Genomic DNA, 54,247 nt, shown 5'->3' with positions numbered 1-54,247 from the left:
CGAGCCCTCGTACTGCGGCCGGATGCGCAGGGCGCCGTGCGCCGCATCCCAGCTCCCGTCGAGGAGGTCCGCGGTGAGCTGCCGGGTGAATCGATCGATCACCTGGGCGTCCACGAGGCTCCAGGCCGAGCAGGCGAGCTGCGCCTCCGCATCAAGCAGACGCTCCGGCCGTCCGTAGTAGGCCTCGGTGAAACCGTCCGTGGAGGCCTGCGGGATCGCCACCGCACGGCTGGTCACGCGGCCGCCCAGCCCCTCGGCGAGAGCATCGAGCGAGGGATAGCGGCGCGCCTCGGTGGCGAGCACCTCGGGGGCGTACTCGTGCACCCAGAAGTCCTCGACCCGTGCCGGGTCGCAGGTCAGAATCACGACGGGACCGCGACTCACCCGCCGCAGCTCTCTCAACCCAGCGGCAAGGTCCTGCCATTGGTGCACGCTGAAGGTGGTCATGGCGGCATCGGAACGAGTCATCACCGAAGGGCAGCTGCTCGGCCGTGGCGTCCACGGCCGGAGCCAGATGCGCCGGACGCTGCGCACGCATGGCCGCCGAGGGCTCGACCGCGGTGACCTCCCGGTCCTCGGGCTCGTACGATCCCGCGCCCGCGCCGACGTTCAGCACCGTGCGCGCGTCCCCGAGCGCATCCGTGATCAACGCGGCGATGCGCGGGTCGGGGCGTCGGTAACGCGAGTAGGAGGAGCCGATCGCGCCGTAGTCCGCATCGCCCGCGCTGCCGTCCGCTGTCCGCTCGCTCATGTGTCCCAGCCTACTCACGGGGTTTCGGAGCCCGGGCAACGCTCAGCGTCGCAACGCGGTGAGCGCTGCATGGGGCTCGGATCCTCGGTTCAGGGCGGCACGCCCGGGGTCCCTACGGCCCGGCTACCGTGAGCGCATGAGCATCCAGGACGAGCAGCCGCTCGAGGGCGGCAATGCGAGCGACGGGGTGGTGCGCGTGGGCGACACCGTGCGCAAGCCCTGGGTGCGGACGACACCTGCCGTCCATGAGCTGATGCGCACGGTCGCTGCGGCCGGGATCGACGTGCCGGCCCCACTGGGCCGCGACGAGCAGGGTCGGCAGATCCTCGAGTTCGTTCCGGGGCGTCTCGCGATGGACTCCCCCGCGCTCACGCCGCCGGAGCTCGCGCGCGTCGGCCGGATGGTCCGATCGATCCACGATGCCTGCGAGGGATTCACCCCGTCGGCCCCCACCGCCTGGGAGCCGCTGCTGCCGGTGCCCGAGGGGAAGGCCGATCTGATCTGCCACGGCGACCTGGCCCCGTGGAACCTGGTGCTCGGCGAGCGCTGGGTGTTCATCGACTGGGACGGCGCGGCGCCCAGCACCCGGCTGTGGGATCTCGCGTACTCGGCGCAGGCCTTCACGCTCAACGATGCCGAGGCCCCGTCGGAGCTCGCCGCGGCGCATCTAGGAGCCTTCGTCGACGGCTACGGTGCCGATGCCAACCTGCGTGACCGGCTGCCAGCGGCGATGGCCGAGCGCACCGAGGCGATGTACGAGCTGCTGCAGCAGTCGCACGAGAGTGGTCGGGAGCCCTGGGGGTCGATGTTCACCGGCGGGCACGGCGCGCACTGGCGCAGGGTCTCGGATCACGTCGCCGCTCACCAGGCGCTCTGGACGCGGGCGCTGAACAGCACCGTGGTGCCGTAGGGGGTCGGCGCAACGCTGCACGCCGCCCGCGGTTCAGAGGAACCGGCTCGGCTGTCGCACCACCTCCTTAGATTCGCGGCATGGTCTTCTCGGGTCCGACTCTCACCCACCCCTCCTCGGGCGGCACCGCCCTGGGCGAGCGGGAGGCGATCCGTGCCCTGCTGCTGGAGCGCCGCCCGGACCTCGCGCATCGGATGCTGGTCGGCCCGAGCGGTGCTCTGGTGATCCCGCTGCAGGCCCGGGGAAGCGTCGAGATCGGCCGGATGCGCCGCCGGGGCAGCGTCCGCTGGGTGGTCGTGACGCCATCGGCTGACGGAGCACTGCTGCGCGAGCCGTCAACCCTCGATGCCGTCGCACGGGCCGCGCTGGACGCGCTAAGCGGGGCGGAGCAGTGCTGAGCAGGGCTGAGACCCGGCAGTCAGGCCGGGGCGGCGAGCTGGGCGAGGTGCTCGATCTGGGCGGCGAGCACGGCCTCCCCGACCGTGTTCGCCTCCGGGCCGAGCTGACCGAACACGTGGGCGCTGATCACGCCGATCATGCTGCTCCAGGCGGTGACCGCACGCAGCGCGGTGGCGGTCCGCGCTTCGACTCCGAATTCGTGCAGAGTGTCTGCGACCAGTGCGGCGACCTCCGGCGGAACGTCCGGCCCGGTCTGCTGGTCGCGCGCACCGGCTTCCTGGGCATCGACAGCGGCCGCGATCTCGAGCACCCTTCCGATGACCCGGGTGCCCGCCGTGTTGGTCATCGCCGACGGGGCGGAGTAGCCGCGCACCGGCGTGCCGTAGAGCAGCGTCCACCGTTCCGGGTGGGCGACCGCCCATGTCGTGAGCGCTGACCCGAGGGCGAGGAAGCGCTCACGCGGGTCCTCCCCTGCCCCCGCCAGAGCAGCGTCCACGGCGTCGGCCAGGCTGCCGTAGGCGTCCACGATCAGCAGGGTGAGCAGCTCGTCCCGGCTTGCCACGTACCGGTAGATCGCCGAGGAGACCATGCCGAGGCCGCGCGCGATCTCACGCACGCTGAGCTCGGCCGCACCCTGCTCGAGCAGCTGGGCGTTGCCGAGCTCGACGATGCGGCGCAGGGTCCGCTCTCGCGCCTGGGCTCGCGGACCGGCGGGGCAGGAGTCTGGCTCGGAGTTCATACGGCCATGCTCCCACAAGAGCGAGAGCACTGCTCTTGACTCGACCGCAGGGGTGGTGTTCACTAACCCCAGGATCGAGAGCAGTGCTCACTCTTTGGAGGCAGTCATGCATCACCTCATCATCGGAGAAGGACAGATCGGCCGCGCGCTCATCGACCTCGCCCTCACGGACGGGGACACGGTGACCGTGCTGCGGCGCACCGCGGTGGAGCCCTCCTCGGGGATCCGGCGAGTCAGCGGCGACGTGCTCGATCACGCTGCCCTCACGGACGCCCTCGCCCAGGCCGATGCCGTCCACGCCTGCTTCCACGCCCCCTACGACGCGCGCCTATGGGCGCGGGAGCTGCCGATCAGGGAGCGGGCCGTGCTCGATGCAGCCGCCGAGCGGGGGATCCCCGTCGTGTTCCCCGAATCGCTCTATGGCTTCCAGGGTGAGGCGATCAACCTCGCCGAGGGCGCCGCCCCCACCCCACGGGATGCCAAAGGCGAGGTGCGCGAGGCATTGCTCGCGCAGCGTCGCGCAGCCCCGGCACGCACGCTGAGCCTCGTCGCCTCCGATCTCCTCGGCCCCACGGCGATCGGCACCGGGGCCGCGGTGGTGTGCGGGATGCTCCTCGAAAGGATCAGCGCAGGCTCTCGAGCGATCGTGATGGGTGATCCGTCGGTCCCTCACTCCCTGACTTTCATCCCCGATCTGGCTGCTGCGATGCTCCACGCGGCCAGGCATGCCGAGCGTCTGGCACCGAGCGGAGATGCGGTGCTGCACGCCCCGTCGGCCCCGGCGCGCACGCAGTCGGAGCTGATCGTCGCGGCCTCCGGTCTTCTCGGGCAGAGGGTCCGCACTCCGTGGACGATCCCGCGCCTCGCCCTGAAGGCCCTGTCCGGCGTCAGCACCCTCGCCCGCGAGCTGCACGGCATCGCCGACCTCTGGTACCGCCCCTGCGAGCTGAGGCCGGGCATCCTCACGATGGACGAGGGCCTGGCCCCGACCAGTTGGGAGGAAGCGCTGCTGCTGACGGCGCAGCATGCCGCGGGTCGCCGGGTCAACGGCACCGCTGAGCACCACCCTGCGGTGTGAGCGCCGCGGGCCATGCGCCCGGCGGCGCCTGCTAGCGTCGCCGTCATGAGCGACAGCACGACGACCACGGGCCCGACCACCGACGACGCGAAGGCCTCCCACCATCTCGACATCGTCATCGACCGCCCCTGGCGCGCGGTGTACGAGTATGCGAGCGATCCGCGGAACCTGCCCCACTGGGCGGCGGGTCTCGCCGGCAGCGAGGTGCAGCGGGAAGTGTCCCAGTGGTCGATGAACTCCCCGATGGGCCGGGTGCTGGTCAGCTTCGTGCCCGAGAACGAATACGGGGTCATGGACCACTCCGTCACGCTGCCCACGGGCGAGTCGGTGCTCAACCCGCTGCGGGTGCTGCCCCTGGGCGAGGATCGCTGCGAGGTGGTGTTCACGCTGCGGCGCGGCACGATGTCCGAGCAGGAGTTCGCCGAGGACGCCGCCGCGGTGGCCGAGGATCTCGTCCAGCTCAAGGAGCTCTGCGAGCAGCAGTGACAGAAGAGTCGGGCCAGCCCGACATCGCGTGACCCGGTGACGGGATGGTACGAGCGCGTCCGCGCCCCCAGAGTAGGGACATGACCACGATGAGCATGGCGCAGACTCTCGACACTCCTCCCGCCCGAAGCTGGTCCGTGAGGCGCTGGGCCGCCCGGATCGGACGCTTCCTCGCCTATGGGCTGATCGCCCTGCTGCTGGGCGCGATCGGCTTCTCCCTCGTCCTCGGACTGCTCGCCGCCGGCATCTCGACGGTCGTGGTCTGGGTGGGGCTGCCGATCCTGGTCGCGGGGGTGCTCGTCGCCCGCGGCTTCGCGATGGCCGAGCGTGCACTGCAGTCCTCGATCCTGGGCACCGCACTGCCCACCCCCGCACCGAAACCCGTCCCCGCCGGGGCGGGCTGGATGCGCCGCCTGGTGCACCCCCTCACCGATCCGCAGCATTGGCTGGACACGCTGTGGGTGCTGGTGAACTTCCTGCTGGTGCTGATCACCTTCCCCCTCGCCCTGGCCTGGTCGGCCGGCGCGCTGGCGATCGTCGGCGGGCCGGTGTCGGCCGTGATCCTCGCCGAGGTGCTCCCCGACTCGCAGAACAACGGTCTCGGTGAGCTGCTCGGCGCTCCGGCAGCGTTGGCGCTCCCAGTCGACATCGTGCTCCAGATGATGATCGGACTGTTGTTCCTGCTGACCGTCGGCCCCGTGGTGCGAGGACTGACCGCGCTGCACCGAGGAGTGGCACGCGGGCTGCTGAGCTCCCGCTACGAGGAGCAGCAGCGGCTCGCGCGCACCGAGGAGTCGCGGGCTGCGGGCCGCACCGCCGAATCCACCGCGCTGCGCCGCCTCGAGCGGGATCTGCACGACGGGCCCCAGCAGCGCCTGGTGCGCGCCTCGATGGACCTGGCCCGGGCCGAGTCGCTCGCTGCGAAGGATCCCGAGCGGGCCATGACCGTGCTGCGTGAGACCCGTGAGCAGCTGGGACTGACCCTCGATGATCTGCGCCGCCTCTCCCGCGGTATCGCCCCGCCGATCCTGGTGGACCGCGGCCTGGCCGCCGCCCTCACCGAGCTCGCCGCGATCTCCCCGGTCCCCACCACCATCGAGACCTCCCAGCTGGACCTGCCCGAGCACGTGGAGATCGGCATCTACTACGTCGTCTCCGAATCGCTCACCAACGCCGCCAAGCATTCCGGGGCCGAGCAGATCCGCATCGAGGTGGGCCGCGTCGGGGATGATGCCCGGGTGAGGATCGAGGACGACGGGCGCGGAGGCGCCGCAATGCGCACCGGCGGCGGGCTGGCTGGGCTCGCGGGGCGGGTCGCCTCGCTCGAGGGCCGGTTCACGGTGCAGTCGCCGGCCGGCCACGGAACCCGGGTCGAGGCGGTGATCCCGTGCGCATCCTGATCGCTGACGACTCGGCGCTGATCCGAGAGGGCCTGCGTCTCGTGCTCGAGGAGGCGGATCACGAGGTGGTCGGCACCGCGGCGACCGGCACAGAACTGGTGGTGCGAGCCCTCGAGCTGCGACCCGACCTGATCATCTCCGACATCCGTATGCCCCCGAGCCACACCGACGAGGGGCTCCGCGCCGCGCAGGAGATCCGCCGCAGCTGGCCCCAGGCGCCGATCGTGCTGCTGAGCCAGTACGTCGTGGTCAGTTACGCGACCGAGCTGATCGAGTCCGGGGAGCAGGCGACGGGCTACCTGCTCAAGGATCGGGTGTTCGACATCAGCTCGTTCGTGGAATCGATCGAGCGGGTGGCCGCCGGAGGCGTAGCGATCGACCCGGATGTGGTGGGGCAGGTGATCTCCTCCCGCCGTCGCACCCCGCTGGACGAGCTCACCCCGCGGGAGAGGGAGGTGCTCGAGCTGATGGGTGAGGGGCTGACCAACGCCGGGATCTCGCAGCGGCTGTTCATCAGCGGTGGCGCGGTGGAGAAGCACACCCAGCGGCTGTTCGCGAAGCTCGGTCTGAGCGAGAGCGCGAGCGTTCACCGCCGGGTGACCGCGGTGCTGACGCTGCTGGGCCGGTAGGGCCTGCTGGGGAAGCTCAGCCCAAGGACGCGGCGAGCGCCGCCCGGGATCTGCTCAGTGCAGCTTCCGGGCGAGGGTGGTGATGACGTGCCAGCGCTTCTTGTCGGCCAGGAAACGCCCGTCCTCGTCGCGCACCGAGCGGTCGATGACCTGGAAGCCGCGGAACATCGCGTCGATCTGCTCGAGCGGCAGGGTGGCCACATCCGGGCGCTCGGCCCAGGAGTCGTTGGTGCCGAAGAAGTCCACCGCCATCACGCCTCCGCGGGGAAGGGCCGCGACCAGCTTCTTCCAGACCTCGGGCAGCGCGGTCGGGCCCAGCAGGCCCAGCGTGTAGGTGGAGTAGACGATCTGCGCTGCGGGGAAGCTCGGCACGTCCGCGATGTCGGTGTGGTGGAACTGCACCGAGCCGCTCATCCGCTCGTTCTCCACGAGGCGTGCGGCGAGGGTGTCGTCGCTGTCATAGGCGTGCACGGTCCAGCCCTGACGCGCGAACTGGAGGGAGTCGGCTCCGGCGCCGGCTCCGAGGTCGAGGACGGTGCCCGGTTGGCGTGAGCCGCCGGCCGCTGCGATCGCCTTTGTCACGAGGCGGCGGGCAGGGCGGCCCGCCGCATGGGCGTTCAACGCAGCCCAGTCAACTTTCTCCGCCGTCTCCATGCATTTCAGGCTCCATGATGCTGGTGCCCGTTTCAACTTCCCGTGACGCATGCCGCGTGAAGTTTCGTCACGGGCGAACACTGAGCCCCTCCTGCGCCTCCTGCGGGCCGCTGTGCCATCCCGCCTCGCCAGGGCGCGCGGACCCGCAACAGGCGGAACCGGCGCCGGTTCCGCGCCTAGGATGGCGGGCATGCTGGCCACCTCCTTGCGCATCGCCGCAGTCTCCCTGCACACCTCTCCGCTCGAGGAGCCCGGAGGTGCGGACGCCGGCGGGATGAACGTCGTGGTGCTCGAGCAATCCCTCGCACTCGCCCGTCTCGGCCATCGCGTGGACCTGTTCACGCGTCGCAGCGATCCGATGGCGCCGCGCGTGGTGGAGGTCGCCGAGGGCGTTCGGCTGTTCCATCTCGACGCCGGGCCGGCCGAGCCGCTCGCCAAGAGCGCCATGGAACAGGTGATCACCCCTTCCGTCAGGCGCTCCACGAGGTGCTCACCGCTGCTGACGACCCCGACAGCCCCGAATCAGGGTGGGACCTCATCCATTCCCATCACTGGTTCAGCGGGGTCGCAGCGCTCCCCCTCGCACGCGAGCTCGGCATTCCCCACCTGCAGTCCTTCCATTCCGTGGCCGCGCCGGAGGGCTCCAGCACGCTCGATGCGGGAGAGCCCGCCGAATCGGCGGGACGCATCCCGGGCGAGCAGTTCGCCGCGACCGGCTCCGATCTCGTGGTCGCCGTCTCCGAAGCCGAGGCGCGCACGATCGGTGAACGCTATGGGGTCCCAGGAGCCCGGTTGACAGTGGTCCGTCCCGGAGTGGACGTGGATCGCTTCCGCCCCTGCCCGGATGTCGCCGAACGACGTGAGCGCCCCACCCTGCTGTTCACCGCGCGCCTGCAACCTCTCAAAGGCCCTGATCTCGCCCTCGAGGTGCTCGCGCACCTGGACCCGGCGCTCGAGGCCCGGCTGCTGCTCGCCGGCGGCACCTCGCAGGACTTCGCGGACTACGCCGAGCAGCTGCGCGAGCAGGCGCGCGATCTCGGTATTGAGGACCGGGTGGACTTCGTCGGCTCCCTGGGCCGCGACGAGCTCGCCGAGACGATGCGCTGTGCGGGAGCGCTGCTGCTGACCAGCTGGTCGGAGACCTTCGGTCTGGTCGCACTCGAAGCCCAGGCCAGCGGCACCCCGGTGCTCGCCTGGCGCTGTGCGGGCGGAGTGCAGGAAGCTGTCGACCCCGATGGGCTGGTGCTGGACAGCCGCGACCCCGATGTCTGGGCGGAGGCCCTGCAGTCCCTGCTGCACGACGCCGACCGGTACGACGAGGCAGTCCGTTCCGCCCGCGATTTCGCTGCCACGCGCACCTGGGAGGCCACCGCTGAAACCCTCGCCGCGCAGTACGCACGCCTGATGGAGGACCCCGCATGAGCACCCCCGCCGACCCCTGGCAGCTGCTCGAGACATCACGGACCGTGCTCGCGGTCCACGCCCACCCCGATGATGAGTCCCTCTCGACCGGGGCTCTGATCGCCTCCCTGACCGCGGCGGGCACGCGCGTGGTGCTGGTGACGGCCACCCGCGGAGAGGAGGGAGAGATAGTGGACGGCGCGGTCCCGGCTGAGGATCCACGGCCGCTCGAGGAGATCCGCGAGACCGAGATCGACACAGCCACCGCCGCGCTCGGGATCACGGAGCGGCACTGGCTCGGCACCGCCCCCGCGCTCGCCCCCGGCGCCGCACCGCGCCGCTACCGCGACTCCGGCATGCAGTGGGTGCGCGAGGGCCTCGCCGGGCCCTCCGAGACCGCGGGACCTGACAGCTTCACCCGCCGCCCCCTCGACCAGGCCGCCGAGGATCTGGCCACCGTGATCCAGCAGCTGCGGCCCGATGCCGTGATCGGCTACGACGATGCGGGCACCTACGGGCATCCGGACCATGTCCGCGCCCATCACGTGACAGCCGAGGCATGCTCCCGCGCCGGGGTGCCGATGGTGGAGGTCGCGAGCGTGGTCACGGACGAGCCGAGCACGGGGCCGGCCGACGGATTCGTGTGGCGCGATCATCCCGGCACCTCAGAGGCCGTGCACCAGGCGGTGGATGCCTATCGCACGCAGCTCACCGTCGTCGGCGACGCCCCCGGAGGCATCGCGATCCGCCACGTGGGCGGGCAGGACGATGTCGTCGCCCTGCGGACGGGACTGCGACTGCGGCGCTGAGCCGCGCGCCAGCGCTCAGAGCGTGATGTCCAGCAGGGTCGGCAGGTGATCGGAGGCTCCGCCCAGCCGCTCCTCGGCCACCCTGTCGGTGCACCGCACGGCGCTGGCGTTGCGCACCTTCACCCCGGCGGTGACCAGGACCGCGTCGATGCGCCGGTTCGGGGAGACGGCGGGGAAGGTGTGCTCGGTCTGCTCGGCGGGGTCGGTGAGCAGTGGGGCCAGGAAACGCCGAGCGCTGCCCTCGGCCGTTTCGTTGAGGTCCCCGCCCACGATCACTGGAGCCCCCGCCCCGCGCACCAGCGCCGCCAGGTGCTCCGCATGCCGCATCCGGTTGTCCTCCTGCAGCGCGAGGTGGGTCGAGGAGACCACCGCCGCGCCCCCGCCGGGCACCGAGAGCCGCACCGCCACGACACCGCGCGGGTAGGTGGAGTTCAGATCCGACACCTGCTGGGCGACCGGGTGCATCCCTCGCCGGATCACCTGCGCGGCGACCTGATCGGTGGCGAGGATCGCGAGCCCGCGGCCGCCGGCGCCGCCGACCAGGATCCGGCGATCGATCTGACGGGCGAACCAGCGCAGCCGGGCAGTGGGAAGCACGAATCGAGGGGCCTCCTGGAGCAGGAGCACATCCGGTTGCAGGCCCTGGACCGTCTCGATCGCTGCGGCCAGGTCCCCGCGCAGCTCCCACAGGTTCCAGGCGAGGATCCGCAGATCCCAGCCCTCACGCTGCGGTGGCACCGACTCCCGCGCGGTCTTCACGCGCTGCTCCCCTCGCCGCTCTCGTGGACCATTGGCGCGATCACGCGCTCGACCAGTCCCTTGAGCTCGCCGAGCTCATAGCCGGGCCACCCGAACAGCATCCGCCGCCACTCCGGCGGCACCGCCTTGTATCCGAGTGCGGCACCGATCAGGGAACCGGTGATGCAGGCGACCGTGTCGGTGTCGTAACCGGAGCGAGCCGCGGACTCGATCGCCGCGACCAGCGCGTCGCGCTGGTCGAACTTCCCCTCCGGGATCGGGGTGATGCCGGAGATCGCGGCCCAGGCGGCCTGGAAGGCACCCACCACCCAGCCGTTGCGGCGGAACATCACGGGCGTCGATTCCTCGGCCTCCGTGATCCGGTCGATCCACTGCTGGCGGCTCTGTGCGGCAAGGTGGGGCAGGCCCACTCGCACGTCGACCTCACCGGTGAGGATCGCGTGCCGCACGGCCAGACCCCAGAGGATGCTGGCCTCGATCGTGTCCGGATGCACGTGTGTCAAGCGGCACACCGCTTCGATCGCCTCGACCGCGTGCGCCTCCGGCGAGAGCAGATACGGCAGCACCGAGGCGTGCACGCGCATCAGCGAACCGTTGCCGGCGGAGGCCGGCAGCTGCTCGTGCGCCGAGGCCGCTGCGGCCCGGAAATCCTTGGCCCGCGGGGCGTAATGGCCGTCCTCGCGTGCGAGATCCGCGGCGGTGCGCACCACCTGCGAGGTGAGGGTGCCGATGTCCGGGGTGCCCAACGACCACGAGTACCATTCGCGGGCAATATGGTTCTGAGCAGTCTCGATGCGCAGGTCATGGTCCCCGGCCGAGGCCAGCGACGCCTCCAGGACCACGATCGCCATCGCGGTGTCATCGGTCCACTCCCCGGCTGCCAGCCCAGGACACCGCCCCCGATCATGTCGATCTCCTCGGAGTCGAGCACAGGGGGCTGGAACTCGTACGGAGCGCCCAGCGCGTCACCGGCAGCGGCCCCCACGACAGCGCCCAGAGCGCGCCGACGCTGTGCAGCCGACAGGCCCGCCTCGCTGGTGTCCATCGCATCCGTTGTCACGCCCCCATGGTTCCACATCGGTGCCGATCAGCCGCCCTCCGTCCGCCCCCGCTACGCTGGTGGGGACCAAGAAGGAGCTCCATGACCGACACTCCCGCGGCAGCCTCGCCGCACTGCGACGACCCCCACGACCACACCGGCCACGACCATCCGCCCACCGGCGCGGACCTGGTCCGGGATCTCGTCAAGGGCCTGTCGATCCAAGCACTTCTGATCCCTCTGCTCGGCGTGGTGCTGCTCGTGGCGATCCTGCCGTTCGCACCCCTGAGCCCGCTGCCGCTCCTGCTGGGGTTCGCCCTCGGCGGCGCACAGCTCATCTCGCTCGTGGCGACCAGCCTCTTCGTCGCCCGCACCCGCAAGCAGCTCGCGGTGAACCCGGGACTGCTCGCGGTGCGCAGCGTCGTGGACGAGGTGCTGCGCGTCGCGGCCGTGCTGGTGGCGGTGCTGCTGTGGCCGGCGGACATCAGCTCGGAGCTCGGCGTATGGGTCGGTGCAGGATGCGCGCTGGTGTGGCTGTTCCTCGCCACCGCCCAGACCGTCACCACCCGACAGCGGATCGCGCGCCCCGGCGACTGGTCCAAGGAAGCGATCTCGACCCTGCTGTCCCAGCGCGTCGGGGCCCGCTCCACCGTGATCATGCGCCTGCTCGACGTGGCCGGCACCGTGATGTTCCAGGTCGGAGCCACCATCCTGGTGATCTTCTCCCCGGTGCTGGTGATCGGCACGGCCGTGCTCTCGATCGGCACCGGCCTGTCCACCCTGGTGCTGCAGCGCCGCGCTCCGGCCGAGCGGTCCCGCAGCCCCTGGGCCTACGCGCCGTTCGCCCTGGGCCTGCTCACGCTGGTGCTGGCCTCCCTCGGGCTGATCGCCTTCTGACACTCCGCTGACCTGCTGCCGCCCGGCGCAGGCGGCTGCCCGATCCACTCGACACCCCACCCCCTCGCAGGAGCCGATGATGACCACTGCCCCCACTTCCGCCGCACTCCCCTCGGGCCTCGCCCTCGACCAGGTCGACGACTCCGTCCGCCTCCAGGACGATCTCTTCGGGCACGTCAACGGACGCTGGCTGCGCGAGCACGAGATGCCCGCCGACCGCTCGAGCGACGGCGCCTTCCACGCCCTGCGCGACCTCTCCGAGGAGCGGGTGCGGGAGATCATCGAGGAAGCTGCCGCGGATCAGGCGGCGAGCGCCGAGCAGGTCCCCGCCACGGACCATGGCAGGGTGGGCGCGCTCTACCGGATGTTCATGGACACCGAGGCGATCGAGCAGGCCGGCCTCGGCGTTCTCGAGGAGCTGCTGGGCACCATCACCGCCGCGACCGATCTGGACTCGATCGTGCGCACCATGGCCGCCCCCGACTCGGGGGCCTCGGCGCTGCTGTCCTACGTCTGGACCGACGACCGGGACTCCACGAACTACCAGGTCAAGATCCATCAGGGCGGCCTGGGCCTGCCTGATGAGTCCTACTACCGCGAGGACCACTACGCCGAGATCCGCGAGGCGTACGTCGCCCACCTGGGCAACCTCGCCCGCCTCGCCGAGCTGCCCGGCCGCGAGGGCCTCCTCGCTGGAGACGCCGAGGACCTCGCCCGCGCGGTGATGGACTTCGAGACCCGTCTCGCCGGATGCCACATGGACGTGGTCCGGCTGCGCGACCGCGAGAAGTCCTACAACCCGATGGACGCCGCCCAGCGCCGCGACCTCGCACCCGCCTTCCCCTGGGACGCCTACGTCGAGGGCACCGGCGCACCGGCACGCGCCTTCGAGGTGGTCTCGGTGGGCCAGCCCGAGTTCGTCTCCGCCGCCGCCGAGCTGCTGGCCGGCGAGGACCTCGCCGTGCTGCGCACCTGGCTCGCCGTCCATGCGATCTCCTCCTACGCCCCGTACGGTCCCGCCGCGCTCGTCGAGGAGAACTTCGACTTCTCCGGTCGGGTGCTCTCCGGCGCTGAGCAGCTGCGTGAGCGCTGGAAGCGTGGCGTCGCCTTCGTCGAGGGGACGGTCGGCTTCGCCGTCGGGCGGGAGTACGTCGCCCGCTACTTCCCCGCCTCCCACAAGGAGCGCATGACCGAGCTGGTCGACGCGCTGATGGACGCCTACCGTGATTCCATCCAGGGGCTGCCGTGGATGACCCCGGCCACCCGCCAGAAGGCTCTCGCCAAGCTCGAGAAGTTCACCCCCAAGATCGGCTACCCCGAGGTGTGGCGCGACTACGAGGGCTTCGAGATCGTGCCCGGCGATCTGGTGGCCACCGCGCGCGCCTCCCGTCGCTTCGATGCCGACTTCGAGTACGCGAAGGTCGGCGGGCCGATCGACGAGGCCGAGTGGCACATGACCCCCAGACGGTCAACGCGTACTACAACCCCGGCCGCAACGAGATCGTGTTCCCCGCCGCGATCCTGCAGCCCCCGTTCTTCGACGCGGAGGCCGATGACGCCGTGAACTTCGGCGGGATCGGTGCGGTGATCGGCCACGAGGTCGGTCACGGCTTCGATGACCAGGGCTCCAAGTACGACGGCGACGGCAACCTGATCTCCTGGTGGACTCCGGAGGACCGTGAGGCCTTCGATGGCCGCGCCGCCCAGCTCATCGCGCAGTACTCCGAGCTCTCCCCTCGCGACCTCGACGACTCCCACCGCGTCAACGGCGCCCTGACCATCGGCGAGAACATCGGCGATCTGGGCGGCCTCTCGATCGCTGTGAAGGCGTACCTGGCCAGCCATGACGCCGCTCAGGTCGAGGCCGAGCTCGATGGCTTCACGGGCCTGCAGCGGGTGTTCTGGTCCTGGGCGACCGTGTGGCGCGGGAAGAACCGTGATCAGGAGGCCGTCCGCCGCCTGGCCGTGGACCCCCACGCCCCGATGGAGTTCCGCTGCAACACCGTGGTGGGCCACATCGACGAGTTCCACACCGCCTTCGGTGTGGTCGAGGGTGACTCCATGTACCGCGCTCCTGAGGAGCGGGTGACGATCTGGTGAGGCCCGAGCCCCCGTTCTACGTGGGGCGCACCCGCCCGTCCTCGATCGGCTGGACCCGGATCGGGATCACCGTGCTGGGCGGTGCGCTGCTCGCCGCCGTGATGAGCCAGCGCTCCGGTCTGCCCGGGATGCTGGTGATCGCGGTGCTGTTCCTGGCCCTCGCCGCGTGGACCTGGATGGGTCAGTGGACGCGCTTCATCGTCGACGAGCACGGCCTGACGGTGAGCCTGGGCGGGTTCCTGCCCCGCAAGCCGTGGCCGCTCGAGGACTTCCGCACCGTGCAGCTGCGCACGCTGCCGTCCTCGCGCGCCGGGGTGACCCTGGGCGGTTACGGCTGGCGTCGCAGCACGGTGAGCACGCCCCGCCCCGAGGAGCTGACCCCGGTGGGCAAGCGGAAGATCTTTACGCTCGACGTGGCGCGTGCCCCGTACCGTGTCCTGGCCACGGGGCCCGGCACGATGGTCGAGATCATCGGGCGCGGCTCGCGCCACTACCTCATCTCCCCGGTGGACCCCCGGGCGACGGCCGACGCCATCGACCAGGCGATCCGTGCACGCCGCTGAGACGTAGAGCACGGCAGGAGACAGCGGGGACGGGTAAGCTCGATCCTTGTCATCCACTGACAGGGGAGCACCGCAGGGTGCTGAGAGTGCGCGAACCAGCGCAGACCCTCGAACCTGATCCGGCTCGCACCGGCGTAGGGAGTTGGGATTTTCCGCGGAGCACCGCCGGTGCTGTGCGCCCCTTCCGTCGAGGAAGGAGAAGTGATGACTCGTTTCCGCACCGTGGACCTGCTGGTCACTGTGACGATCGGCGCCGCCTTCGGCGTCGCATTCCTGGGGTACGGCCAGCTGTACACCCTGATCGGACCGCTCACCACCGCATTCAAGCCCGCCGAGGGGCTGCTGGGCGGGATCTGGTTCCTGCCGGCCATCCTGGCGGCATTGATCGTGCGCAAGCCCGGCGCTGCGCTGCTGGCCGAGATGATCGCCGCCGTGCTGTCGATGCTGCTGGGCAGCCAGTGGGGCTGGGGCACCGCGATCTCCGGCCTGATGCAGGGCGGCGGCGTGGAGCTGGCGTTCCTGGCCTTCCGCTACCGCCGCTTCACGCTGCCGGTGGCGATGCTGGGCGGAATGCTCTCGGCCCTGCTGGAGTGGGGATGGGAGAAGTTCGCCTACTACCAGGAGATGAGCTGGACCTACTCCTTCGCCATGCTCGGCTTCTTCCTGCTCTCCGGGGCGCTGCTGTGCGGCGTGCTGGGATGGGCGGCCAGCCGTGCCCTGGCCGCGACCGGCGCGCTGGACGCGATGCCGGCGGGCAGGGAACGCGCCCAGCAGGCACGGGCCGCAGCGACCTCCGCGGGATCGGCTGGGCCGGACAGCTCACGGACTGAGCTCACGGCCCGGGACGACGCCCGGGCGTGACGGACCTGTCCCTGCGGGGGCTCACCTGGCATCCGTACTCGCGGGCCGAGCCCACCGTCCTCGACCTCGACCTGGAGATACCTGCCGGGCAGCGTGTGCTGCTGGCCGGGGCCAGCGGCAGCGGGAAGTCCACCGTGCTGCGGGCCCTGGCCGGCCTCCTGGACGAGGAGTCCGGGGAGCTGACGGGCAGCGCCCCGGGCCCCGCCCGCCCCGGCGAGCGGGGCCTGCTGCTGCAGAACCCCGTGGACGCCCTGGTCGCCGCGACCGTCGGCCGGGAGGCTGCCTTCGGCCCGGAGAACGCCGCTCTGCCGCGCGAGGAGATCCAGGCCCGCGCCACCGCCGCGCTCGACGCGGCGCTGGTGGACCTGGAATCGGGCCGTGCCCCGCTGGACGCCTCCGGTGGGCAGCAGCAGCGCCTCGCCCTGGCGGGGTCCCTCGCGCTGCATCCCTCGGCGCTGCTGCTGGACGAGCCGACCTCGATGCTCGATGAAGTCACCGCCGCCGCGGTGCGCGAATCGATCCTGGCCGCCGCGGCAGGCCGCTCCCTGGTGGTCGCCGAGCACCGGCTCGCACCATGGCTGGACCACGTGGATCGCCTGGTCATCCTCGATGCGCAGGCACGGATCATCGCCGACGGCCCGCCGCACGAGACCGCAGCCGGTATGACCTCTTCCCCCACCCCGTCCACCCGTACTGCCCCCGCGGAGCCCTCCGGCGCAGTGCGCGCAGCTCTGCGGGGCATCGATGCGGAGCGGGGCGGCCGGAAGGTCCTGGAGGATCTGGATCTCGAGCTGCACGGCGGCCGGCTGAGCGTGATCACCGGCCCCAGCGGCAGCGGCAAGACCACGCTGCTGCGCACGCTGCTCGGCCTGACCGCCCCGTCGGCCGGGAGCGTGGAGCGGCCCGCGCCGGAGCAGATCGCCTTCGTGCCCCAGAACCCCGAGCACTCGTTCGTCGCCGGCAGCGTGCGCGAGGAGGTGCTCGCCCCCCCTGGGCACGCGACGAGCAGCTCGCCGATCAGCTCCTGGAACGAGCGGGCCTGAGCGACCTCACCCAGGCCAATCCCCACACCCTCTCCGGCGGGGAGCAGAGGCGCCTGGCGATCATCGCCGCCCTCGCCCAGAAGCCTCGCCTGCTGGTGCTCGACGAACCCACCGTGGGCCTGGACACCGCACGCCATACGGCAGTTGTTGAGCTGCTGGATGCCGCACGAGCGGAGGGCTGCGCTGTCGTAGCTGCCACCCACGACCCGGCGCTGATCGCGCACTCCGACCTCGAGCACCGCCTGAGCGGACCGGACCCCGAGGAGCACGGGGCAGGCACCAACGGTCCCGACCGCACCATCGGCCCGGTCCCCCGCACTCGGGCGATCCCCGCTGACGCCCTGAACCCGCTGGTGCTGAGCCTGATCGGGATCCTCGCCGCGATCGGCTCCTTCGCGGTGCAGTCCTGGCAGGGCGGTCTGCTCGCCTTGTTGCCCATCGCGCTGCTGGCCCCGCTGGCGGTGCGGTCCGTGCGCGGGGGCCTGCTGCGGCTGACCCCGATCCTGCTCTCGGCTGCGGGGCTGGCCTGGACCACCGCTCTGCTCGGTGATGCGCCCTCCCTCTCCGGCGAGGCCTGGCTGCTGGGAGCCAAGGAGGCCGCGCGCATCACCGTGTTCGTCGCGCCCGGCGTGCTGGCGCTGGGGAGCGTGGACCCCACCGCGCTCGGCGACGCCCTGGGCGGCCGACTGCGGATGCCCGCCCGCGTGGTCGCCGCCTCCGTGGCAGGGCTCATCCGCACCGGCCACCTGGGCCGGCAGTGGGAGATCATCACCCACGCCAGGATGCTGCGCGGCCTGGGCTCCCGCACCTCCCCGCGGATGCTGGCCGGTGCCACCCTGGCCCTGCTGATCGACGCGCTGCGCGGCGCCCAGCAGCAGGCCCTCGCCATGGACTCGCGCGGCTTCGCGACCGCGATCACCCGCACCTGGGCGCTGCCCAGCCCACTGCGTCGCGCGGACCTGCTGGGCGTCGCGATCGCGCTCGGGCTCGCGGTGTGGCCGTGGCTGGCGGAGAAGCTGGTGGGGTGAGCTCGCCCTGCCGGAGGGGTTCAGTGGCCGGGACTAGATGTCCACCGTGTACTCGAGGGCGAGGTCCTGGGCATTGCGTCCTCGTATGCCCCAGTTGATGCGCGGAGTCTCGAAGAGCGTGATCTCCACGCTGTGGGGCGCGATGCCGACCTCCGCCTCGAGACGGGTGAACAGCTCCTGGATCAGAGCCCGCTTCGCCTCCTCGGACCGCCCTTCGAACATCGAGATCTCGATGATGGTGTACTCGTCGCCGCGGTCCGCGGGGTGGAGGAAGTTCTCCGGCTCCAGCGGGATGAAGCGGTGGAAACGCTTCTCGGCCGGGTATGCCAGGGCGTGCATGACCGCTCCGTGGATCGCGTCCGAGAGCGCTCGGCGCCGGAGCTGGATCGATTCCCGGGTGCCGTAGACGAGGATCTGTGCCATCTGGCCACGGTAGTCGCCGGTGCCGACGCTCCACAAGGAATCCCGTGGCCCGGACAGCAGTAGTCTCGTGCCATGAACGACGATCCCACCACCGACGAGGCCGCGATCGCGCTGGCCCATTCCCTGCTCGACGCCGCTCGCAGCGGCGACAGCTCCTCCCTGCTGCCCCTGATCGATCAGGGCGCGCCGGTGGATCTGCGTGACAGCTCCGGCAACAGCCCGCTGATGCTCGCCGCCTACCACGGGCACGCCGAGCTGGTCGGTGAGCTCGTCGCGCGCGGCGCCGACGTGGACCTGGCCAACGACCGCGGGCAGTCGCCGCTGGCCGGTGCGGCCTTCAAGGGCTTCACCGACGTCGCCCAGGTGCTCCTGGAGGCGGAGGCCGATCCGAATCTGGGCACCCCCAGCGCCCTGGAGACCGCGAAGTACTTCGAGCGCGCCGAGATCGTCACGCTGATCGAGTCTCGCCGGAAGTAGGCCAGGCGCCGGCCCGGCCGGCGCTGGCGGCTGCGTCGGACCTCTCAGCCGCGGCCCGGGCGCAGCACCATCGCCACGTGCTCGATCCCGGCCTCCATGAACAGCCCGCCCACGGTCTCGAAGCCCATCGCCGCGTACCACTGCTCGAGGTAGGCCTGGGCATCGATGTGCACCTCAGCCCCCGGCGCGATCTGGTGGGCGAGCTCGAGAGCCCCGGCCATCAGCTGCCGTCCGTACCCGCCGCGGCGGTGCGCGGCATGCACGGCCACCCGGCCGATCCGTGCAGTGCCGTCGGGCTCCCGCAGCACGCGCAGATGCGCGACCGGCGTGCCCGGCAGACCCATCGCCGTGGCCTCCGCGCTCGGCAGCTCAAGCCACATGAGCGTCGTGGTGGGGTCGAGGTCGCGGCCGTCCAGATCGGGATCGGTGGCCTTCTGCTCGAGGGAGAAGACGTCCTGGCGGAGCTTTGCGAGCAGGTAGAGGGTGCGCGGGTCGATGCCGGCGAGCGCGGCGTGCCGCACGGCGGCAGTGTGTTCGGGCATGGCGGACAGATTACTGCCGGCGCGAGAGCTCTGCGTCGACCATCCGAGTGACGGCCTCGCACCAGTGCTCGGCCATCAGCGGCCCGCCGTGACCCTCCTCCTCGACCACGATCAGCTCGCTGCCGGGCCAGGCCTGGTGCAGCTCCCAGGCGGTCAGCGCCGGGCCGGAGACATCGCGCCGGCCGTGGATCAGCACGCCTGGGATCCCGTCGAGCCGGTCCATGCCTCCGAGCAGACCGCTGCCGGGTGCCGCGCCCCACGGCACGGCCCAGTCGGCGACGAAACCGTCGTGCACCCAGTAATGGGCGACCAGACGGGCGAAGCCGCGCTCGTGCTCGGTCATCGGCTCGTCCACGGCCCCGGCATGCGCAGCGGAGGGCCCTCCCCGCCAATCCCGATGTGCGCGTCCTCCCAGGTCATCCAGGCTCGGGCGGCGGCGTCGACCAGGAATGGATCCGATTCGGTGAGCATCTGCCGATACGCCTCGATGAGCCGCAGCCGTTCCGTGCCGTCATCGCGACGGTCGAAGCCGGTGTGGTTCTCGGCGAGGGTGGCGACCGCGTCCCAGGCCTCGGGGTAGAGGGCACCGACCCCCTCGGTGATCCAGTCGACCTCGCGTCGCGAGGTGGAGGTGACGGCGAACAGCACCACCCCGAGCACCCGCTCAGGATGAGCCTGGGCACAGGCGAGCGCGAGGGTGCTGCCCCAGGAGACGCCCTGCACGATCCATGCCTCGATCCCGAGGTGCTCGCGCAACCGCTCGAGGTCGGCCACCAGATGCGCGGTGGTGTGTCCCGTGAGATCCACCGGGCCGGGGGTTCCGGGCGACGGGGTGGAGTGGCCAGCGCCTCGCTGGCACAGGCCGATGATCCTGGCTCGGTCCGCAGGAGAGTTCCGTCGGTAGCCGGGGGTGAGCCGGCCTCCCGGACCTCCATGCAGGTAGAGGGTGGGTACGCCGTCGGCTGTGCCGCTCTCCTCCCAGAAGATCTCGTGCCCGCCCCCGACCGGCAGCATCCCTTCGGCGCGAGAGGGAGGCGGTGGGAGCAGCGGCGGCGTGCCACTGTTCACGCGGCCGCCTCGCCGCTGCTCCCGGGCGTGAGCGCCCACGGCGCCGCCGGATGCTCGCGGGTCCAGCCCGCGCGGCGGCGGCGCGCGGTCTGGCAGCGGGGGCACCAGAACACGGTCCGTGCGGCAAGGTCCGTCGAGCGCACCGCGGTGCCGCACAGCCGGCAGGGCAGGGTCTGGCGGTGGTAGACGTAGAACGAGCGCTCGCGAGAGACGACGTCCGGGTCCTCATCCCCGTTCTGCCGGGTGCCGCGCGAGCGCTCGACGATCCGGGCCTCGATGTCGCGATGCTCGGGCTGGGTGGTGACGATCCTGCCCGTGCGGGCGCCGTAGGTCATCAGCGCGACCAGGTCCTCCCACATCTCCTCGAGCGTCCCCGCGCTGAGCTCGTTGCCCGGCACGAAGGGATCCAGCCGCGCCCGGAACAGCAGCTCGGCACGGTAGATGTTCCCGATCCCGGCGACGATCTTCTGGTTCATCAGCAGCGCACCGATCGTGGTGCGGGAGCGGCGCACGGCATCGACGAAGCGTGCGGGGTTCGCGTCGGCCCGCAGCGGGTCCGGGCCCAGCCGGTCCAGCACCGCCTGCCGCTCCTGCGCATCCATGATCTCGCAGGCCGTGGGCCCGGTGAGGTCCGCGAGGCCCTGCGGTCCGGCGATCCGCAGCCGGACCGTCGGGCGCGGCACCAGGCGGCGCCAGTCACTGACGCCTCCGCCGTCCAGCTGCTCTTCCTGTTCACCGATCCTCAGGCGCGGCGCGCCGATCGCATGGGCGTCGGCGAAACCGGGCTCGCCCGCGAAGGTCCACGAGCCGTACAGGCCCAGATGGATGTGCACATGGCGCACCACGGGCGAGCCGCGGTCCACATCATCGGACGGCGCGAAGAGCAGGAACAGGTGCTTGCCCACCGCCTCAGCGCCCAGCAGTACCATCCCGTCCAGCTGCGCGGCCTCGGAGAAGCGCCCCTGCGGGCTCGAGGTGCGCACCCGCTGCCCGCCGAAGGCCTGCTCGAAGGCAGCGGCCAGTCTGTGGACGGTGTGGCCCTCGGGCATCAGTCGGCAGCAGGAGCAGCGGACTTCTCGTATCCGCCGGTGCGCTCGTAGAGCCCGACCAGGTCGATCCGGCGCTGGTGACGCTCCTCGCCCGAGAACGGCTCGGCGAGGAAGATGTCGATCAGCGACTCGAGCTCCTCCTCGGTGTGCTGACGCGCGCCGACGGAGATGACGTTCGCGTCGTTGTGCTCACGAGCAAGGCGTGCGGTGTCCTCGTTCCACACCAGCGCGGCGCGCACCCCGACGACCTTGTTGGCCGCGATCTGCTCACCGTTGCCGGAGCCCCCGATCACGACGCCCAGGGACTCTGGATCCGCGACCACGGCCGTGCCGACGTCGGTGCAGAACGGCGGGTAGTCGTCCAGGGCGTCGTACTCGTGGGCGCCGTGGTCGGTGACCTCGTGACCCTTGCTCTGGAGGACCGTCACCAGACGGTTCTTCAGTTCGAAACCTGCGTGGTCGGTGCCGATGTGCACGCGCATGGTGGGGACTCGCTTTCGGGGCGTTCAGGGACTATCGGGAACCGGTCGCGGACCGGTGAGGAGCAGGGGCCGGTCAGCTCAGGTCGATGCCGCCGGAGCGCGACCGCTTGATCTCGTAGAAGCCGTCGATGGTGGACAGCGTCTCGATGGCATCCAGCAGCTTGCCGGCCTCCTCGCCCCGCGGGGCGGGCGAGATGACCGGTCCGAAGTAGGCGGTGCCCTCGCCGAAGGTGATCACGGGAGTGCCGACGTCGTCCCCCACCAGGGAGATGGCGCGCGCGTGCGAGGCGCGCAGGGCGGTGTCTGTGGCGTCGCCGGGGATGTTTTCGTACGCCTCGATCAGGGAGGCGGGCAGCTCGGCATCGGCGAGCGCCTGCTCGGCGACGCGGCGGCGGTCGGACTTGTCATCACCGACGTGGAAGCGTTCGCCCCAGGCTGTGTACCAGCGGGAGAAGGCTTCGTTCCCCTCGGCCTCATCGATCGCGATCGCGAGGCGGGCGGCGCCCCAGGCGTCATCGATGCTGCGCCGGTAGCCGGGGTCGAGGTCACGGCCCTCGTTGAGGACGGCCAGCGACATCACCGAGAAGCGCGGGGTGAACGCGCGCACCTCGGAGGCATGCATGAGCCAGCGGCTGGTCATCCAGGCGAAGGGGCAGGCGGGGTCGACGAACAGCTCGGCGGTGCGCTCACTCATGGGGTCTCCTCGACTCGGGGGTGATGCCGCCATTCTGTCACTGGCGGGCAGACGGTGCGGAGCCGTCTGGGAGGTGACCGGGACGACACCTCCCAGGTCACAAAAACATTGCGCTGTGCTGGGTCGACGGGTTGGATCAGTCAGGTGCCCCTCACCTCCTCCACCGCTGCTGCGGCTTCCCCTCTCCCCGGTCGCCGTGCCGGGCGTGATGCGCTCGATGGTCCGCGGCCATCGGCGGATGCTGGCGGTCGTGCTGCCGCTGGCGACCCTCTCCGAGGGGGTCGAGCTGCTGATGCCGATCGTGTTGGGGCTGATCATCGATCACGGCGTCCTGGCCGGGGACCTGCGGCTGACGGTGCTCGGTGCACTGGGGCTGATCGTGCTGCGCCTGATCGGGGTGGCGCTGTGGGCGTACACCTTCATCCAGTCGCAGAAGGCCTGCATGTTCGAGCGCCACCGTCTGAGGGTGGGGCTGACCGGTGCGGTGCTGGACCCCCGCTCCCGCCAGGTCCGCCGTCCCGCCGGAGAGGTGCTCTCGATCGCCACGTCGGACGCGGACAAAGCCTCCGACGTGCTGGACATGCTGCCCTGGGTGGTGCCCTCGCTGCTGACGGTCCTGGCCGCTTCCGCCTACCTCGCGGTGGCGGATCTCTGGCTGGGCCTGACGATGCTGCTGGGGATCGTGGTGATGGTGGTGGTGATCCGCGTGATCACCCCGACCCTGTCCGCCCGCTACGACGATCAGCAGTCCCAGGCCGCCGAGGCCGCCGCGACCGCGACCGATCTGGTGCACGGCCTGCGAGTGCTCCAGGGGCTGGGGGTGCAGTCGCGGGCTCGGGCCAGCTATCGCCGACGCTCCCAGACCGCGCTGCGTGCGGCGCTGGTCAATGCGCGCTATTCGGGGATCTCCTCGGGGCTGACCACTCTGGTCACCGGGACCATGCTCGCCGCCGTGGTGGTGCTCGCTGCGCTGCGCACCCTCGACGGCGCCCTCTCCCTCGGTGTGCTGATCGCCGTGGTGGGCGTGGCGAGGTACGTGATGGGCATGCTGCAGGGCCTCTCCGGCGCCCCGGTGTGGTGGGCGAGCATGTCCACCTCCGCGCGCCGCGTGCGCGACCTGTACTCGGACCTGGGCCGCACAGTCGATGACCCGGAGCTCGGCCTGGGCATCCTCACCACCCTCCGTGACGATCGGGGCGAAGGCAGGGGTGCCGCCGAAGGGCGGCGCGAAGGCGCGGGCGGCCTGCACCTGCCGAAGCTCTCCGTCGCCGACGGCGAGATCGTGGCACTGGCCTGCGCCGACGCCGAGGATGCCGACGTGGTGATCGATGCTGTCAGCGGGCAGATCGACGCCGGTGCCCGCGTGGGAGAGCAACCCATCACCCCCGCCGCACGGCTGACGCTGCGCTCCGATCTGCTGGTCGAACCGCATGTGGTGGACCTCTTCGACGGCACCCTGCGCGAGCAGCTCGCCACCCGCGCCCCGGTGGGCTCCGGGCACGACAGCGGCGACTGTGCCGACAGCGACGATGACTCGTGGGCCGATCACGCCCTGCACGCCGCCGGCGCCGAGGATCTGCTGCGGATCCTCCCGGACGGATACGACACCCGCATCCTGGATCGCGGAGCGAACCTCTCGGGAGGGCAGCGTCAGCGCATCGCCCTGGCCCGGGCGGTGGCCGCCGATGCACCGGTGCTCGTGCTGCACGATCCCACGACCGCGGTAGATGCCGTCACCGAGCAGAACATCGCCGAGGCCCTGGTCGCGGCTCGGCGCCGCACCGACCGCGCCACGCTCCTGGTCACCCGAGCGCCGGCGCTGCTGCAGGCGGCCGACCGGGTGGTGTTCATGCGGGGAGGCGAGGTCCTCTCCGAGGGCGTGCACACGGACCTGATGGGGGACGAGGAGTATTGGGAGGTGGTGCGGCGATGAGGGAGCTGGACTGGAAGCGTTCGCTGGAGGACGTGCTGGGCGATGACACGACCGCACGTCGGCAGCTGGCCGAGCACGCTCAGCTGCTGCCGATCGCTGATGCCCGCACCGCCCTGCGATTCATGGGGGCCCGGCTGCGGGAGCATTGGGCCTCCACCCTGGTGACGATGCTGATCACGATCGGTGGCGCCGTCGCGGCGGCGATCCTGCCGCGGCTGATCGGCTCGGCCGTGGACGTGGTCGCCGAGGGCGGCTCGAGCGAGCAGGTGTGGGCTCTCGGCGGGCAGATCCTCGCCGTCGGGATCATCCAGGCCGTGCTCATGGCGCTGGGCTGGTCGATGATCTCGGCGCTCGGCCAGCGGATCCTCGCCGGGATGCGCGAGGACGTCATCGACCGGGCGCTGGACCTGCCGGCGCAGACCATGGAGCGCACCGGCATCGGCGATGCCCTCTCCCGGGTCGCCGACGATGTCGACGTCGCCGCACGTGCGGTCAACAACCTGGTGCCGAACCTGATCCAGCTGGGGTTCCTGGTCGTGATCACCCTGGTGGGGATGGCGACCCTCTCGCCCTGGCTGCTGCTGATGGTCCTGATCATCGTGCCGATGTACGTGTTCGCGGCAGTCTGGTACCTGCGCCGCACCGCCCCGATCTACCGGCGCGAGCGGATCGCGATGGGTGCCCGTGCGCAGGGGCTGCTCTCAGCGATCCACGGGATCCCCACCGTGCACGCCTACGGCATCGAACGCCGCGAGACCCGCCACGTGGCAGTGCTCTCGGAGACCGCCTCGCTGCTGAACATGCGGGTGATGTACCTGGTGGGGCGTCTGGTGATCGGGCTGAACGTGCCCGAGAACCTGGCGCTGGCGATGGTGCTCCTGCTGGGCTTCGTGATGGTGCAGGTCGGTGGCGCACCGGTGGGGCTGGTCGCCGCGGCGGCCGTCTACCTCGTCACCCTGTTCTGGCCGATGATGTCGGTCATCTTCAACCTCGACGAGGTGCAGTCGGCGCTGGCGAGCCTGGCGAGGATGGTCGGGGTGATCACCTCGATCGATCCGGCCGCCTCCCCGGCACCGAGCGTCCCGCCGACGCCTCGATCCGGCTTGAGCACGTCTCCCACGCCTATACGACCGATGAGGACGGAGCCGAGCGCGTCATCCTGCAGCCGCTGGACCTCGACATCGCCCCCGGCGAGGTGGTCTCGCTTGTCGGCGCCTCCGGGGCCGGCAAGTCCACTCTGGCCGCGATCCTCGCCGGAACCCTCGAGCCCCGCCACGGCCGGGTGCTGCACGGCGGAGCGGACCTCACCCACGCCGATCTCGAGGCGGTGCGCTCCCATGCCTCGATCGTCAGCCAGGACGTGCACGTCTTCCGCGGGACGCTGCGGGAGGACCTGCAGCTGGCCGCGGCACGTGCCAGCGATCAGGAGCTGCGGTCCGCGCTGCGCCGGGTCGATGCGCTCGCCTGGGTGGACCGCCTCCCCCAAGGCTTGGACACCGAGGTGGGAGAGAAGGGGGCACGTCTCACCGCCGAGCAGTCCCAGCAGCTGGCGCTGGCGAGGATCGTGCTGCAGGACCCCGCGGTGCTGATCCTCGATGAGGCCACCGCGGATGAGGGCTCCTCGGGCGCCCGCGTGCTTGAGCGCGCCGCGCTCGAGGTGGCCCGGGGCCGCACCACGATCATCGTGGCGCACCGGCTCTCAGGCGCGAAGGTCGCCGATCGCATCCTGGTGATGGCCGATGGCGCCGTGGTGGAGGAAGGCACCCATGAGGAGCTGGTCGCCCTCGGCGGCGATTACGCCCGGCTGTGGGAGGCCTGGTCGGGCTGAGGCTCGTGCACCGTCCCGGCGAGAGCTCACTCGCCGGGGCGCACGAGCCCGGATTCGTAGGCGGCGACCACCAGCTGGGTGCGGTCCCGCAGCATCAGCTTGCCGAGCATCCGTGAGACGTGGGTCTTCACCGTCTGCTCCGCCATCACCAGCTCGGCCGCGATCTCGCGGTTCGCGAGGCCCCGGGCGACCAGCCTCAGCACGTCCAGCTCCCGCTCGGTGAGCGCGGACAGGCTCGCATCCGCGCCGCCGGGCCGTTGCGGGCGGGCTACGAAGTCCGCGATCAGCGCGCGGGTCACCCGCGGTGCGAGCAGCGACTCCCCCGCGGCGACCACCCGCACAGCCTGGACCAGCTCCTGGGGTGTGGAATCCTTGAGCAGGAACCCGCTCGCCCCGGCCCGCAGGGCCGCGAAGACATACTCATCCGCATCGAAGGTGGTCAGCATGATGATCCGCGGCGGTGTCCCCGGCATCGCGAGCACCTCACGGGTCGCCTCGAGCCCACCGACGTTCGGCATCCGGATGTCCATCAGCACCACGTCGGGGCGCGTTCGACCCACCACCTCGGTGATCCCGTCGCCGTCCTCCGCGGTGCCCACCACCTCGATCCCGGGCTGGGAGTTCAGCAGCGCCTCGAACCCGCCACGGATCATCGACTGGTCATCGACGACCAGCACCCGGATGAGGCCCTGCGCAGCGGTTTCCATGAGCACACCGTATCCCCGTGCGAGAGCAGGTCGTCACCATGTTCCTGGTCCCTGACCGGCGCAGCCTGCGCGGGCTGGGCCCCGACCTGGCGCTGATCTTCACCGGCCTGGGGCTGACGCTCCTCGCCGTCCTGGTGCTGCTCCCCTGACAGCGGTCTCCGCCGCACTCGCGGTCCTGTGGATCGGTATCCTGCTGCTGCCGCTCACGTTGACGCTCGCCTCCGGCGCGGCCCGCCGGGACCGTGCCCGGCTCGAGCGCTGGGGGCTCGAGGTTTCGGCGCCGCAGTACCGGCCGACGGGGGCCGGGCCCACCGGCCTGCTGCGCCGCGTCACGGATCTGCGGCGCTGGTTGGACCTCGGCTTCGAGGGGCTGATCGCCCTTCCGCTGCGACTGTTCACCGCCGGGCTCACCGCGCTGTGGGGCACCGGAGCCCTCGCGGGCCTGTCCTACTGGGCCTGGAGCCGTCTGCTCCCGGCCGACCTCCGGGAGCTGCCCGGGCAGTGGGCGCTCGCCGCGGTGACCGGGCTGGTGCTGGCACTGACCTTGCCCGGGATCGTGCACCTGCTGGCGCGGCTCGATGCGATCGTCACCGCCTCTCTGCTGGGCGGGGCGGCACCGGGCGCTCGCCTGCCCGGGGGCCCGAGGCGGGGACCGCCCGGGCCTCGGCAGCGGCGTCCTCCCCGTCTCGCCTGCGGGAGACCGCGTGGAGCAGGATGACGATCGCCTATCTCGCCTTCGTCCTGGTGGTCGTCGGCTGGCCGGTCACCACGATCGTCTACGAGGTGCACCCGGCGGCCGCGATGTCGGTGTCCGTGGCAGCGGGTGCCGCGGCCCTGATGGGGGCTCGCTGGCCGTGGGCGGGTCTGGCGCTGTCCGCGGTCTCGGCGCTCGCGATGCTGCTGGTGACCGCACCCGGCCACGGGACCGCACCCTGGCCGTGGCCGGTGACCGCCCTGCTGGCTCATTGCCTCACGCTCGCCGTCCTCGCGATCTTCCATCGCTGGTTCTGGGCGCTGTCGGCATGGTCCGCCGGGGCGATCCTGACCCTGCTGGTGCTGCTGGTGACCGATCCGGCGGTGCTGCCCGGCGGCACCCTGCGCACCGTGACGACCAACGGGGTGGTGCTGGTGGCCATCAGCGGCGGAGTGGTGCTGCTGGGGCTCACCGCCCGGCAGCTGATCCTGGCCAGAGGGCAGGCCGAGCAGGCACAGAACCTGAGCGCGGACGAGATGCGCCGGCGCCGCGAGCTCGAGGACCGCGGCAGGATCGCCCGGGAGCTGCACGACGTGGTCGCGCACTCCATGTCCGTGATCACGGTCCAGGCGGGCACCGCGAAGTTCCGTCTGCAGCACCTCGATGAGGCGACCATGAGCGAGTTCGAGGACATCGCCGCGTCCTCCCGCCAGGCGCTGGGCGAGATGCGTTCGCTGCTGACGATCCTGCGCACCGACGATTCGCTCGAGGAGGTCCCCATGCCGGGCCTCCCCAGATCGAGGAGCTGGTTGCGGCGAGCCGCAGCGCGGGCGCCACGATCACCGCCGAGCTCGAGCACGTCGAGGTGCTTCCCACCGTCGGCCTCACCGCCTATCGGGCGGTGCAGGAGGCCCTCAGCAACGCTCTGCGGCACGCCCGCGGCGCGTCGATCGGCGTCCGCATCACTCGGGACGGCGATGTCCTGGACATCAGCGTCCGCAACGACGCCCCGCCGCCCTCTCCGTCCCCGCAGGACCCCCTGCCGGGCTCGGGGCTCGGACTGGCCGGAACGCGGGAGCGGGTCGGAGCGCTCGGCGGCACCGTCGAGAGCGGTCTGACGCCGGAAGGCGGCTACGCGCTCCACGCGAAGATCCCTCTGGCGAGCCCCCTACCCCGGTAGGGGGTCGAAATTCGCTCCGGCGGGGGACGCGCCGGCATACCGCGAGCGCATAACGTCGACGGCATGACCACCACTACGAGCGCTGAAGCGGCAACGGCCCCGACTCCTGCGGCATCCTCCGGTCCGGCCCCGTATCGCGCCGCGGACCACACCCGTGACTACTTCGAGCTCTCCGAGCGCGTGAAGGCTGCGGGCCTGATGGGCCGCAACGTGCGCTCCTACATGGTGCGCACCGCCGTGCTCGCCGTGGCATTCGCCGGCGCGTTCGCGCTGCTGCTGACGCTCGGCAGCACCTGGTGGCAGCTCGCCGTGGCCGCCCTGTTCGGCATCCTGTTCACCCAGGCCGCCTTCCTCGGCCACGATGCCGCGCACCAGCAGGTGTTCGCCAACGGCCGCCGCAACGAGTGGTTCTCCCGGGTCGTCGGGAACCTCGTGGTGGGGCTCAGCATCGCCTGGTGGAACCGCAAGCACAACAAGCACCACGCCCACCCCAACACCATCGGCCGCGACGGCGACATCGCTCCCGGCTGGCTGGTGTTCGTGCCCGGCGATGCGCAGGAGCGCACCGGGTTCATGGGCTGGCTCCTCCGCCGTCAGGGCTACGCCTTCGTCCCGCTGCTGAGCCTGTTCGCCTTCGTGCTCCACTACGAGGCCATCGCCTCGCTGCTGCGTCAGAAGAAGGTCAAGCACCGCGCGTTCGAGCTGACCCTGGTCCTCATCCGGATCATCGGCTTCCCCGTGATCGTCCTGGTGGTCCTCGGGCCGGTCCTCGGCGCCGCGTTCCTCGCCGTGCAGCTGGCCGTCTTCGGCATCACCATGGGCGGCTCCTTCGCCCCGAACCACAAGGGCATGGCCCTGATCCCGCAGGGCATGGAAGTCGACTTCCTGCGCCGCCAGGTGCTCACCAGCCGCAACATCACCGGCGGCCGGCTGATGAACATCGCGATGGGCGGGCTGGACCTGCAGATCGAACACCACCTCTTCCCCCGGATGCCCTCGGCGAACCTGCGCAAGGTGCGGCCGATCGTCAGGGAGTTCTGTGCCGAGCGCGGCATCATCTACACCGAGACGAACCTGATCTCCTCCTACCGGGTCATCATCAGCTACCTCAACAAGGTGGGCCTGGGCTACGCGGATCCGTTCGACTGCCCCCTCGCCTCGCAGCTGCGCGGCGCGCCCCTGCCTTCCTCGCAGCTGCAGGGCACCCCCGCCTCCTGACGGCGCGCCGCGCCTCCCCGGGGAGGGAGGCGGTATGGTCGCCCCATACGCCTACCCCTTCACGGGCAGCGCAGCCCCGGCTCGGTGGCCGGTCGGTACGGGGCGTCCGTGGAGGCCGATCCGGCCGGGATCCCCACCATGTCTTCCACCCCGCGCTGGTCGCCCGGCGACCAGGTGACCTGGACCTACTACACCCCACAGCACCCCACCCGCACCGTCCGCCCCGGCACAGTCGTGCTGGACGATGACCGCGGCGTTGTGGTCTGGATCGCGCCCGGCACCGAGGTGCTGCTGCCCGTGCTGGAATCCGGTGCGGCTCTGCGACGTGCCGGCGACGAGGGCATGTTCACCGCCCCCGCATCCAGTCCAAGCAGCTGTGGACCGGCAACGGCATCCTCATGATCGGGTTGCCGGACAAGCCGTATTCGATCTGGCTGTTCTACAAGGACGACGGCTCCCTGGGCTGCTACTACGTGAACCTCGAGACCCCCTACGAGCGCACCGAGGAAGGTGTGTGCACGCGGGACCTGGTGCTCGACCTGGTGGTGCTGCCGCGCCGCGACTGGCACTACAAGGACGAGGACGAGCTCGAGGGAGCAGAGCGCACCGGCTACTTCACGGCCGAGCAGATCGAGGGCATCCGCGCGGCCGGCCGCGAGGCGGAGCAGCACATCGCTGACTGGACCTATCCGTTCTCCGCCGGATACGAGTACTTCTTCCCGGACCCGAAGTGGCCGCTGCCCCAGCTCCCCAAGCACTACACCTGGGATCTGGATCTGACGCAGCGCTGAGCTGAGGGTTTCGGTCCGTCATCCGCGAGGTCGATGGCAGGATGGAGCCCATGTCATCCGAGAACCTCACTCGCGACGAGGCCCGCAGCCGTGCCTCGTTCCTCAGCACCGACTCCTACGAGATCCGCCTGGATCTGACCACCGATGAGCGCACCTTCCTCACGGAGACCACCCTCCGCTTCTCCTCCACCTCCGCCCAGTCCACGTTCATCGACCTCATCGCGCAGGACGTGCAGGAGATCGAGCTCAACGGCGAGCTGCTGTCCGATCCCTCCTCCCGTTTCGACGGCGCGCGGGTGAGCCTGCCCTCCCTGGTCGAGGGCGAGAACACGCTGCGGGTCCTGGCCACCGGCCGGTACATGAACACCGGGGAGGGCCTCCACCGCTTCGTGGACCCGGTCGACGACGAGGTCTACCTGTACACGCAGTTCGAGGTGTCCGACGCCCGGCGCATGTTCGCCTGCTTCGAGCAGCCCGACCTGAAGGCGACCTACGCGCTGACCGTCACCGCCCCGGCGCACTGGCGCGTCATCTCCAACGCTCCCACCCCGGAGCCGAGCCCCGCCGGGGAGGACGTCGCCACCTGGGCCTTCCCGCCCACCGAACGCATCTCCACCTACCTGGTCGCGCTGATCGCCGGGAACTACCAGGGCGGGACCGGTGAGGTCACCACCCGCGATGGCCGCACCATCCCGATGGGCGTGTTCGCGCGTGCCTCGCTCGCCGAGCACGTCGATGCCCAGAACGTCATCGACGTGACCAGGGCCGGCATCGACTTCTACGAGGAGGCCTTCGACCAGGACTTCCCGTTCCGCAAGTACGACCAGGTGTTCGTGTGCCGGAGTACAACATGGGCGCGATGGAGAACCCCGGCGCCATCACCTACGTCGAAGCGTATGTCTTCCGGTCGGACGTCTCCGATGCGGTGCGCGAGCGCCGTGACCTCACGATCCTCCACGAGCTGGCGCACATGTGGTTCGGTGACCTGGTCACCATGCGCTGGTGGGACGACCTGTGGCTGAACGAGTCATTCGCCGAGTACGCCTCGACCCTGGCCAGCGCCGAGGCCACCCGCTGGACGGATTCCTGGACCACCTTCGCGCTCTCGGAGAAGGGCTGGGCCTACCAGCAGGACCAGCTGCCCTCGACCCATCCGGTGGTCGCCGACATGGTCGACTTCGAGGCGGTCGAGACGAACTTCGACGGCATCACCTACGCCAAGGGCGCCTCGGTACTGCGCCAGCTGGTCGCCTACGTGGGCCGCGAGGAGTTCTTCGCCGGGGTCCGCGCCTACTTCGCCAAGCACGCCTGGGGCAACACCGAGCTGAAAGACCTGCTGGTCGAGCTCGAGACCACCAGCGGCCGCGACCTGAGCAGCTGGGCGGACCTCTGGCTGCAGCGCGCCGGGGTGAACACCCTCAGCCCCGTGCTCGAGCGCGATCAGGACGGCACCGTGACCCGCTTCGCGATCTCCCAGACCGCGCCGGAGGAGCACCACACGCTCCGCCCCCACCGTCTCCAGGTGGGCGGGTTCATGTTGCAGGACGGTGCGCTGGTGCGCACCGAGTCGATCGAGCTGGACGTGGACGGGGAGCTCACCGAGGTGCCCGAGCTGGTCGGCAAGCGCGCGGACCTATGGCTGCTGAACGATGGCGACCTCACCTATTCGAAGGTGCGCCTGGACGAGCAGTCCCTCGCCGTCGCGATGGAGCACCTGCGAACCCTCGACGACTCCCTGGCCCGCACCCTGCTGTGGTCCGCCGCCTGGGACATGGTCCGCGACGGCGAGCTGCCCAGCCGCCGCTACCAGCAGCTGGTGCTCGCGAACATCACCGGCGAGAGCTCCTCCTCGGTGGTGCGCACCCTCCTGCAGCAGCTCGAGACGGTCGCGGGGCCCTATGCCGCGGTGGATCAGCGGGAGCAGCGCACCGAGGCCGCGGCCACCGCCGTGTGGGAGCTCGCCGAGGAGGCCGAGGCGGGTTCCGACGCCCAGCTGCAGTTCATCGAGACCTTCGCGCGGCTGGCCCGCACCGAGGAGCACCGGCACACGCTCGAGGGCCTGCTCGGCGGCTCCGTCACGCTGCCCGGGCGCGAGATCGACACCGATCTGCGCTGGAAGCTGGTGATCTCCCTGGCGGTGCTGGGCGGGATCGACGCGGCCGGCATCGATGAGCAGCTCGCCGCGGATGACACCCAGTCCGGTCGCAAGCATGCTCTGACCGCGAAGGCGGCGCTGCCCACGGAGGTCTCCAAGGCGAAGGCCTGGCGGCGCACGGTCGAGAAGGACACCCTGGCCAACGAGTCGATCACCGCGGTGATCCAGGGCTTCCGCCGGGTGGTCGACGAGTCGCTCCTGGCCCCCTATCGTCAGCGCTACTTCGCGATGATCTCGCAGGTGTGGCAGGAGCGCTCGAACGAGATCGCCACTCGTCTCGTGGGCGGCTACTTCCCGCACTCCTACGGCGGGCAGGCGGTGCTCGACGCGGCCGACCAGTGGCTCGCGGACGCCGAGGACGCCCCCTTCGGGCTGCGGCGCATCATCATCGAGGGCCGCGACACCGTGGCCCGCCAGGAGCGCGTCCGCGAGTCCGACCTCGGCTGAGATCAGCGCTCGGGGCGGGGCGAGGTGGTCACGGTGAGACACCTCGCCCCGGACGTCCCCAGACTTCCGCTGCGCTGGGCGTTATCGTCGAAAGCATGTTGGACGATCCCCTGGACCCCGGACTGCTGTCCGCCCCCACCACCGATGACGCGCTGAGCCTGATGGACCAGCTGCTGCGCTGGCTCGCCACGAGCGGCGTGAAGATCGTCGTGATCGTTCTGGCCGCGATGGTGATGAGCCTCCTCGCCGGCTGGTTGCTGCGACGCTTCTTCCGCACCATGGTGCAGTCGGGCTCGAAGCTCTCCACCGTCGCAGGCACCGTGATCAAGCGGGACCCGAAGTCGCAGAAGGCGGCACAGATTCGCCGCGAGCAGCGGGCGAGCACGCTGTCGAACGTGGCCCGCAACATCGCGCACGTGATGATCTGGGCAGTGGCCTCGGTGATGATCCTCTCCGAGATCGGGGTGAACATCGCCCCGGTGATCGCGAGCCTCGGCGTCGTGGGCCTGGCCGCCGGCATCGGCGCGCAGACCATCATCAAGGATGTGGTCGCCGGCGTGGTGATGCTCTTCGAGGACATCGTCGCCGTCGGCGACTGGGTGGACCTGGAGCACGCCGAGGGCACGGTCGAGTCGATCAACCTGCGCGCCACCCAGGTGCGCGGCATCGACGGCGTGCTGTGGACCGTCCGCAACGGCGAGATCGTCCGGGTGGGCAACTACGCACGCGGCTTCTCGAACGCCGTGGTGGTGCTCGACATCGATGCGAGCGCCGACGACGAGCAGGTGACGACCGTGCTCGAGTCCGTCACCGCGCAGCTGTCCGAGGACCCGCGCTGGCAGGACGAGATCCTCGCCCCCGCCAGCATCACCGGGATGCTGGATGTGGACGCCAACCGCTACCAGCGCCGCGTCGTGTTCCAGACTCCCCCGGCCAGCAGTGGGGTGTCGAGCGCGAGCTGCGCTCCAGGATCCGTTCCGGCTTCGCCGCGGCGGACATCGCCTTCGCGATGCCCCGCTTCGTCGAGACCATGCAGAAGTGACAGCCCGCAGTTGACCCCCAGCATCGGAGTAACCCTGCCATGACCAATCCCTCGCCCCAGGCCGAGCAGATCAGCTTCTACGAGGCCGTCGGCGGCCATCCCACCTTCGAGGCCCTCGTGGACCGCTTCTACCAGGGCGTGGCCGAGGATCCGCTGCTGCACCCGATGTACCCGGAGGAGGACCTCACCGGCGCGAAGTGGCGCCTGTGCACCTTCCTCGAGCAGTACTGGGGCGGTCCGAAGACGTACGGCGAGCAGCGCGGCCATCCCCGCCTGCGCATGCGCCACGCCCCGTTCCCCGTCTCCCCTGCGGCCCGGGATGCGTGGCTGCACCACATGCGCGTCGCGCTGGATGCCCTCGAGCTGGCACCGCTGTACGAGCAGACGCTCTGGGACTACCTCGAGCGCGCCGCGCATTCGATGATCAACACCGTCGACGGCGGCGAAGCGCCGGCCGCCGGGCAGGTGATCCCCGACCACCTCACCTGAGCGCGGCCCGGCTGATCAGTCCCGGAAGCGCAGCGGCTCCCCGGCGAAGCGCTGGAGCTGCTCGCGCGAGGACTGCTCGAGGCGGACCGGTGCCCCGGACTCTGCGTCGACCAGCACCACCACGGTGCGGGCGCGCGCATAGGGTGCCGTCCCCTCGGGGTCGTCGCGGGTGAGCACGAGGTAGTCGACGCTCAGGCTCGCACCGCCGATGCGGGAGAGCCACAGCCGCACCACCACGCCGTCCCGACGATGGCCCAGCGGGCGGGCGTACTCGATCCGCTGCGAGGCGATGACGGTGCTGATCTCGGCGCCGGCCCCACTGACGGGCAACGCCGCGAGCGGCTGGGCCGCACCCAGCTCGATCTGCTCGGCAGGCGGCTGCCAGAAGGCCGCGATGCGGGCCTCTTCGAGCAGCCGCACCACGGCCGCGTTGTTCACGTGCCCGTAGGCGTCCAGGTCCGTCCAGCGCACGGGAACGGGGATGTCCAGCGCCTGCGAGGGGTGCGACGTGAGATCGGGAGCATCTGCAGCGGGGTGGGAAGGCATGGTTCTCATCGTAGGCGTCCCGACCAGTACGATCGGGCGCATGACCTCTTCGCACACCGACTCGTCGAAGATCGCCGCCGGTCTCGTGGATCTGCTGGATCTGCGCGAGATCGCCCCCTTCGGCGAGTTCTCCACCCCGGCCACCGTCGCCGCGTACCAGGGCGAGTCCTCACCGCAGCCGGGAGGGCACGTCTTCGGCGGGCAGGTGATGGGGCAGGCTGTCACGGCCGTGGGGCGCACAGTCTCTCCGGAGCGTCGCATCCATTCGATGTACTCCTATTTCCTCGCCCCGGGCGATCCCTCCCATCCGATCCGCTTCCAGGTCGATGCGCTGCGCGACGGCGGCTCGTTCTCGGTGCGCCGTGTGCTGGCGACCCAGCCCGGCCGCGAAGCCGATGAGGAGGAACGCACGATCCTCGCGATGACGGCGTCCTTCCAGGAGAACCAGGACGGGCTCGAGCACCAGGAGCGCGCCCCCGAGGCGCCGGACCCCGAGGGTCTGCCCACCACTGCGGAGGTGCTCGCGGGCATCGACCATCCGGTGGCCCGCTACTGGGGCACCCAGCGCCCGATCGACATCCGGCACGTCACCGACCCGATCTACCTGCGCCCCGATGCCGCCAGCGGTGAGTCGCAGATGGTGTGGATGCGGATGCTCGCCCCGATCGAGGCGGAACCGCTCACCCACGACGCGATCCTCGCCTTCGCGAGTGACTACACGCCCTTCGAGCCGATCCTGCGCCGTCAGGGCCTGAGCTGGATGACGCCCGGCCTGCGGATGGCGACGATCAACCACGCGATCTGGTGGCACAAGCACGTCGACACCAACGACTGGCTGCTGTACGTCCAGCGCTCCCCTCTGCCAACGGCGGGCGCGGGCTGACCCACGGTCAGCTGTTCGACCGCGGCGGAGATCTCGTCGCGACCGTGACCCAGGAGGGCATGATCCGGGTCAAGCAGCAGGGCTGAGCGCGCGGACGCCGCTCACCGGGAGGTCATACCGCTGTCGACCGCGGTGACGACATCACGTGCGGCGCGCTCCGGATCGTCGGCGTCCATGAGGCCCCTCACCAGAGCGACGCCGGCGATCCCGGTGCGTGCGAGCGATGTGGCGTCCTCGACCGTGATCCCGCCGATCGCGACGATCGGCAGCCTGGTCGCTGCGACGAGGCGCAGGTACCCGGCGACGCCGAGCGGTTCACGGCCGGAGTCCTTCGTCGGGGTGGGCCGGAACGGCCCGGCGCCGACGTAGTCCAGGAGGTCATGCAGCTCCTCCGCCCGGCGCACCGTCTCGAGCGTCCCCGTGGTCAGCCCGATGATCGCCCCGGGGCCCAGCATCGCGCGTGCCGCGGCGACCGGGAGATCGTCCTGCCCCAGGTGCACGCCGTGCACCTGGGCGCCGCTCCTGCGCGCGGCGAATGCCACGTCGGCGCGGTCGTCCACCACCACCCGGGTGCCGGGGCGTGCACGGTGCACGGCGTCGGCCACCGCGCAGGTCAGCTCGAGCAGCTCGGCTGCAGTGGCGTCCTTTGCGCGGACCTGGATCATCCCCGCGCCCCCTGCGGCAGCCGCCGCGGCAGCGTCCACGGTGCGCCGCCCGGCCCCGACGTCACCAGGTAGCAGCGCAGATCCAGGGTCATCGTCCCACCTCGTCCAGCGCGTCCAGCAGATGTATACGGAAGGAGCCCGGCCGGGCGGAGCGCTGCTCGGCCATCTCTCCTGCGAGGGCCATCCAGGTCGTCGCGGCGAGCGCAGCGGTGACGTCATCGGCTTCGACAGCCCGACAGGCCGCGGTGAGCGCGGCGAGCAGGCAACCGGTGCCGGTCACGCGGGACAGCAGCGCCGTGCCCCGCTCCACCTGGGCACGGCGCGTGCTCGACAGCACCAGATCGGTGGGGCCGGACACTGCGACGGCGCCGCCGGTGCGGGCCGCGATCCACTCCGCCGCGCGCTCGGCGTGCTCGGGCTCCGCCCGGGAGTCCGCGCCGCGTCCCCGTGCCCTTCTCCGGCCAGTGCGAGCACCTCGGAGGCGTTCCCCCGCACCACGTCGGGCCGTGAGTCGAGCAGCGTTCGCGCCAGTGGGGTGCGCACCGGTGCGATCCCGATCGCGGTCGGATCCAGCACCCAGGGCCGGGCATCGTGGACGGCGGCGGCGACGACAGTCGCCGGGATGCCGTCCATCGCGTCGGTGCTGAGGGTGCCCAGGTTGATCACGAGCGCATCGGCCAGCGTGGTGAGGGTGGGTGCCTCCTGGAGCGTCTCGGTCATCATGGGGCGTGCTCCTGCGGCGAGCAGCCCATCGGCGACGATCCCCATGGAGACGGTCGCGGTGAGGCAGTGCACCAGCGGCTGGCGCCGGCGGACGGCCTCGAGCACGTGCACCACCGGGGCGAGATCCGGGTCCGTCGGGCTCATCGTGCTCCCTCCGTGATCTGCTCCGCCGTGTGCTCCTGGACCCCTTCGGCGACGGTATCGATATCCGCCTCGATGTCCCGCGGGGAGAGTCGGGGCCCGAGCGCGGCGCCGAGCACGAGGAGCCCGCCGCCCAGTCCGATCAGCGCCATCACCGAACCGTTGCGCCCGAGCAGCGCCTCGAGCCAGGGCAGGTAGAAGGGGTAGAGCGCGGGAAGGACGAGGGAGAGGCTGTAGCCCATGCCGTAACCGGTCGAGCGCACCTCGGTCGGGAACCGCTCGGAGAGGTATGCCGAGACCGGGCCGTAGGCGGAGACCGTGATGACCTGCAGCACCGCGGCGAGCACTGCCGCTCGGCCGAAGGACTGCGAGGTGACCGCGAGCCACCACACGAGCGGGCCGAGCACCGCAGCGACCAGTCCCCAGGCCATGAACAGGGTGCGCCGGCCGGTCCGGGTCGACAGATGACCGGCGAGCGCCATCACGACCGCTTGGGCGATCGAGGCGATCCCGATCGCGATCGAGACGCCGGTCGCGGGCAGTCCGGTGTCGGAACCCAGGCGGCCGGTCAGCAGCAGCACCGTGGTGTTGGTGAGCAGCCAGAGCCCCGTCATGAGGAGGAAGACCTGCCAGAACGTCGAGGCCCAGCGGCCGGTGAGCAGGTCCCGCAGGCCCGCTCGCGGTTGCGTCGAGGTGGTCCGGGCCCGTCGGTGGAAGACGGGAGCGTCGGTGACCTGGCGGCTGTAGTAGATGAGCATGCCGATCGAGGCGAGCGCTCCGAGCACGAACAGCAGTCGCCACCCCCATGCCGCGTAGGCATCGGGGCCCAGCAGCATCAGCAGCATCGCCACCGAGAAGGCGATGCTCGCCTGCGCCCACGGCGCCATCGAGAGGATCAGTCCGCTCATCAGGCCGCGGCGCCGGGGCCGGGACCACTCCATGGCGAGCGGGATGGCAGCCGAGTACTCCCCTGCCACGAAGATCCCGCCGAGGAACCTCAGCGCGAGGATCAGGGCGATCGTCCCCGCACCGAGGATCTCGTGGGTGGGCATCACGGCGATCGCCAGCGCACAGGCGGCGGTTCCGGCGATCGCGACGCGGGTGGTGCGGGTGCGTCCGAGGCGATCCGAGATGCGCCCGAACACGATCCCGCCGACGGGCCGCCCGAACAGCATCGCGACGACGATCAGGGATCCCGTCGAGGCTGCTGCCGCGGGCCCGGCGAGTACGACCATCGCCGGGGCCAGTGCCGTCAGCGGCAGGAAGACGTGGATGTTGTCCACCCAGTTGCCCACGACGCCGGCGCGCAGGGCGGCCCGACCGGCCGGGGGACCGTCATCGGTGGCCGCGATCGGGGATCCCGGCAGCATCTGGGCCCCGCTCACAGCGCCCCCTCCAGGACGGTCTCGCGCTGGTCCGCCGGAACCGGTGCCGCCAGGCGCAGCGCCTGGTCGAAGAACTCCAGCTCATGCCGGCTGGCGAGGAGATAGGCACGGACCGCTGCGGAGCGGGCCGCTGGGGAGGCGGCGGCGAGCTCCCGTTCGACCTGCTCCAGCGCCCCTTGCGTGGCGATGACGAAGCGCGGGTCACGGTAGGTGTCGAGCCAGTCCGCATAAGGGTGATCACTCGGGACAGAGGGCAGCGTGGCCCCCGTCTGCGCGTACAGCCAGTAGCAGGGCAGTACGGCGGCGACTCCCACGGCACGCTCCTCCCCCAGGGTGGTGGCCAGCAGGAAGTCGGTGTAGGCGCTGGTCACCGGGGAGGCCCCGATCTCCTCCGGCTCACCGAGCCGGCCACGGTGCAGCGCGGACTCGACGGTGAGGCAGCTGCTCGCGCCGCCGGCCCAGAACACCTGCGCCGCAGGGTCGGTGGAGGCGGCCGAGAGCGCCGCGAGCGCACGGGAGTAACGGCGCAGGTACAGCGAGTCCTGGGCGAGATAGAACGCGAAGGAGCTCGCGGGCAGGCTGCCGTCGACCAGCTGGCTCACGAGGTCGGATTCCGCGATCTGCCGGGCCAGCGGCTCGCCGGCCCTCCACAGCGCCTGCGTCCATGGCCCGGCCGGGGCGACCGCGGGCTCGATCCGCGCCGTTGCCGGGAGCGCGGCGCCGAGCGCCGCAGGGACCTGGTCCGGGGAGTCGAGGACGGGTGGGACCGCTCCTGGATCGAGCCAGGGGTGGACTCCCCGGCGGCCTGCAGACGGCGGGCGCGGTGGGAATGGTCCACCGGGCCGTGGCCGCTCCCGACCCGCAGCGCCTCCCCGTGGGAGATGGCCTCATGCAGCCATTGGGTGGACCAGGCGAGCGCCGCCTGCGGCGCCACACCGCCGCCCAGTCGGGTGGCGAGCGCTGCGGCCAGGGAGCATCCGGTGCCGTGGGTGCTGGTCGAGCTCAGGCGCGTCGAGGGGACCGGGAGGCACGTGCCGTCGGGGTCCACCCAGGTGTTCGTCACCGTCGCGGAGTCCAGATGCCCGGTCTTCACCACGACGGCGACGCCTGTCCGCGCGGACCATTCCCGGGCCTGCTCGAGGGCGGCCTGCTCGTCATGGGCGCGCTCGCCCCCGGTCAGGCGAGCGAGCTCCTCGATGTTCGGTGTCACGACGGTGGCGCGCGAGCAGAAGGTGATCATGGCGTGCTCTGCATCCGGCTCCAGGAGGCTGTCCCCGCTGGTCGCGACCATCACCGGATCGACGACGAGGATCTGCGGGGATGCTCGTCGAGCCACGCGGAGACCGTCGCGATGAGCGCGGCGGTGCCGAGCATGCCGGTCTTGACCGCATCGATCACCACATCGTCGCTGACCGCACGGAGCTGCTGGTCCAGGAACGGGGCCGGCGGGACGTGGATGTCCCGCACGCCGCAGGTGTTCTGTGCGACGAGCGCGGTGACGACGCTCATGCCGTAACCGCCTGCTGCGGTGATGGATTTGAGATCCGCGGCGGTGCCGGCTCCCCGGAGGGGTCCGTGCCGGCGATCGACAGCACACGGGGAATTCGGGCAGGGTACGACGGAGCCACTGAGGACATCCCTTCGCTAGTACGAACTAGATCAGGTTCCACGGGTGTGATCTCAGCGTCGGACGACGCACCCCGTGTCCACGGCCGAGTATAGACAGCACTTCGCCCGGCCCTCGTACCGCCTGCCCGGCGCGGTGCCTCAGCCCATCGCGGCGCGCGCCTCCTGCTGCGCCTCGGGCAGTGCCTCTTCAGCCGTGGCGTCCCCGCGGAAGATACCGGCGATGACCTGCACCGCCGTGGCGGTGGCGATCGCCGAGCGGTCCCCCGTCTCAGGGCGTGCCGCGGCCTCGGGGACCCCGATCGCCGAGACGTCCACACCCGCCTCCGACCAGCTGTCGACCCAGGTCTCGTGCAGCTCTCGGTGCGCGGGGATGCCCAGTCGGTTCTCGGCCAAGGAGCGCTGGCCGTCCGCATCGCCGAGCCAGCGCAGCAGTTCTGCGACTGCCGCGGCCCGGTCGTCGTCCCGCGGCTCGACCCCCACCGCTGCGATCCCGTGGACGAGCGGATGCGTCCCTTCGGGGCCGGCGACGACGGGATGGATACCCCATTCGAAGTCCTCGCCGATCTCCTCGGCCAGGGTATGCAGATCGTAGGTGCCGGTCTGGAGGAGGCCGAGCTTGCCCTGCAGGAACAGGTTCCGGCACAGCCCGGGATCGCCGACGGTCTCGTCCCCGGACGGGGCGAGATGGTCGGCGGCGAGGTCGGCGAGGTACTGCACAGCAGCGATCCCCTCCGCGGAGGCGAAGGTCATCTCCCCTTCCTCGCCCTGCCAGCTGCCTCCCTGGGCGGCGATGAACGGCCCCAGCACCGCGGTGCGATCGGGATGCGCGCTGAACCCGAACGTCGCTCTCGCCGAGGCGTCGAACCCCTCCTCCCCGGATGGAGCCCTTCGCCGTCGACGGTGAGCGCCCGGGCGAGGTCCCGCAGCGGATCCGACGGCGCCTCGGGGTCGAAGGTCAGCGCGGTCGCGTCGCCTTCTGCGGCGGCGACCAGGCCCTCATGCGCGGCCAGGATGCTCTGCTCCCAGATCTGGGGGACGCCCCACAGCCCGTCCTCGAGCCGGTAGAGGTCGGTGGCCACGGCCTCCCACTGAGAGGCGAGGTCCTCGACGATCTCGCCGACCTCGAGCAGCTGGCCGCTGGCGTGCGCCTGCGCGAGGTTCGCGGTGTTCATCCACAGCACGTCGGGCAGGCTCTCCGACGCGACGTCCAGCGGGAGCTGGGCCCAGTAGTCGTCCCAGCCGAGCACCTCGAGCTCGACCTCCACGCCGGTGGACGAGGTGAAGTCCGCGAGGGAATCCTCGTAGGCCGCAGCCGCCGCTTCACTCCACACCCTCATCCGGAGCTTGTCGCCGTCCTCGAGCTCGACGGGCCGGTCCCGCGAGCAGCCGGAGAGGGCTCCGACCCCGGCCATTCCCATCGCAGCAGTGGTGAGCAGGAGCTGGCGGCGGGTCGGCACGGGGTCGGACCTTTCAAACAGGGTGCGGCGGGGCCGCTCAGGCGGTGGTGACCAGCCCGAGCTCGGCGCGGGAGGCGAGCACCGGATGCTGCGGGGTGACCCGCACGGTGAAGCCCACCTCGCCGGGAGCGGCGAGCGCGAAGCGAGCGGCCCAGCGGCCGTCGTCCCCACGCTGCAGCGGGATCAGCTGAGGCTCGATGATCTCACCCCTGCACCGATCTCGCCCAGGACGGCCTCGATCAGCACATCCGTGTCGCGCAGAGCGCCCAGCTGGACGTCCGCGGTCAAGGTGACCTCAGCGCCGGTGGAGACGGTGGTCCCCGGGTGCCCTCGAGGGTCACACCGCTGACGACGATGCCTGACCATGCCTCCTGCACCCCCGCCTTCCAGGAGGTGAACTCTCCGGCCAGCGCAGGATCCGCTGCGAAGGCGGCGGCTGCGCCCGCGGCGGGCAGGTACAGGTCGGTGACGTAATCGCGGACCATGCGGGCGGCGGTGATCTGCGGGGCCACGGTCACCAGCGAGGAGCGGACCTTGGTCATCCAGCCGCGCTGCATGCCACGGGCATCGCGTTCGTAGAACAGCGGGATGATCGACTGCTCGAGGATCTCGTAGAGAGCCTCCGCCTCGATCCGGTTGCGCTCGGCCTGGTCCCCGACCTGCGCGGTGGGGATGGTCCATCCCGCGTCATCGTCCTTCATCTCGTCCCACCAGCCGTCGGAGACGGAGAAGGTGAGGCCGCCGTTGAGGACAGCCTTCATCCCGGAGGTTCCGGACGCCTCCTCGGGACGGATCGGGTTGTTCAGCCACACATCCGAGCCCGCGATCAGCACGGAGGCCATGCGGATGTCGTAGTCGGGCAGGAACGCGATGCGGTGTCGCACCCCGTGGTCGTCGGCGAACTGCACCAGCTGCTGGAGGAACTCCTTGCCGGGAAGGTCGGCGGGGTGCGATTTGCCGGCCACCACGATCTGGACCGGGCGGTCCTCGTCCAGCAGGATCTTCTTGAACCGCTCAGGATCGGAGAGCATCAGCGTCAGGCGCTTGTACGTCGAGACGCGGCGGGCGAAGCCGATGGTCAGCGCGGCCGGGTCGAGGATGTGGTCGGTCCACGCGAGCTCGGCCTCATCGGCGCCGCGACGCAGCCACGACTGCTTGACGTGATCGCGGGCCATCTCCACCAGGTCGGCGCGCAGCGCGTCACGGGTCACGGTGAGCTCGTGATCGGTCAGGGTCGACAGCGCGCTCCAGTCGCTGAGCGAGGAGATGTCGACGTCCCCGAGCGCCTTCTTGTACAGGTCGTCCATGTGGGCGGAGGTCCAGGTGCGGCGGTGCACGCCGTTGGTGACCGAGCCGATCGGCACCTCGGGCACGTCGAAGCCCGGGTAGAGGTCCTGGAACATGCCTCGCGAGACAGCGCCGTGGAGCTTCGCGACCCCGTTGGAGCGCTGGGCGATGCGGAAGCCGAGCTGGGCCATGTTGAAGATGTCCCCGCCCTCCTCGATGCCGAGCGCGAGCGCGGCCTCGACAGGCAGCGACGGGATCAGCCGGGACAGGCCGGACTGATCGGCGTCGAGGTAGCCGCGCAGCTGGGAGGCATCGAAACGATCGATGCCCGCGGGGACGGGGGTGTGGGTGGTGAACACGGTGCCCGCGCGCACCTCGGCGACGGCCTCGGAGAAGCCTGCACCGGCTGCGATCCTGCGGCCCACCCGCTCGAGGCCCGAGAAGCCCGCGTGGCCCTCGTTGAGGTGGAACACGGTCGGCGAGGGAGCCCCGGTGACCTCGGAGTACGCCTCGACGGCGCGGACACCGCCGATGCCCAGCACGATCTCCTGGACGATGCGGTGCTCATGGTCGCCGCCGTAGAGACGGTCGGTGATCTGGCGGGCGGCCTCGTCGTTGCCCTCGACATTGGTGTCGAGCAGCAGCAGCGGAACGCGTCCCACCTGGGCGTTCCACACCGCGATGGTGACCTCGCGGCCGCCGGGCAGCGTCACCGAGACGGTCAGCTGCTCACCATCGGCAGCGAGAACGGGCTCGACGGGGAGCTCCTCGGGATCGTTATGGCGATAGTTCTCCTGCTGCCAGCCGCTGCGATCGAGCGACTGGGAGAAGTAGCCCCACTGGTACAGCAGGCCGATCCCCACCAGCGGCACCCCCAGGTCCGAGGCGGACTTCAGGTGGTCACCGGCGAGGATGCCCAGACCACCGGAGTAGATCGGCAGGGTGGGGGTGACCCCGAACTCCATCGAGAAATAGGCGATCGAAGAGCCGCTGCCGCTGCTCTGGGCCCCGGGGACGGTGCGCTGGAACCAGCGGCCGGACTCCAGATAGGTATGCAGGTCCCCCACCTCGGAGCGCATCTGCGCGAGGAAGGACTCGTCGCGTGCGGCCTCGGCGAGGCGACCCGCGGGAACGCGGGACAGCATCGCGAAGGGGTTCTCCCCGCTGTCGGCGAACGCCTGCGGGTCGAGGGAACGGAACAGGTCGACGGTCTGTCGACGCCAGGTCCAGCGCAGGTTCAGCGCGAGGTCACGCAGGGGCTGGAGGACTCCGGGGAGGTCGGAGGAGACAGTGATCGTGGAGATCGGTTTCATGGCCCGACGGTACCCGATTCGAACACAAGATCTTGCGTGTTTCTTGCACCAGCTGAGCAAGCACCTTCGGCACGACTTCTTCACCGCGAACAGCGAGTATCGGCTCTCCCCGCATTGTCGGCGTGGGCGCGAAACCTTGGACGAGAGCTTCTTGCAAGATGTTTCTGCACGGTCGGGAGCAGCTGGATCCGGGTGGTCCGTGCGGTTCCTCCGCGTTCCGCGCTGCTGCCTGCGACAATGGTGCGGCACCGCGGGGACGGTGCCCACGATGAGAGCTGAATGCACGGAGGCGCCCGATGGGGAGCGACGCACGGACCGGGGAGATGCCTGCCATCCCGGAGGACACGGTCGATCTCGGGGAGCGTCTCGATCCCGTCCGAACCCTGCTGCGACGCACCGCTTCGGCGGATCAGCGCGCCGCTGCCGCGCTGGTGGATGTGCTCGGCCCCCGGATCCATGGGCTCGCCGTCCACGTCACGGGCTCCTCGGCGCGAGCGGAGAAGCTCACCGTGCTCGTGCTCCGTTCGTGTCTTCGAGATGCGGCCGACCTGGCCGCCAGCGGCCTGCCCGGGGAGGCGGCCGTCCTGGACCGCGCCCGTCGAGCGGCGGTGGCCACGGATCCGAGCGGGGACGTGCGCTCCCTGGTCGCGCCCGATCTCGTCAACGACCGCACCCGGGATCGGCGCGAGGTCGACGTGCTGCGGATGCTGCTCGAACTTCCGGCGGCGCAGCGCGCACTGGTCGAATCCGCGGCACAGGGACGGTTCTCCTACACCGGCCTGATCCGTCAGCAGAACGCGGTCCTGCTCTCGCAGGTGCTCGATCACCTGGTCCCCTTCGGGGGTCCGGAGGACGTGGAGACGAGGGCGCTGGCCGCCCTCGACGCCCTTGCCCTGGCTGATGTCGGCGAGAGGCTGCGCCTGCGCGAGCTGACCCGCCTGCCGGAGACGGCGGGCATCCACCGCCACGCGATCGAGGCAGCCGCCCGCCTGACCCTGCTGACCGCAGTACCTCCCTCCCGCGACCTCCGCGCCTCAGTGCTCGAGGGGTACGGGGCAGGTCCCGCCGCAGCTCCCGCGCCACTACGGCCCCCAGCGTCCGGCGACGCCGAGACTGCTTACCGCGGCGACTACGCCACCCCGGTGCTCGGGACGGACTCCCAGCGCAGGATGGTGGGCCCGCCCGCAGTGGCAGGAGGATTCCACAGCAGCGCCGCCGCGCCGTCGGCCGGTTCCCCGATGACTCCGAGCTCCGAGGCCTCTCCGCCGCCCAGCGCACCCGATGACGCCCGGTCCCCGCATTCGCCTTCAGGGCGACGGACGAGAAGCTGCGCTCCCGCCGCGAGCGCCGACGGGAGAAGCGGCGTGTGAAGCGGCAGCAGCGGGGGTGCCGTGGTTCTCCCGCACCGTCGCGGCCGTGGCGGTCATCGCAGCTCTGGTGCTCGGCGCGCTGCTGTTCGACGCCCACCGCCAGCTCGGGGATTCCGAGGATTTCGCCGGCACCTGGGCGGATCACACCATGACGTCCGGGGCCCTGCTGATTCCGGGGATCAGCGACAACGGCACCTGGCAGGCCGTGATCGCGGACGACGGCGTCGCACTGCGAGCCGAGGGGGTGCGGGGCTGGAAGGGCGAGGTCCTCGAGCTGTGGGGCGAGACCGACGGCGTGCACAGCAGCCTCGGCGTGCTCGACCTCTCCGCTGACGGCACCATCGAGTTCACCGGCACGCAGAGCCCTCAGCGTCTCTTCGTCACCCGGGAGATGGCGCCCGGCAACGAGTCCGGCACACCCTCACCCCACGTGGTCGCGAACCTGGATCCGGCGATGACCGGGGTCGAGCACAGCTGACACCCCGGGCTGAGCGGGGTTCTCATGCACAGCACGACGCCGCCCCGCTCGCATCAGCGAACGGGGCGGCGTCGGTGGTCCCGGTCAGTCGCGGGTGAGGCGACGGTAGGTCACGCGGTGGGGACGCGCGGCGTCCTCACCCAGGCGCTCGACCTTGTTCGCCTGGTACGACTCGAAGTTGCCCTCGAACCAGTACCAGTTCGCCGGGTTCTCCTCGGTGCCCTCGTAGGCCAGGATGTGGGTCGCGACCCGGTCCAGGAACCAGCGGTCGTGGGAGACGACCACGACGCAGCCGGGGAACTCCAGCAGGGCGTTCTCGAGCGAGCCGAGGGTCTGGACGTCCAGGTCGTTGGTGGGCTCATCGAGCAGGAGCACGTTGCCGCCCTGCTTGAGGGTCAGCGCCAGGTTCAGGCGGTTGCGCTCACCACCGGAGAGGATCCCGGCCTTCTTCTGCTGGTCCGGGCCCTTGAAGCCGAACTGGCTGACGTAGGCGCGAGAGGGGATCTCGACCTTGCCGACCTGGATGTAATCCAAGCCGTCGGAGACGACCTCCCAGAGGTTCTTCTCCGGGTCGATGTTCTCGCGGTTCTGATCGACGTAGCTGATCTGCACGGACTTGCCGACCTTCAGCTCGCCCTCGTCCACCGGCTCCAGACCCACCATCGTCTTGAACAGCGTGGTCTTGCCGACGCCGTTGGGGCCGATGACGCCCACGATGCCGTTGGGCGGCAGGGTGAAGGAGAGGCCGTCGATGAGGATGCGCTCGCCGAAGCCCTTCTTCAGGTTCTTGGCGTCGATGACCTGGTTGCCCAGCCGCGCGGGCCCGGCGGGATGGTGATCTCCTCGAAGTCGAGCTTGCGAGTGCGCTCGGCTTCCGTGGCCATCTCCTCATAGCGGGCCAGACGAGCCTTGGACTTCGCCTGGCGGCCCTTCGCGCTCGAGCGGACCCACTCCAGCTCCTCCTTGAGTCGCTTGGAGAGCTTGGCGTCCTTCTTGCCCTGGACGTTGAGACGCTCCGCCTTCTTCTCCAGGTAGGTGGAGTAGTTGCCCTCGTAGGGGTACAGGTGGCCGCGGTCGACCTCGGCGATCCACTGGGCCACGTGGTCCAGGAAGTACCGGTCGTGGGTGACGGCGATGACGGCGCCCTCGTACTGCTTGAGGTGCTGTTCGAGCCAGAGCACGCTCTCGGCGTCGAGGTGGTTGGTGGGCTCGTCCAGCAGCAGCAGGTCCGGCTTCTCCAGCAGCAGCTTGCACAGCGCCACGCGACGGCGCTCACCACCGGAGAGGTGGGTGACGGGCTCGTCGCCGGGCGGGCAGCGCAGGGCGTCCATCGCCTGTTCGAGCTGGGAGTCGAGGTCCCAGCCATTGGCTGCGTCGATGTCGGTCTGGAGCTTGCCCATCTCCTCCATCAGCGCGTCGAAGTCGGCGTCCGGCTCAGCCATCTCCTCGCCGATGGCGTTGAAGCGCTGCACCTTCTGGAAGAGCTCGCCCATGCCCTCCTGGACATTCTCCAGGACGGTCTTGGACTCGTCCAGCGGCGGCTCCTGGAGCAGGATGCCGACGCTGTAGCCGGGGCTGAGGCGAGCCTCGCCGTTGGAGGGCTGGTCGAGCCCTGCCATGATCTTGAGGATGGTCGACTTGCCGGCACCGTTGGGGCCGACCATGCCGATCTTCGCACCCGGGTAGAAGCTCATGGAGACGTCATCGAGGATGACCTTCTCGCCCACGGCCTTCCGGGCCTTGTACATGGTGTAGATGAATTCAGCCAACTCGTGTTCCTGTTCGGAGAAGATGGTCGGGGGGCTGTCCTCGGCGCGCCTTGAAGGGCGCCGCGCAAGGGACGTCGCACTGTCCGACTGTACCCGCTGGCGCGCCGCGCACCGATGGTCAGTCGAGTGGGACTCCCCGCTCTGCGAGCACCCGGCGTGCGATGCTCGCTCCGTGCTCGACCTGATCCGAATCGGCGCTCTCGCCGTTGCGGGGCCAGTGGTGGGCGTCGATGCCGAGCGCCCGGGCCGCCTCGATGTTGTCCTCGCGGTCGTCGAAGAAGATCACCGCCGAGGGGATGGACACTCCCCGGTCTCGTGGGACAGGACCTCGAGCAGCACCTCGTAGATCTCCGGCTCCGGCTTCACCGCCCGCTCCTCGCCGGAGATCACGGCGAAGGTGAACGCCTCGAACCAGTCGGCGCGGCGCACCGCCTCCCCGAAGGCCTCCGACGCATTGGACAGCAGCACCAGTCGCACCCCGTTGCGGGCGAGGTCATGGATCAGCTCCCGAGAGCGCGGATCCAGCTTCAGGAAGTACCGGTTGTCGGCTTTCTGGAGCTCGGCGATCTCCTCCTCGGAGAGCTCCTGGACGCCGACGGACTCCGCCACGGCGCCCCAGTACTCGGCCTGGGTGGTGGCGCCTCGGTCGTAGGCGTCCCTCTCGCGCCACAGCGCGACCTCGAGCGCCGATGCATCGCCGCCGAGCAGCTCATGGACGTCCGGCACCGGATCGTGCCCAGCGCTCAGCACACCGCCGTAGTCGAAGACCACAGTCGGCTTCGGCGGTGTGCGGCGGCGGTTTCTCTTGCTCATCGTTCGGTCACGTCCTCACAGGTGGGCAGGCCTTCGGCGCTGCCGGTCTCGGCAATGGTCTCGGTCGCGGTGAGCGCCTGCTCGAAGTCTGCGACGGCGACGACGTCGAGCCCGTCGGGCTCATGGCCGACGACCTGGTCGCAGTTGGCGCTCGGAGCCAGGAAGAACTCGGCGTCCGATTCGACGGCGCCGACCATCTTCTGGCGCACCCCTCCGATCGGGCCGACGGTGCCGTCGATCGCGATGGTGCCGGTGCCGGCGATCCGGTGCCCGCCGGTCAGGGCTCCGGGGTGAGCTGGTCGTAGACGGACAGGGAGAAGATCATGCCCGCGCTGGGGCCGCCGATGTTCCCCACCGCAATCTCGACGTCCATCGGGAACTCGTAGCCCGCGGCGAGCACGACGCCCATCCGCGGTGCGCCGTCCGCCATCTCGGCGGGGACCTCGAGGTCCGTCTCGGTGCCCTCGCGGCGCACCGTCATCTGGACGTCCTCCCCCTCGGGAGTGGCCCGGATCAGCTCGCGGAAGCCTTCGACATCGGTGGCCGTCTCCCCTGCGACGGAGACGATCACGTCCCCGCCCTCGAGGGTGCCTTCGGCCGGCGCGCCCTCCTGGACCCCGGCGATCATCACCACCGGCTCGTACTCGACCTCGAGCTCGTCCAGGGCCACGGCGACCGCACCCTGCTGGGAGGTGCTCATCGCCGCGACGTTGTCCAGGGCGGTCTGCTCCCGGGTCTGGCCTCCGGGAAGACCGCCTCACGCGGGAGCACCATCTTCGAGCGGTCGAACCAGGCGGCGACCACCTCCACCGGAGTCACCCGGTACCCGGGCCCTCCGTCGACGGAGACGGTGGTCATCATCAGCGCGCCATCGGTCGGATGGGTCTCGGCACCGTCGATGACCAGGATCTCCTCGTCCTCGTACTCGCCGAGCACGTCGATCGCCGGACCGGGCCGTTCGATGACATAGGGCACGGGGAGCAGCGAACCGCCGAGGATCATCACGCACAGCAGCACCAGCGAGCCCAGGGCCAGCCCGGGGCGGGCGAGCTGCGCATCATCGATGGATCGAGCGATGAGCGTCCGTGCCCTGCGGGCGCGGGAGGGACGAGTGGGCTCTTCTGTCACTCCGACATTGTGCCCCACCCGCCCTCAGCGCCCGAGAACCTGTGTGCGTGCCTCGCAGCACGTCCCCATGCGTCGATCGGTACGCTGGTCCCGTCCCACACGCTGCTGGAGGTGGCCATGAACGACGCCCCGATCCCGGGTGGACCCGGAGACATGGACGAAGAGGCGCTCAAGCGCTTCCTGAAAGAGACCTTCGGGGACGCCCTTCCCGAGGGGGCGCTGGACGGACTGGATCTGTCGGCGCTGGCGCAGCAGGCCAACCTGCCGCAGGACCCGGCCCAGCTGCGGGCGGCCGCCGCCCAGATGCAGCACATGTTCGCTTCCCAGGGCGATGACCCCGTGAACTGGCAGATGGCCGAGGACATCGCCCGGCGCACCGCCGCCGGGCAGACAGGGATCCCCGGGTCGAAGGCGCCCATCGGGACGCCCGGTGACCCCTCACCCACCGATTCCTCGGTCGCCGAGCTGCGCCAGGCCGCACAGGTGGCCCGGCTCTGGCTGGATCCCGTCATCGCGATCGACGTGCCTGCGACCGAGCTCGGCGTCTACAGCCGCGGCACCTGGCTGCACCGCACCCTGCCGCGCTGGAAGCCGATCGTCGAGCCGGTCGCGAAGTACATGTCCGGTGCGATCGGTGAAGCGATCGCGGCGCAGCTGGGCCAGATGGGCGAGATGGGCGCGGGCATGGAGATGCCCGGCGGCGATCCCGCCGCGATGATGGAGCGCATGGGCGGGACGATGTTCGGGGTCCAGTTCGGGCAGGCCATCGGCTCCCTGGCCCGTGAAGCATCGGGCACCACGGATCTGGGCCTGCCGCTGGGGCGGGACGCGGAACCCGCGATGGTCGCTGCGAACGTCGATGACCTGATCTCCGGCCATTCACTGGATCCGGGCGCGGCACGGATCTTCCTGGCGGCCCGCGAGATCGCGCACACGGCGCTGTTCACCGCCGCCCCGTGGCTGGGCAAGGCGCTGTTCTCCGCGATCGAGGACTACTCCCGCGGGATCACCCTGGACCTCGACGCGCTGGACGAGATGGTGCGGGATCTCGACCTCTCCGACCCGGAGGCGATGCAGGCCAGGCGCCCCGAGGACATGTTCGTCTTCACCCGCCGTGCCTCGCAGGAGCGTGCCCTCGAGGAGCTCGCGACCACGCTGGCTCTGATCGAGGCCTGGGTGGATCACGTGACGACCAAGGCCCTGGAGGGGAAGCTGCCTGACCTGGAGGCCATGCGCGAGGTGCTGCGACGCCGTCGCGCCTCGGGTGGTCCCGCCGAGCAGATGCTGTCGCAGACGGTCGGCATCGAGCTGCGTCCCCGCCGTGTGCGCGAGGCCCTCTCCTGGTGGGAGAGCGTTCTGGCCACCGAGGGCGAGAGCGGCCGCGAGGCGAAGTGGGAGCATCCGGACCTGCTGCCGACGGCGGAGGTGCTCTCCGGCCGTCCGCAGGCACCGCAGCCGGCGACCTCCGGAGAGGAGGCCGAAGGGCTCGCGGAAGTCTCCCTGCCCGATGATTTCGACGCCGAGCTGGAGAAGCTGCTCGCCGGTGACGGTCAGGAGCAGGCTCCGCGGGAGGACGAGCAGGGAGGCCTGCGGCGCCCGACGGCACGGACGGTGACGCGGGCGAACATGGCGGGGATGGCGAGGGTTCCCCCGATGGCGGCGACTCCGATGGCGGCGATGGGCGCTGATCGCTCCGGGCGGGCGGCGTCGGACCTGTCCCCTGCCTTCGCCGAGCTCGATCTGGCCCGGTCCGCGGTCTCCGCGCCCGGCCTGGTCGGCGAGTACCGCGAGCTGCTGAAGCTGAACCCTCGTGCGCTGTACCGCGACGGCGGGCCGCGCCACCTCACGGCGAGCGCGATCGTGGTCGATGCGCCGGGCGATCATGTGGCGCTGGTCTGGCACCGCAAGGGCCGTTTCTGGGTGCAGCCGGGCGGTCACCTCGAGGAGGGCGAGACGAACCTCGAGCTCGCGGCCCGCCGGGAGGTATCCGAGGAGATCGGTCTCGACGGCCTCGAGACGGTGGGGCCCGGCCCCGCGGTGCTGCATCGCCATGGGCTCGATGCGGCCTTCGGGACGTGCAGCGAGCACTGGGACGTGCAGTACCTGTTCCGGGCCCCGGCACCCGCTGCAGAGCTGCCGCTCACGGTGAGCGCGGAGTCCGCTGAGGTGCGCTGGGTGCCGTGGCCCCAGCAGGGCGACGGCCCTGCCCGCAGCACCTCCGCACTGCCGGAGGGGACTGTCGAGGACCTGGCAGCCACTCTCGAGGCGCTGGCGCCCTATCTCGCGCGCTGGAGCGACGGCTCCCCCACCGGCTCCTCCTGACCGACCACGTCGTCGTCCCCCGGCGGGAGGCTCTTCGCCCAGGAGACGCCGTCGAGGAACCCCTGAGCCTTCTCGGCCTGCGGGTATTTCGCCATCAGCGCCTTGAACTCCGGGCCGTGCCCCGGCACCAGCAGATGCACCAGCTCGTGCATCATCACCGAGCGCACCACATAGTCCGGCATCCCCTGCAGCTGGTGGGAGAGACGGATGGTGCCGTCCGACGGGGTGCATGAGCCCCAGCGCTGGTTCTGCCGCGTGGACCACGTCACGGAGGACGGCTGCGCCCTGCCTGCGAGATAGGCCTCACTGACCTCCCTCGCCATCTCGAGCAGGGAGGTGTCGCTGCGCCGTGCGGGCGTGCTCCGGGCCTCCTTGGCGACCAGCTGGTCGACCATCTTCGTCACCCACTGCTTCTCCCGGCGGGCGCTGAACGTGGCCGGGATGGAGATCACGAGGTCGCCCTCGCGGCGCGTGATGGACACCGTGCGACGGCGGCGCGCGCTGCGGCGGACGAGCACACGCTCCCCGCGAGGGCCAGCGACGTGCTCATGGAGGACGAGATCACTCATGGGTCACAGCCTGGCACGTCTGATCGGCAAGAAAAGTTCATCCACATCTGTGCACTGCAGAGTGGCCGGTCAGGACGCTGTGACCGGCAGGATCGATCGTCCCTCCACAGCTGCCCCACCGTGGTGGACGGTCTGTCCACAGCAGAAGACGGGTTGTCCACATCCGGTCCCCGTCCCTTCTTTGACCCGCCCGGTCCGCAGGCGCTAAGTTTCCCTCCGTGGGACCCCGGGATAACTAGCAGGACGCACACGGGGAAGGTGCGCGTGGTGCTGAGCGCCCCCGGGGTCCCACGGCCCTCCCAGGCCTCACGATGCCTTCGGGGCCTCCGATGTCGGCTCGTCGTGCGCACTTCCTCGGCTCTTCGCAGAGCCCCCTCTGACCCGAAGCGCGCGACGGGCCGCCCCGATCGGGCCACGCACCACCCCTCCTGATTCGTTCAGCGCGTTCCCGCGCCGTTACAGTGGATCGGTCCGGACTTGGCGGCGAGAGCTGCTCGCCCGGGACGTTCACCATCGACAAGCAACGAGGAGCGGATATGGCCGACGAGACCTATGCCGGAGAGTTCTACTGCGTCAAGTGCCGTGAGAAGCGGGAGGCCGAGGGCAACGTCGTCGTCTCCAACGGCCGCCGCATGGCCAAGGCCGTGTGCCCGGAGTGCGGTACCAAGCTGAACCGGATCCTCGGCAAGGCCTGAGCTAAGCACGAGCGCCCGGGGATCAGGCGATCTGATCCACGTACTGCCACGAGGGGCGGGGCACCGACACGGTGCCCCGCCCCTCGTGCGTCTCCGGATGGGTGGACAGGCCGCTCATGCCGCGTCCTGCGCCTGGTTCTTCCGGGGCGGCCCCGGCCGCGCTTGACGGCGATGATGCGGCCAGCGTCGAAGATCGCACCGCCCCACACGCCCCAGGGCTCCGCCCGGTCGAGGGCGCCCTGCCGGCACTCCTCGACGAGGGGGCAGCCGGCGCACAGGCTCTTGGCCTGTTCGAGGTCGGCGGGCCGC

54 protein-coding genes, 12 pseudogenes and 2 riboswitches (2 of these 68 cut by a window edge) are annotated in these 54,247 nt (G+C 70.8%); of the genes and pseudogenes, 35 read left to right on the top strand and 31 right to left on the bottom strand.

Annotation, left to right across the window (positions count from 1 at the left end):
• Positions 1 to 447: the 5' portion of a hypothetical protein gene (locus H3H54_RS07220; protein ID WP_262426077.1), read on the bottom strand. It extends 27 nt beyond the left edge of the window; only the first 447 of its 474 coding nucleotides appear in the window; its start codon is at positions 445 to 447; the stop codon falls past the left edge of the window.
• 440 nt (positions 448 to 887) lie between these two features.
• Between H3H54_RS07220 and H3H54_RS07215 the strand changes: the two genes are divergently transcribed.
• Positions 888 to 1,661, top strand: a complete 774-nt coding sequence (locus tag H3H54_RS07215) for a phosphotransferase (RefSeq protein ID WP_262426076.1) — start codon at positions 888 to 890, stop codon at positions 1,659 to 1,661.
• Positions 1,662 to 1,741: 80 nt separating this feature from the next.
• Complete coding sequence (locus tag H3H54_RS07210) at positions 1,742 to 2,059, top strand: hypothetical protein (RefSeq protein WP_262426075.1); 318 nt, start codon at positions 1,742 to 1,744, stop codon at positions 2,057 to 2,059.
• 20 nt (positions 2,060 to 2,079) lie between these two features.
• Here H3H54_RS07210 and H3H54_RS07205 read toward each other — a convergent pair whose 3' ends face one another.
• Entirely contained in the window at positions 2,080 to 2,799 is a 720-nt protein-coding gene (locus H3H54_RS07205; protein ID WP_262426074.1) for a TetR/AcrR family transcriptional regulator, read from the bottom strand.
• A 106-nt stretch (positions 2,800 to 2,905) separates the two neighbouring features.
• Between H3H54_RS07205 and H3H54_RS07200 the strand changes: the two genes are divergently transcribed.
• The 4 genes from H3H54_RS07200 to H3H54_RS07185 all read left to right on the top strand — a co-directional run bounded on the left by H3H54_RS07200 (position 2,906) and on the right by H3H54_RS07185 (position 6,392).
• Positions 2,906 to 3,877 (top strand): NAD-dependent epimerase/dehydratase family protein, encoded by a 972-nt coding sequence (locus tag H3H54_RS07200; protein ID WP_262426073.1) that lies wholly within the window; start codon positions 2,906 to 2,908, stop codon positions 3,875 to 3,877.
• A gap of 45 nt (positions 3,878 to 3,922) precedes the next feature.
• Entirely contained in the window at positions 3,923 to 4,363 is a 441-nt protein-coding gene (locus tag H3H54_RS07195) for an SRPBCC family protein (RefSeq protein WP_262426072.1), read from the top strand.
• An 80-nt stretch (positions 4,364 to 4,443) separates the two neighbouring features.
• A complete protein-coding gene (locus tag H3H54_RS07190; RefSeq protein WP_262426071.1) occupies positions 4,444 to 5,763 on the top strand; it encodes a sensor histidine kinase in 1,320 nt (439 codons plus the stop codon).
• Positions 5,751 to 6,392 carry a response regulator transcription factor gene (locus H3H54_RS07185; RefSeq protein WP_262426070.1) on the top strand — a complete coding sequence of 214 codons (642 nt, stop codon included), beginning with the start codon at positions 5,751 to 5,753 and terminating at the stop codon, positions 6,390 to 6,392. The genes H3H54_RS07190 and H3H54_RS07185 overlap by 13 nt, the downstream gene beginning before the upstream one ends.
• Before the next feature lie 54 nt (positions 6,393 to 6,446).
• Here the strand turns inward: H3H54_RS07185 and H3H54_RS07180 are convergent, their stop codons facing one another.
• Positions 6,447 to 7,046 (bottom strand): trans-aconitate 2-methyltransferase, encoded by a 600-nt coding sequence (locus H3H54_RS07180; RefSeq protein ID WP_262426069.1) that lies wholly within the window; start codon positions 7,044 to 7,046, stop codon positions 6,447 to 6,449.
• 49 nt (positions 7,047 to 7,095) lie between these two features.
• Between H3H54_RS07180 and H3H54_RS18790 the strand changes: the two are divergent.
• The 3 genes and pseudogenes from H3H54_RS18790 to H3H54_RS07160 form a co-directional block, all read left to right on the top strand.
• Positions 7,096 to 7,419: pseudogene (locus H3H54_RS18790) on the top strand (hypothetical protein); the annotation flags it as partial.
• A gap of 113 nt (positions 7,420 to 7,532) precedes the next feature.
• A complete protein-coding gene (locus tag H3H54_RS18785) occupies positions 7,533 to 8,468 on the top strand; it encodes a glycosyltransferase (protein ID WP_395963555.1) in 936 nt (311 codons plus the stop codon).
• Positions 8,465 to 9,256: a PIG-L deacetylase family protein gene (locus H3H54_RS07160; protein WP_262426068.1), complete on the top strand. Its 792-nt coding sequence runs from the start codon at positions 8,465 to 8,467 to the stop codon at positions 9,254 to 9,256. Before H3H54_RS18785 ends, H3H54_RS07160 begins: the two co-directional genes overlap by 4 nt.
• Positions 9,257 to 9,271: 15 nt before the next feature.
• On the opposite strand, the gene H3H54_RS07155 is transcribed toward H3H54_RS07160, so the two are convergent.
• Both H3H54_RS07155 and H3H54_RS07150 read right to left on the bottom strand, forming a co-directional pair.
• The gene (locus H3H54_RS07155; RefSeq protein ID WP_262426067.1) at positions 9,272 to 10,015 is read right to left on the bottom strand and encodes an endonuclease/exonuclease/phosphatase family protein; all 744 of its coding nucleotides are present in this window, start codon (positions 10,013 to 10,015) and stop codon (positions 9,272 to 9,274) included.
• The gene (locus tag H3H54_RS07150) at positions 10,012 to 10,866 is read right to left on the bottom strand and encodes an ADP-ribosylglycohydrolase family protein (protein ID WP_262426066.1); all 855 of its coding nucleotides are present in this window, start codon (positions 10,864 to 10,866) and stop codon (positions 10,012 to 10,014) included. The genes H3H54_RS07155 and H3H54_RS07150 overlap by 4 nt, the downstream gene beginning before the upstream one ends.
• A 290-nt stretch (positions 10,867 to 11,156) precedes the next feature.
• Between H3H54_RS07150 and H3H54_RS07145 the strand changes: the two genes are divergently transcribed.
• From H3H54_RS07145 to H3H54_RS07115, 6 genes and pseudogenes are all read left to right on the top strand, one after another.
• Positions 11,157 to 11,951 (top strand): hypothetical protein, encoded by a 795-nt coding sequence (locus H3H54_RS07145; RefSeq protein WP_262426065.1) that lies wholly within the window; start codon positions 11,157 to 11,159, stop codon positions 11,949 to 11,951.
• A gap of 79 nt (positions 11,952 to 12,030) precedes the next feature.
• Positions 12,031 to 14,051: pseudogene (locus tag H3H54_RS07140) on the top strand (M13 family metallopeptidase).
• Complete coding sequence (locus tag H3H54_RS07135; RefSeq protein WP_262426064.1) at positions 14,048 to 14,614, top strand: hypothetical protein; 567 nt, start codon at positions 14,048 to 14,050, stop codon at positions 14,612 to 14,614. The pseudogene H3H54_RS07140 and the gene H3H54_RS07135 overlap by 4 nt, the downstream one beginning before the upstream one ends.
• 51 nt (positions 14,615 to 14,665) lie before the next feature.
• Positions 14,666 to 14,772: riboswitch (TPP riboswitch) on the top strand.
• Between the two features lie 46 nt (positions 14,773 to 14,818).
• The gene (locus tag H3H54_RS07130) at positions 14,819 to 15,475 is read left to right on the top strand and encodes an ECF transporter S component (protein ID WP_262426063.1); all 657 of its coding nucleotides are present in this window, start codon (positions 14,819 to 14,821) and stop codon (positions 15,473 to 15,475) included.
• A pseudogene (locus tag H3H54_RS07125) lies at positions 15,472 to 16,707 on the top strand (ATP-binding cassette domain-containing protein); the annotation flags it as partial. The gene H3H54_RS07130 and the pseudogene H3H54_RS07125, both read left to right, overlap by 4 nt.
• A gap of 164 nt (positions 16,708 to 16,871) precedes the next feature.
• A complete protein-coding gene (locus H3H54_RS07115) occupies positions 16,872 to 17,546 on the top strand; it encodes an energy-coupling factor transporter transmembrane component T (protein WP_262426425.1) in 675 nt (224 codons plus the stop codon).
• Positions 17,547 to 17,579: 33 nt separating this feature from the next.
• On the opposite strand, the gene H3H54_RS07110 is transcribed toward H3H54_RS07115, so the two are convergent.
• Complete coding sequence (locus tag H3H54_RS07110) at positions 17,580 to 17,969, bottom strand: tautomerase family protein (RefSeq protein ID WP_262426062.1); 390 nt, start codon at positions 17,967 to 17,969, stop codon at positions 17,580 to 17,582.
• Positions 17,970 to 18,041: 72 nt separating this feature from the next.
• Here H3H54_RS07110 and H3H54_RS07105 point away from each other — a divergent pair, with 72 nt between their 5' ends.
• Complete coding sequence (locus H3H54_RS07105; protein WP_262426061.1) at positions 18,042 to 18,446, top strand: ankyrin repeat domain-containing protein; 405 nt, start codon at positions 18,042 to 18,044, stop codon at positions 18,444 to 18,446.
• Positions 18,447 to 18,490: 44 nt separating this feature from the next.
• Here H3H54_RS07105 and H3H54_RS07100 read toward each other — a convergent pair whose 3' ends face one another.
• From H3H54_RS07100 to H3H54_RS07075, 6 genes are all read right to left on the bottom strand, one after another.
• Positions 18,491 to 18,988, bottom strand: a complete 498-nt coding sequence (locus H3H54_RS07100; RefSeq protein WP_262426060.1) for a GNAT family N-acetyltransferase — start codon at positions 18,986 to 18,988, stop codon at positions 18,491 to 18,493.
• Positions 18,989 to 18,998: 10 nt separating this feature from the next.
• A complete protein-coding gene (locus H3H54_RS07095) occupies positions 18,999 to 19,331 on the bottom strand; it encodes a hypothetical protein (protein ID WP_262426059.1) in 333 nt (110 codons plus the stop codon).
• Positions 19,328 to 20,002, bottom strand: coding sequence for an alpha/beta fold hydrolase (locus H3H54_RS07090; protein ID WP_262426424.1), 675 nt, complete (start codon positions 20,000 to 20,002; stop codon positions 19,328 to 19,330). The genes H3H54_RS07095 and H3H54_RS07090 overlap by 4 nt, the downstream gene beginning before the upstream one ends.
• 50 nt (positions 20,003 to 20,052) lie before the next feature.
• Positions 20,053 to 21,105, bottom strand: coding sequence for an Fpg/Nei family DNA glycosylase (locus tag H3H54_RS07085; protein WP_262426058.1), 1,053 nt, complete (start codon positions 21,103 to 21,105; stop codon positions 20,053 to 20,055).
• On the bottom strand, positions 21,105 to 21,587 hold the full coding sequence (locus tag H3H54_RS07080) for a ribose-5-phosphate isomerase (RefSeq protein WP_262426057.1): 483 nt from the start codon (positions 21,585 to 21,587) through the stop codon (positions 21,105 to 21,107). Before H3H54_RS07080 ends, H3H54_RS07085 begins: the two co-directional genes overlap by 1 nt.
• Before the next feature lie 73 nt (positions 21,588 to 21,660).
• On the bottom strand, positions 21,661 to 22,281 hold the full coding sequence (locus H3H54_RS07075; protein ID WP_262426056.1) for a disulfide bond formation protein DsbA: 621 nt from the start codon (positions 22,279 to 22,281) through the stop codon (positions 21,661 to 21,663).
• A 238-nt stretch (positions 22,282 to 22,519) separates the two neighbouring features.
• Between H3H54_RS07075 and H3H54_RS07070 the strand changes: the two genes are divergently transcribed.
• The 4 genes and pseudogenes from H3H54_RS07070 (at position 22,520) to H3H54_RS07055 (ending at position 26,042) form a co-directional block, all read left to right on the top strand.
• Positions 22,520 to 24,214: an ABC transporter ATP-binding protein gene (locus tag H3H54_RS07070; RefSeq protein WP_262426055.1), complete on the top strand. Its 1,695-nt coding sequence runs from the start codon at positions 22,520 to 22,522 to the stop codon at positions 24,212 to 24,214.
• Positions 24,211 to 25,125, top strand: a pseudogene (locus tag H3H54_RS07065) (ABC transporter transmembrane domain-containing protein); the annotation flags it as partial. The gene H3H54_RS07070 and the pseudogene H3H54_RS07065, both read left to right, overlap by 4 nt.
• 284 nt (positions 25,126 to 25,409) lie before the next feature.
• Positions 25,410 to 25,763, top strand: a pseudogene (locus H3H54_RS07060) (ATP-binding cassette domain-containing protein); the annotation flags it as partial.
• A 15-nt stretch (positions 25,764 to 25,778) separates the two neighbouring features.
• The gene (locus H3H54_RS07055; RefSeq protein WP_262426567.1) at positions 25,779 to 26,042 is read left to right on the top strand and encodes a hypothetical protein; all 264 of its coding nucleotides are present in this window, start codon (positions 25,779 to 25,781) and stop codon (positions 26,040 to 26,042) included.
• Between the two features lie 26 nt (positions 26,043 to 26,068).
• Here the strand turns inward: H3H54_RS07055 and H3H54_RS07050 are convergent, their stop codons facing one another.
• Positions 26,069 to 26,749: a response regulator transcription factor gene (locus H3H54_RS07050; protein WP_262426054.1), complete on the bottom strand. Its 681-nt coding sequence runs from the start codon at positions 26,747 to 26,749 to the stop codon at positions 26,069 to 26,071.
• Positions 26,750 to 26,766: 17 nt separating this feature from the next.
• On the opposite strand from H3H54_RS07050, the gene H3H54_RS07045 reads away from it, so the two are divergent.
• The 10 genes and pseudogenes from H3H54_RS07045 to H3H54_RS07005 all read left to right on the top strand — a co-directional run bounded on the left by H3H54_RS07045 (position 26,767) and on the right by H3H54_RS07005 (position 34,765).
• Positions 26,767 to 26,898 (top strand): hypothetical protein, encoded by a 132-nt coding sequence (locus tag H3H54_RS07045; protein ID WP_262426053.1) that lies wholly within the window; start codon positions 26,767 to 26,769, stop codon positions 26,896 to 26,898.
• Complete coding sequence (locus H3H54_RS07040) at positions 26,895 to 27,467, top strand: sensor domain-containing protein (protein WP_316249206.1); 573 nt, start codon at positions 26,895 to 26,897, stop codon at positions 27,465 to 27,467. Before H3H54_RS07045 ends, H3H54_RS07040 begins: the two co-directional genes overlap by 4 nt.
• Positions 27,464 to 28,144, top strand: a pseudogene (locus tag H3H54_RS19540) (histidine kinase); the annotation flags it as partial. The gene H3H54_RS07040 and the pseudogene H3H54_RS19540, both read left to right, overlap by 4 nt.
• 164 nt (positions 28,145 to 28,308) lie before the next feature.
• A complete protein-coding gene (locus tag H3H54_RS19535) occupies positions 28,309 to 28,623 on the top strand; it encodes a sensor histidine kinase (RefSeq protein WP_395963546.1) in 315 nt (104 codons plus the stop codon).
• A 63-nt stretch (positions 28,624 to 28,686) separates the two neighbouring features.
• Positions 28,687 to 29,841: an acyl-CoA desaturase gene (locus H3H54_RS07030; protein WP_262426051.1), complete on the top strand. Its 1,155-nt coding sequence runs from the start codon at positions 28,687 to 28,689 to the stop codon at positions 29,839 to 29,841.
• 108 nt (positions 29,842 to 29,949) lie between these two features.
• Positions 29,950 to 30,243 (top strand): hypothetical protein, encoded by a 294-nt coding sequence (locus H3H54_RS07025; RefSeq protein WP_262426050.1) that lies wholly within the window; start codon positions 29,950 to 29,952, stop codon positions 30,241 to 30,243.
• Positions 30,240 to 30,632, top strand: a complete 393-nt coding sequence (locus H3H54_RS07020) for a DUF402 domain-containing protein (protein ID WP_262426049.1) — start codon at positions 30,240 to 30,242, stop codon at positions 30,630 to 30,632. The genes H3H54_RS07025 and H3H54_RS07020 overlap by 4 nt, the downstream gene beginning before the upstream one ends.
• Before the next feature lie 50 nt (positions 30,633 to 30,682).
• Positions 30,683 to 33,234 (top strand): annotated as a pseudogene (gene pepN, locus H3H54_RS07015) (aminopeptidase N).
• Positions 33,235 to 33,329: 95 nt separating this feature from the next.
• On the top strand, positions 33,330 to 34,319 hold the full coding sequence (locus tag H3H54_RS07010; RefSeq protein ID WP_262426048.1) for a mechanosensitive ion channel domain-containing protein: 990 nt from the start codon (positions 33,330 to 33,332) through the stop codon (positions 34,317 to 34,319).
• The gene (locus H3H54_RS07005) at positions 34,316 to 34,765 is read left to right on the top strand and encodes a globin (RefSeq protein ID WP_262426047.1); all 450 of its coding nucleotides are present in this window, start codon (positions 34,316 to 34,318) and stop codon (positions 34,763 to 34,765) included. Before H3H54_RS07010 ends, H3H54_RS07005 begins: the two co-directional genes overlap by 4 nt.
• 15 nt (positions 34,766 to 34,780) lie before the next feature.
• Here the strand turns inward: H3H54_RS07005 and H3H54_RS07000 are convergent, their stop codons facing one another.
• On the bottom strand, positions 34,781 to 35,311 hold the full coding sequence (locus H3H54_RS07000) for a thioesterase family protein (protein ID WP_262426046.1): 531 nt from the start codon (positions 35,309 to 35,311) through the stop codon (positions 34,781 to 34,783).
• On the opposite strand from H3H54_RS07000, the pseudogene H3H54_RS06995 reads away from it, so the two are divergent.
• Positions 35,247 to 36,280: pseudogene (locus H3H54_RS06995) on the top strand (acyl-CoA thioesterase). The gene H3H54_RS07000 and the pseudogene H3H54_RS06995 sit on opposite strands and share 65 nt — an antisense overlap.
• 15 nt (positions 36,281 to 36,295) lie before the next feature.
• Here H3H54_RS06995 and H3H54_RS06985 read toward each other — a convergent pair.
• The 9 genes and pseudogenes from H3H54_RS06985 to glgP all read right to left on the bottom strand — a co-directional run bounded on the left by H3H54_RS06985 (position 36,296) and on the right by glgP (position 44,794).
• The gene (locus tag H3H54_RS06985; RefSeq protein ID WP_262426043.1) at positions 36,296 to 36,859 is read right to left on the bottom strand and encodes a thiamine phosphate synthase; all 564 of its coding nucleotides are present in this window, start codon (positions 36,857 to 36,859) and stop codon (positions 36,296 to 36,298) included.
• Positions 36,860 to 36,947: 88 nt separating this feature from the next.
• Positions 36,948 to 37,627 (bottom strand): annotated as a pseudogene (locus H3H54_RS06980) (hydroxyethylthiazole kinase).
• 95 nt (positions 37,628 to 37,722) lie between these two features.
• Complete coding sequence (locus tag H3H54_RS06975; protein WP_262426042.1) at positions 37,723 to 39,108, bottom strand: MFS transporter; 1,386 nt, start codon at positions 39,106 to 39,108, stop codon at positions 37,723 to 37,725.
• Entirely contained in the window at positions 39,105 to 39,710 is a 606-nt protein-coding gene (locus H3H54_RS06970; RefSeq protein ID WP_262426041.1) for a hypothetical protein, read from the bottom strand. Before H3H54_RS06970 ends, H3H54_RS06975 begins: the two co-directional genes overlap by 4 nt.
• Positions 39,707 to 40,444 (bottom strand): PfkB family carbohydrate kinase, encoded by a 738-nt coding sequence (locus H3H54_RS06965; RefSeq protein ID WP_395963540.1) that lies wholly within the window; start codon positions 40,442 to 40,444, stop codon positions 39,707 to 39,709. The genes H3H54_RS06970 and H3H54_RS06965 overlap by 4 nt, the downstream gene beginning before the upstream one ends.
• Positions 40,399 to 40,617 (bottom strand): bifunctional hydroxymethylpyrimidine kinase/phosphomethylpyrimidine kinase, encoded by a 219-nt coding sequence (locus tag H3H54_RS19530; protein WP_395963538.1) that lies wholly within the window; start codon positions 40,615 to 40,617, stop codon positions 40,399 to 40,401. The genes H3H54_RS06965 and H3H54_RS19530 overlap by 46 nt, the downstream gene beginning before the upstream one ends.
• Positions 40,618 to 40,727: 110 nt before the next feature.
• A riboswitch (TPP riboswitch) is annotated at positions 40,728 to 40,821 on the bottom strand.
• A 54-nt stretch (positions 40,822 to 40,875) separates the two neighbouring features.
• Positions 40,876 to 41,487, bottom strand: coding sequence for a hypothetical protein (locus H3H54_RS06960; protein ID WP_262426040.1), 612 nt, complete (start codon positions 41,485 to 41,487; stop codon positions 40,876 to 40,878).
• Positions 41,484 to 42,194 carry an ABC transporter substrate-binding protein gene (locus tag H3H54_RS06955; protein WP_262426039.1) on the bottom strand — a complete coding sequence of 237 codons (711 nt, stop codon included), beginning with the start codon at positions 42,192 to 42,194 and terminating at the stop codon, positions 41,484 to 41,486. The genes H3H54_RS06960 and H3H54_RS06955 overlap by 4 nt, the downstream gene beginning before the upstream one ends.
• Before the next feature lie 37 nt (positions 42,195 to 42,231).
• A pseudogene (glgP, locus tag H3H54_RS06950) lies at positions 42,232 to 44,794 on the bottom strand (alpha-glucan family phosphorylase).
• A 323-nt stretch (positions 44,795 to 45,117) separates the two neighbouring features.
• On the opposite strand from glgP, the gene H3H54_RS06945 reads away from it, so the two are divergent.
• Both H3H54_RS06945 and H3H54_RS06940 read left to right on the top strand, forming a co-directional pair.
• The gene (locus tag H3H54_RS06945; protein ID WP_262426037.1) at positions 45,118 to 46,164 is read left to right on the top strand and encodes a hypothetical protein; all 1,047 of its coding nucleotides are present in this window, start codon (positions 45,118 to 45,120) and stop codon (positions 46,162 to 46,164) included.
• Positions 46,165 to 46,180: 16 nt separating this feature from the next.
• The gene (locus H3H54_RS06940; RefSeq protein WP_262426036.1) at positions 46,181 to 46,642 is read left to right on the top strand and encodes a hypothetical protein; all 462 of its coding nucleotides are present in this window, start codon (positions 46,181 to 46,183) and stop codon (positions 46,640 to 46,642) included.
• Between the two features lie 84 nt (positions 46,643 to 46,726).
• On the opposite strand, the pseudogene ettA reads toward H3H54_RS06940, so the two are convergent.
• The 6 genes and pseudogenes from ettA to H3H54_RS06910 form a co-directional block, all read right to left on the bottom strand.
• Positions 46,727 to 48,411, bottom strand: a pseudogene (gene ettA, locus H3H54_RS06935) (energy-dependent translational throttle protein EttA).
• Positions 48,412 to 48,529: 118 nt separating this feature from the next.
• Positions 48,530 to 48,715, bottom strand: a complete 186-nt coding sequence (locus H3H54_RS06930) for a hypothetical protein (RefSeq protein WP_262426035.1) — start codon at positions 48,713 to 48,715, stop codon at positions 48,530 to 48,532.
• The gene (locus H3H54_RS06925; protein WP_262426034.1) at positions 48,694 to 49,224 is read right to left on the bottom strand and encodes an HAD family hydrolase; all 531 of its coding nucleotides are present in this window, start codon (positions 49,222 to 49,224) and stop codon (positions 48,694 to 48,696) included. The genes H3H54_RS06930 and H3H54_RS06925 overlap by 22 nt, the downstream gene beginning before the upstream one ends.
• Positions 49,221 to 49,433: a hypothetical protein gene (locus H3H54_RS06920; protein WP_262426033.1), complete on the bottom strand. Its 213-nt coding sequence runs from the start codon at positions 49,431 to 49,433 to the stop codon at positions 49,221 to 49,223. Before H3H54_RS06920 ends, H3H54_RS06925 begins: the two co-directional genes overlap by 4 nt.
• 68 nt (positions 49,434 to 49,501) lie before the next feature.
• A complete protein-coding gene (locus H3H54_RS06915) occupies positions 49,502 to 49,924 on the bottom strand; it encodes a PDZ domain-containing protein (protein WP_262426032.1) in 423 nt (140 codons plus the stop codon).
• Positions 49,921 to 50,352, bottom strand: coding sequence for a hypothetical protein (locus H3H54_RS06910; RefSeq protein ID WP_262426031.1), 432 nt, complete (start codon positions 50,350 to 50,352; stop codon positions 49,921 to 49,923). Before H3H54_RS06910 ends, H3H54_RS06915 begins: the two co-directional genes overlap by 4 nt.
• A gap of 117 nt (positions 50,353 to 50,469) precedes the next feature.
• Here H3H54_RS06910 and H3H54_RS06905 point away from each other — a divergent pair, with 117 nt between their 5' ends.
• Positions 50,470 to 52,674 carry a zinc-dependent metalloprotease gene (locus tag H3H54_RS06905; protein WP_262426030.1) on the top strand — a complete coding sequence of 735 codons (2,205 nt, stop codon included), beginning with the start codon at positions 50,470 to 50,472 and terminating at the stop codon, positions 52,672 to 52,674.
• Here H3H54_RS06905 and H3H54_RS06900 read toward each other — a convergent pair.
• A complete protein-coding gene (locus H3H54_RS06900) occupies positions 52,629 to 53,243 on the bottom strand; it encodes a M48 family metallopeptidase (protein WP_262426029.1) in 615 nt (204 codons plus the stop codon). The two genes, H3H54_RS06905 and H3H54_RS06900, sit on opposite strands and share 46 nt — an antisense overlap.
• A 536-nt stretch (positions 53,244 to 53,779) precedes the next feature.
• Here H3H54_RS06900 and H3H54_RS06895 point away from each other — a divergent pair.
• Positions 53,780 to 53,938, top strand: coding sequence for a DUF5679 domain-containing protein (locus H3H54_RS06895; protein WP_010551122.1), 159 nt, complete (start codon positions 53,780 to 53,782; stop codon positions 53,936 to 53,938).
• A gap of 254 nt (positions 53,939 to 54,192) precedes the next feature.
• Here H3H54_RS06895 and H3H54_RS18775 read toward each other — a convergent pair.
• Positions 54,193 to 54,247, bottom strand: a pseudogene (locus tag H3H54_RS18775) (WhiB family transcriptional regulator) (its annotated part continues 47 nt past the right edge of the window); the annotation flags it as partial.

This window comes from Brachybacterium sp. Z12 (assembly GCF_014400405.1).
GTDB lineage: Bacteria > Actinomycetota > Actinomycetes > Actinomycetales > Dermabacteraceae > Brachybacterium.
The sequence above is the reverse complement of the archived record's forward strand: the minus strand, read 5'-3'. Positions and strand labels throughout refer to the sequence as shown.

Excerpts from the sequence above, each read along its gene's own strand:
- H3H54_RS07215 (WP_262426076.1), top strand. The coding sequence starts at position 888 with ATGAGCATCCAGGACGAGCAGCCGCTCGAGGGCGGCAATGCGAGCGAC.
- H3H54_RS07210 (WP_262426075.1), top strand. The coding sequence starts at position 1,742 with ATGGTCTTCTCGGGTCCGACTCTCACCCACCCCTCCTCGGGCGGCACC.
- H3H54_RS07205 (WP_262426074.1), bottom strand. The coding sequence starts at position 2,799 with ATGAACTCCGAGCCAGACTCCTGCCCCGCCGGTCCGCGAGCCCAGGCG.
- H3H54_RS07200 (WP_262426073.1), top strand. The coding sequence starts at position 2,906 with ATGCATCACCTCATCATCGGAGAAGGACAGATCGGCCGCGCGCTCATC.
- H3H54_RS07195 (WP_262426072.1), top strand. The coding sequence starts at position 3,923 with ATGAGCGACAGCACGACGACCACGGGCCCGACCACCGACGACGCGAAG.
- H3H54_RS07190 (WP_262426071.1), top strand. The coding sequence starts at position 4,444 with ATGACCACGATGAGCATGGCGCAGACTCTCGACACTCCTCCCGCCCGA.
- H3H54_RS07180 (WP_262426069.1), bottom strand. The coding sequence starts at position 7,046 with ATGGAGACGGCGGAGAAAGTTGACTGGGCTGCGTTGAACGCCCATGCG.
- H3H54_RS07160 (WP_262426068.1), top strand. The coding sequence starts at position 8,465 with ATGAGCACCCCCGCCGACCCCTGGCAGCTGCTCGAGACATCACGGACC.
- H3H54_RS07150 (WP_262426066.1), bottom strand. The coding sequence starts at position 10,866 with ATGGCGATCGTGGTCCTGGAGGCGTCGCTGGCCTCGGCCGGGGACCAT.
- H3H54_RS07145 (WP_262426065.1), top strand. The coding sequence starts at position 11,157 with ATGACCGACACTCCCGCGGCAGCCTCGCCGCACTGCGACGACCCCCAC.
- H3H54_RS07130 (WP_262426063.1), top strand. The coding sequence starts at position 14,819 with ATGACTCGTTTCCGCACCGTGGACCTGCTGGTCACTGTGACGATCGGC.
- H3H54_RS07110 (WP_262426062.1), bottom strand. The coding sequence starts at position 17,969 with ATGGCACAGATCCTCGTCTACGGCACCCGGGAATCGATCCAGCTCCGG.
- H3H54_RS07105 (WP_262426061.1), top strand. The coding sequence starts at position 18,042 with ATGAACGACGATCCCACCACCGACGAGGCCGCGATCGCGCTGGCCCAT.
- H3H54_RS07100 (WP_262426060.1), bottom strand. The coding sequence starts at position 18,988 with ATGCCCGAACACACTGCCGCCGTGCGGCACGCCGCGCTCGCCGGCATC.
- H3H54_RS07095 (WP_262426059.1), bottom strand. The coding sequence starts at position 19,331 with ATGACCGAGCACGAGCGCGGCTTCGCCCGTCTGGTCGCCCATTACTGG.
- H3H54_RS07090 (WP_262426424.1), bottom strand. The coding sequence starts at position 20,002 with ATGCTGCCGGTCGGGGGCGGGCACGAGATCTTCTGGGAGGAGAGCGGC.
- H3H54_RS07085 (WP_262426058.1), bottom strand. The coding sequence starts at position 21,105 with ATGCCCGAGGGCCACACCGTCCACAGACTGGCCGCTGCCTTCGAGCAG.
- H3H54_RS07080 (WP_262426057.1), bottom strand. The coding sequence starts at position 21,587 with ATGCGCGTGCACATCGGCACCGACCACGCAGGTTTCGAACTGAAGAAC.
- H3H54_RS07075 (WP_262426056.1), bottom strand. The coding sequence starts at position 22,281 with ATGAGTGAGCGCACCGCCGAGCTGTTCGTCGACCCCGCCTGCCCCTTC.
- H3H54_RS07070 (WP_262426055.1), top strand. The coding sequence starts at position 22,520 with ATGCTGGCGGTCGTGCTGCCGCTGGCGACCCTCTCCGAGGGGGTCGAG.
- H3H54_RS07050 (WP_262426054.1), bottom strand. The coding sequence starts at position 26,749 with ATGGAAACCGCTGCGCAGGGCCTCATCCGGGTGCTGGTCGTCGATGAC.
- H3H54_RS07030 (WP_262426051.1), top strand. The coding sequence starts at position 28,687 with ATGACCACCACTACGAGCGCTGAAGCGGCAACGGCCCCGACTCCTGCG.
- H3H54_RS07020 (WP_262426049.1), top strand. The coding sequence starts at position 30,240 with ATGATCGGGTTGCCGGACAAGCCGTATTCGATCTGGCTGTTCTACAAG.
- H3H54_RS07010 (WP_262426048.1), top strand. The coding sequence starts at position 33,330 with ATGTTGGACGATCCCCTGGACCCCGGACTGCTGTCCGCCCCCACCACC.
- H3H54_RS07005 (WP_262426047.1), top strand. The coding sequence starts at position 34,316 with ATGACCAATCCCTCGCCCCAGGCCGAGCAGATCAGCTTCTACGAGGCC.
- H3H54_RS07000 (WP_262426046.1), bottom strand. The coding sequence starts at position 35,311 with ATGCCTTCCCACCCCGCTGCAGATGCTCCCGATCTCACGTCGCACCCC.
- H3H54_RS06985 (WP_262426043.1), bottom strand. The coding sequence starts at position 36,859 with ATGATCCAGGTCCGCGCAAAGGACGCCACTGCAGCCGAGCTGCTCGAG.
- H3H54_RS19530 (WP_395963538.1), bottom strand. The coding sequence starts at position 40,617 with ATGAGCGTCGTCACCGCGCTCGTCGCACAGAACACCTGCGGCGTGCGG.
- H3H54_RS06960 (WP_262426040.1), bottom strand. The coding sequence starts at position 41,487 with ATGACCTTCGCCTCCGCGGAGGGGATCGCTGCTGTGCAGTACCTCGCC.
- H3H54_RS06945 (WP_262426037.1), top strand. The coding sequence starts at position 45,118 with ATGCCTGCCATCCCGGAGGACACGGTCGATCTCGGGGAGCGTCTCGAT.
- H3H54_RS06925 (WP_262426034.1), bottom strand. The coding sequence starts at position 49,224 with ATGAGCAAGAGAAACCGCCGCCGCACACCGCCGAAGCCGACTGTGGTC.
- H3H54_RS06915 (WP_262426032.1), bottom strand. The coding sequence starts at position 49,924 with ATGAGCACCTCCCAGCAGGGTGCGGTCGCCGTGGCCCTGGACGAGCTC.
- H3H54_RS06905 (WP_262426030.1), top strand. The coding sequence starts at position 50,470 with ATGAACGACGCCCCGATCCCGGGTGGACCCGGAGACATGGACGAAGAG.
- H3H54_RS06900 (WP_262426029.1), bottom strand. The coding sequence starts at position 53,243 with ATGAGTGATCTCGTCCTCCATGAGCACGTCGCTGGCCCTCGCGGGGAG.
- H3H54_RS06895 (WP_010551122.1), top strand. The coding sequence starts at position 53,780 with ATGGCCGACGAGACCTATGCCGGAGAGTTCTACTGCGTCAAGTGCCGT.